A 57,671-nucleotide genomic window follows, 5' to 3' on the forward strand; every position below is an offset into this window, starting at 1 on the left:
CCGAAATTCTATTAGACCATTTAGTAGGTACCCTTTGGCTGGCAGGCGCGGCTATGGTGCTCGCCACCTTTTTCGGAATACTACTGGGCATGGCAGCGGCTCTTAAACCGCATAGCTTTCTGGATCATGCCTTTATTACCTTATCGGTGCTGGGAATTTCGGTGCCCTCATTTGTGGCCGCTATAATTATCGCTCTTACGTTTGGCTTTTACTGGAGCAATTTTACCGGCCTGAGCCTTACCGGTCAACTCTACGAAGTGGATGCTTTTACGGGGCGGCATTTAGTTTGGCAAAATTTATTATTACCGGCCTTGGCGTTGGGTATTCGGCCGTTGGCCGTTATTATGCAGCTAACCCGGGCCTCTATGATCGACGTACTCACCCAGGATTTTATTCGTACTGCCCGGGCAAAAGGCTTGTCTTCTAAGCAGGTTATCTGGCGGCACGCCTTAAAAAATGCTTTAAACCCTGTTATTACGGCTGTTTCGGGTTGGCTGGCTTCGCTCATGGCGGGCGCTTTTTTTATCGAGTATATTTTTAACTGGAAAGGCCTGGGCTCCGTTACGCTGCACGCCGTCGAAAACCTGGATTTTCCGGTGGTAATCGGCGCTACCCTGCTCATTGCTTTTCTGTTTATTTTAATTAATATTCTCGTTGATTTGCTTTACGCGGTGGTAGATCCGCGGGTAAAGCTGTAAACCCCACCGCCTACGGCACCTCCCCTGTTTTTAGGGGCGGTGCAGTGGGGTAATATAGTAATAGCTTAAATGAAGAAATAAGGGCAACTAACTGAGCCCATTACTGCGTAAAAATAAAACTTATCCCTTTCTTTCTGGCTTGCTACCGAAACTCTTAATACTTTTACACCGATATTTAGATAATATTTGTGACTGATAGCCGTATTTATTTAGTTGGTATGCCGGGCTCGGGTAAAACCACTTTAGGCCGCCAACTAGCCACGCATTTACATTTGCCTTTTATTGATTTAGACCATTATATTGAGCGCAAAGAAGGTAAAAGCGTCCGGAAAATATTTGAAAAAACCGGTGAGTCGTGGTTCCGTAAAACCGAGGCATTGGCGCTGCGGCAAGCTACCGAAGAAAACGAGCAAGCTGTAATTGCTACCGGGGGCGGTACTCCTTGCTTTGAAGGAAACATGGATTTTATTAATCGCCATGGCCTAAGTGTTTACCTGCAGGTGCCGGTAAACGAAATATTATCCCGGATGAAAGCCGAAGGCATTGCTGTAAGGCCTTTATTAGCCGGAAAAACAGATGAACAGTTGTATCAGTTTTTTTCTGAAACATTAACCAGCCGTCAACAGTTTTACACGAAGGCAGTTTTAACCTACGCAAGTTTAAATCCTACGGCCGCTGAAATATTTCATTTAGTAGATAACTGGCGGCTAAAAAAGGTATAGCACCAGGTTGTTACCTTATTAAAAAGAATCTTTATTAATTTAGTTGTACGTTTAATCAATCGTTTATTAAAGAGATGAAACCAAATCATAAAGGCTCCGCCCAACTTTTTAAAAATCCGGTTCTGGAAAAATTGACTCATACGCATATTGCGTTGCCTATTTCCATTTTCATTGTAATTGCAACGGGTCTTATTTATTATGGCTTAACCCACGGCTTTATAACAGTTTTATCCGCTTTAGGGCTTTTTATGGTGGGTTGGTTTATTTTTACTTTTGTGGAGTATATGGCGCACCGGCATGTTTTTCACATGGAAACCGACACTGAGGTAAAGAAAAACATTCAGTATACTTTTCACGGGAACCACCACGATTATCCAAAAGATAAGTCGCGGCTAGCCATGCCTCCCATTGTTAGTTTATTTATTTCATCGTTCTTCTTTTTTGTGTTCAAGCTAATTTTTGGTTCGGCTGTATTTGGTATTTTGTCCGGCTTTTTATTTGGCTACGCCGTTTATTTATTTGTGCACTACGCGGTACACGCTTACGCGCCACCGAAAAATTTCTTAAAAATATTGTGGGTACACCACAGCATTCACCATTACAAACACGACGATAAAGCCTACGGAGTATCGTCGCCGCTTTGGGATTGGATTTTAGGAACCATGCCACCGGAAAAATCTAAATAAATTGCCAACAGTAAAGTCTTGATTGGCATTTTTTGCAAAAACTCTTACAACAAAAAAGCTCCTTTTCAGGAGCTTTTTTGTTGTAAGAGTTTTTAGTTTTAAACTCTCGGACCACGTATTTTGCGTAGCAGCCAAAGCACAAACAACACTACTACTACAATCCCGATAACGGCCGTCCACATGCCCGCTTTAAAAATATCGCCGATAACCTCACAACTTGTTACGGTGAGGGCTAGGAACATAAGGAATATGGGAAAAAAGTATCTAAAATTTTTCATGATTAGTTGGTTAATTATGACAAAGTAAATGATGTTATTTTCTGGTAATTCTACCAAAACAAGAGAATATACCCGTATATAGGAGTAATACTATAGCCAGGAAAAAAGGTTGGGTTATTCCGGCGGTAAACCCTTATTTTATATTCTTCTAATCTATTTTTTGCCACTTGGTGGTACTGCCCGATAACCAGAAAAAATACAGAATCAATTTTTTTAAAAGCTTATGGTTTGCTTTAGCTAAAAGATAGAGGCGGTAATAATATTGAAACAAGCTTTTGGCTATTTTCTTATTGTTTATTTAATGCTCTCAATTGATTTGCATTGCTCCTCGGAACAGATTAAAATTTATTTAATACCCGTATTCCGAAGCATAAAATACGGGCATCCAGCTCAACTTTTATCTTTGTTTGCAGTAAACTTTTATAGAACAAACCATTAATCACTAAGAGGTATTATTATGTCAGACGAAAATAAAAAAGGCAAAACCATAAAAGACGCGGAAGGCCATGAATTTACGTTCGAGGAAACAGCCGAATCGAACGAAAATGATTTACAAGTACTGGATGTAACCGATGCAGAAGCTAAAAAGAAAGATAAAGGTAAAAAAGGAGACACCGTAACCGATGAAGAACGGCAAGCTAATTTTGAAATGGATTAATATTTTAGCAGCGTTGCCGCAAGAAAGCCGAATTAATTAAAAGCCGACAAATAATAATTTAGGTTTTTAATTAATTCGGCTTTTATAAATGGGCTTTTCTACGGTAAACTTTGGTTGAAGGAAACAGGAGTAGTTTTTTTGCTTAGTATAATAAGTTTACGAATACTGGTTAAATGGGCCAGTAAAACCGCCGGTACAATAACGGAGGGTAACCAAACAAAAGGAAAATACAACAAGGCAATATTGGGTTGGTCGAAAGCAAACTTCTGAAAAGGCGTTGGAACCGATAAAATAGCATTTACCACAATATTCAATAAAAGCCCCAGACAGATAAAATTCCAAATCAAGAGCAATTTTGGGGATAACCGGTTTTTTAGCAAGCCAAAATAATAGACAAGCGGCGCGGTTAAGCCAGAGATAGTATCTAAGTTACGACCTTCAAAGGTCATTAAAGTCGGAACCATTTGGTGCAATGCCAGACTAAAAAGAGTTACTTCTACGGGTATTCTAACTACATGTAATAAGGTTAGCCATTTAAGTTGTAAACTAGCCAAAAAGTGTTGGCCCTTATTGGTGGAGAATAAAAGAATAATTCCTATTAAAGGCGGCAGTACTAAAAAAACAAATCGGGGCGGCAAAGCATTCGTATTGGTATAAAATTGCGCTAAGCCCAGAATACTTTGTAAGGCAAGCCACGAAATTCCTAAAATAATAATGGCTTTGGAACGGTTAGCTGCCCGGTACAGCAGCCAAAGAGTTAGGAGCGTGGTGCCGGCGAAGAAAAAACTAATGTAAGCGGGTAAGTTTTCCACAGGGTTACGGATTAAAGTTTTATATTAACCCAAAGGAAATACTACTATAGGTTTTCTCTCTTGCCAAATGGCAGGAAATAAATTTTGAGCTTTATTTTTTTAAATATTCTTTGCGGATGCGGCTTAATGAGGTGTCCGTTATGCCTAGGTAAGAAGCAATATGTTTCAGGGGCGCGTGTTGAAAAATCTCCGGATTTGATTTTAGCAGTTGCCCGTAGCGTTCTTCGGCTGTTTCGGTAATGGTGGCGAGCATTCTGTTTTTAAGCCGGGTAAGAACTTTCACCAAAATAGAACGGCCAAACTCCCGGAATTCGGGAAAGGCATGGAAAAAATGATTTAGCTGTTCGTAGGTAATATACCAGCCTTCGCAATCGGTTAAAGCTTGAATGTTTTCTTGGGAGGCAGTCCGGTTAAAAAAAGAAGATACTTCAAAAACAACGTGCGAACGAGAATAAAAACTGGTGGTAACATCGTTACCGTGAACATCGTAGGCGAAAGCCCGCATAAAGCCCTTTTCCAGGAAAAGGTATTCGTTACAAACATGGCCTTCTTTTAATTGCAAATTATTTTTAAGAATAGTTTTCCGCGAAAATTGATTAGCAATTTCAATTGCCTTGGATGAGGGAATAAGCTGGGTACTCTGAAGAAACTGAATCAAGCTTTCCTTCTTCATTTCGTTCAGCAATTAAGGTTACAGGAGAAATTGTTTACGCTCATTTACAATCAAATCGGAAAATAAGCAAAATAGCTGAGTTTTAGTAATTGCCGTCGGTTATTTCTAAGAATAACGGGTTCTTTGAATAAAACTTTCGCCCGAAAGAACCGGCAATTGGGGCCGGACAGCTAAATCTTTCTAAGCACATTTAGGCAACCGGAACGGCCGCTTTTTTTAATAGACTTTGTAATTAGCCCGTTTGTATTGCTTAAAACTATAAAAGCAGACTTTTGGGTCTGCTTTTTTATATTCTCTACCATAGCCTACTATTAGCTACCTCACGGATAATTATTCGTTGTTTCTTCGGAGTAGGTCGGGTAACTATCGGTATTGTCGTCGAGAGTATCTAAGAATCGTTTCGATTGTTTGCGGCGACTAATAGCTAAAACAGCCATGCCGGCCAAGGCTACCAACCCCGCTGTTACCAATGCTTTAGGTACCGCCGGGTTCGATACCGCAGGAGGCAATTTTACTACTCCTCGCTCATCGGTTACTGCGGGCTCATTCACGTAACGGCCCGAAGTGGGAACCGCTAATTGATCGAAATAATGCACCAGTTCATCTAGTTCAAATAACATGGTTTCGCCTTGCATGGGCATGCCATGACCACTAGCCACAATCTCCGGGCGTAAATCGGCCAGCTTTTCTACCGAATTCCGGGCTGCTTCCCAATCGCTGGTATAATACGAAGGTGGTCCATGAATTTCTTTCCGGTCGGTCATAACCGCAATCGCCGATTCAGGTTCGCGGGTACTAAAAGCATCACCCACAATTAAGGTTCGGTCACTGTCGCGGAATAAAGATACGTGACCCGCGGTGTGGCCGGGTGTATGCAGCCAGCGCCAGCCCAGTAAACCGGGCACCGATCCATCCGAAGGCAAAGCTTGTACTTGTCCGGTTACATCAATGGGTTTTTTCGGATACAGCCAGGCCATATACGCCATGGCGCCCCCGCCTACGGTAGGGTCGGGTGGGGGATACGACGATAAGCCCGTTAAATAAGGCATCTCTAAAGAGTGGGCATAAATAGGTACTTGCCACTCCGCTGCTAATTCTTTTAAAGCACCTACGTGATCGAAGTGCCCGTGCGTGAGAATGATTGCCGTAGGGCGGGTTCCTTTGCCGTACAAGCCTTCCGCGATATGTTTAATTTTACCCGCTGAACCATACAAACCCGCATCTACCAATACCCAGGAGTCATCGGAGTTACTCACCAGAAACAGGTTTACAAACACAATCTTAATTCCGGTAACGCCCGGCGCCACCGGAAAATGATTTTTATCCTTCGGGGATACTTTACCTGCAGTTGTTTCCATAATTTAAAATGATTAGCTGTCTTCGCGGCCGGCAATACTTTCTTCGTTTCCCTGGTCATGCGAGCTGTTTTCGTCACCGTCCGTAGATTTAGCGCCCTGGCCGCCCTGGCCGTGTTGCGAGTAATCGGTACCGCCTTCTTCCTCGTGGTTTGGGGTGTTTATATTTTGTTGATCGGGAGCAGAAACAATTTCTTTTTCATTATCAGGTGATTTCTGTTCTTTATTTTCCATAGTTTAGGTTTTAAGAATGAAACAAAAACACCGGCAATAGCGCCGGAACTTTTCTTACGCACATTTGCGCCTAAAGTCTATAAACCCCATTAAAAAAGTACGAAGTTACTTAAAAGCAAGCCACAAAAGAGTTGTTTTTATTAGTTAAAAAGGTAAAATATCCGAATGGCTGACCAGTAGAAATTAGTATAATGAACATCAGGAGCTAATCCTTAAACAATGAGCCTGGTACCCCATTGGGCATCGGAAAAAATCTAGAAGTGAGCTGTTTTGGTAATAGCTTAATTATCGACGAAATAACTACTGTGCAATAGATAAATGTGCTGCTTAACTTTCGGGATTCTCCTTTTTTAATGAGTAATTTTTGCATCCATTTTTCTTTCTGACTAAGTTCGGTTTTACCCGCGTTTTGTCTTAGAACAAAGCGCGGGTAAAAGAATGTGATTGGTGGAGAAGGGTTTTCACCCGGAACAGAGTAATAATATGAGAAAGATTTTTTATAATTACAGAAAGATAATTTTTCTCAGATTATATGTTTCAAAAAGTAAAATTAGTGCTTTGTGGTTGGGCGGTTCTAGCCTTATCCTTGCCAATCAACGCTCAAAAAACGGGTTCAGCGTTAAAGCCCGTCGAAAAAGTTGCCCGTAAAGGCAGCGAACTGGTTATTCCCTACGAAAAGTACGTGCTTCCTAATGGTCTTACGCTGGTAGTACACGAAGATCATTCCGACCCGATAGTACACGTGGATGTAACCTACCACGTAGGTTCGGCGCGCGAAGAAGTGGGTAAATCCGGTTTTGCGCATTTCTTTGAACACATGATGTTTCAGGGCAGTGACCACGTGGCCGATGAAGAACATTTTAAAATTGTAACGAATGCCGGAGGTACTCTCAACGGTTCTACCAATAAAGACCGGACTAATTACTACGAAACTATTCCTAGTAATCAACTCGAAACAGCTTTGTGGTTGGAAGCCGACCGCATGGGCTTTTTACTCGATGTTGTTACCCAGAAGAAATTTGAAATACAGCGGTCTACCGTTAAAAATGAGCGGGGCCAGAATTACGATAACCGGCCTTATGGGTTAGTAGGGGAAACTACTGCCCGAACCTTGTATCCGTATGGGCATCCGTATTCGTGGTTAACCATTGGTTACATCGAAGACCTGAACCGCGTAAACGTGGATGATCTGAAAAACTTTTTCCTGCGTTGGTACGGTCCCAATAATGCTACGGTTACCGTGGGTGGCGACGTGAATCCGAAAGACGTGGTAAAAATGGTAGAAAAGTACTTCGGCTCCATTCCACGTGGTCCGGAAGTAAAAAATAGGAAATTAGCCGCGGTTACTTTACCGCAGGACCGCTATGTGTCTTACGAAGACAATGTCCGGTTCCCGCTTTTGCAAATGGTATTTCCCACCGTGCCCAACCGCCATCCTGATGAAGCGCCATTAGATTGCTTAGCCGAAATTTTAGGCGGCGGTAAAAACTCCATTTTATATAAAAATTTAATTAAAGAACAAAAAGCAGTGCAGGCCGATGCCAGCCATCCGGCTTCTGAATTAGCCGGCGAGTTTACCCTTCGGGTACTGCCTTTCCCGGGCCAGACTTTAGCCGACATGGAAAAAATGGTACGGGCCTCCTTACAAGAATTTGAAAAAACCGGCGTTACCGACGATGCTATTACCCGCTTTAAAGCCAAATACGAATCCGATATTATTAACAGCCTGGAGAGCGTAGCCGGTAAAGTATCGCAGTTAGCGGCTAACCAAACGTATACCGGCAGCCCTAATTACCTGCCTACCGACTACAAGGTGCACATGGCCGTAACTAAAGCCGATGTGATGCGGGTGTATAACCAATACATCAAAAACAAGCACGCCGTTATTTTAAGTGTGGTGCCAAAAGGACAAGCCCAGGCCGTAGCCAAACCCGATAATTTTAAACCTACTACCGATGGGTACAAAGCGCCAGCCGACCAATACGCTGGCCTGAAATACGTAAAACCGAAAGATAATTTCGACCGGAGCCAACGGCCGGGAGCCGGTAAAAACCCGGTGGTAACAGTGCCTCCTTTTTACCGCGATAACTTGCCGAATGGTATTAAAATAATTGGTACCGAAAACAAAGAAGTACCCATGGTTACGCTGCTGTTTAGTATGCAGGGCGGCCATAAATTATCGGCTAAAGATCCTTCCCGAGCCGGAATTGCCTCCTTAATGGCGGCCATGCTCAACGAATCTACGGAGAAATATACCGCCGAAGATATTAACAGTCAGCTTGAAAAACTAGGTAGCAGTATCTCCGTATCGGGTGGCACGGAAGCTATTAACGTTACCGTAGAATCGCAGGTAAAGAACCTGGATGCTACGCTGGCTTTGCTCGAAGAACGCCTATTACGTCCGCGCTTTGATCCGGTTGATTTTGAACGTTTGAAAAAACAGCGCCTCGAAGCGATTGCCAACCAGGCTACTCAGCCTACCGTTATTGCCGATAACGTGTACAATAAATTACTTTACGGCGAAGGTAATATTTTAGCGGTTCCGGCTATTGGTACCGCCGCCACGGTGAATACTATTACTTTGGAGGATATAAAGAATTTTTACCGCGAAAATTTCTCACCTTCGGTTACAAATCTGGTCATTGTGGGCGATATCAAGCAACAGGATATTAAGCCGAAGCTGGCCTTTTTAGAAAAGTGGACGGCTAAACCAGTAACCATGCCGGTACTGCCACCCATGCCTTCCGGGGATAAATCTAAAATTTATTTGGTAGATAAAGAAAAAGCGGCCCAGTCCGAAATCCGGATTGGTTATTTAGCGTTGCCTTATGATGCTACCGGCGAGTACTATAAGTCCGGGTTAATGAACTACATTTTGGGCGGTAACTTTAATAGCCGGATTAACTTAAATCTGCGCGAAGCGAAAGGCTATACGTACGGCGCCCGTTCGGGATTTTCGGGTACTGAGTTGGTAGGACCTTTTACCGCTCAGGCGGGGGTGCGAGCCAATGTGTCGGATAGTGCGGTAGTAGAATTCTTGAAAGAAATAAAAACTTTCCGCAGCGAAGGTATTCACGACGACGAATTGGCTTTCCTGAAAAGCTCGGTAGGACAACGAGATGCTTTGAAATATGAAACCCCGTATCAGAAAGCAGTTTTCCTGAACAATATCATTAAATATAATTTAGATGCCGACTTTGTAAAGAAGCAAAACGAAATTTTGCAAAATATCACCAAAGAAGAAATCAATACTTTAGCGAAGAAAAATCTGCCGCTGGAAAAAATGAACATTATGCTGGTGGGCGATAAGGCATTAATTAAACCTGGACTAGAAAAATTGGGCTACGAAGTGGTAGAGTTAGATACCGAAGGCAACCAAGTGAAGCAAACGGCAACGCCGACCGCTCCGGTTACCCCGGCTACGCCTGCTCCCGCTGAGAAAAACAAAAAAGCGCCGGCCAAACCACGTAAATCCATGCCGGAAATTCGGACATCGTAAGTAAACGGCGTACCTGAAATGTAGAAAGCCCTTGCCACCGCAAGGGCTTTTGCTTTAAATAAGTTTTTATATTTACGGCTTCTTTTAGGAACTATGAAAAAAGAACTTGCCCTGGAAACCTGGAACCGCAGGGAGCATTTTCAGTTTTTTTCTCAATTTGAGGAGCCTTTTTTTAGTTTGGTAGTGAACGTAGACTGCGCCAAAGCTTATAAAAATGCTAAAACCCAGAATTTGCCTTTTTATTTGTATTACTTGTATTTGTCGTTAACGGCAGCTAATAAAATGGAAGCCTTCCGGTACCGGATAGAAGCAGATAAAGTTGTTTGCTACGATGCCGTGCATGCCTCGCCCACCGTTCTGCGCGACGACCATACTTTTGGTTTTTCTTTTCTGCCGTATCAACCTACGTTTGCCGCGTTTTTACCGCTCGCCCACCAGGAAATACAAACCGTTAAAGCAGGCAGTGGTTTAGGCTTAACCGAAAATACGAGCCGGGTAGATGTGATTCATTTTTCTTCTATTCCGTGGATTACTTTTACGGCGCTAACCCATGCCCGCAGTTTTACTTATAAAGATAGTGTACCTAAAATCTCTTTTGGAAAATACTTTTGGGAGCAAGATAAATTGTGGTTGCCGGTTTCAGTTACAGTGCATCATGGTTTAATGGATGGTTACCACGTGGGTGAATACTTGGCTACTTTTCAGGAATTGTTAAATCAAGAATAATGGAAACGAACGAATTACAAGCTATAAAAGTAATTGCCTTCGATGCCGACGATACGCTTTGGGTAAACGAAACCATTTTTACCTATACCCAGGAACGGTTTATAGAAGTACTGGCGCCTTACGTAGATTCACAAACGCTGGAGGCCAAACTTTACGAAATTGAACTCCGCAACCTGAGCCTTTTTGGCTACGGCATTAAAGGTTTTATTTTATCTATGATCGAAACGGCCATTGAGCTTACAACAGGTAAAATCTCCGGCCAAGAAGTTCAGCAAATTATTAATCTGGGTAAAGTAATGCTGGATCATCCGGTAGAAGTTCTACCGAATGTGCAAGAAACGCTGGAGAAACTACAGGATAAATATACCCTTATCCTTATTACCAAAGGCGACTTATTTGACCAGGAAAGTAAGATCGCCCGCTCCGGTCTGGGCGATTATTTTAGTAAATTAGAAATTCTGAGCGAGAAAAACGAAGAAGCCTACCAGCGGGTGTTAAAACGAAATAACATTGCCGTGGAAGAATTTTTAATGGTGGGCAATTCGTTAAAATCGGATGTGCTACCTGTATGTAACTTAGGAGCACGCGCCATTTATATTCCCTTTCATACTACCTGGGTGCATGAACAGGTAAATTTAGATAAAGACCACCAACTTACTTACGTAGAACTGCCCGATATTAGTTTATTACCCAAATATTTGAATCTATAAATCAGTCTAGATGCAACAGCCTTTAGAAATTTACTAATTTGATTAAAGTAACAGAAAGTTAAACTTACGGACGGTTATTGGAAGAGGGTTGGCCTTCGGTTAGCTCAAAATCAAATTTTAAGGCCATTAAGCGGAGTTGCTCCTTTATTCTTTTTAAGTTTTTCCGGCGGCTGATTATTCTTAAATCAATTAAATGGTACTCCCCGTTTTTTAAATGTAAGCGTAAAGAGAGTGGCGCAATATGCAGGTGGGCAACGTCTTCGAAAGAGTAAACCGTTTTCGGCCGGAAGTGTCCCCGTTTTAAAACAATGTAGGCCGGTGTAATCTCAAAATAAGATTGGGTGCCAAAAATAGGGGTGTTCTGCGACAAAATGTAAATTAAATAACCAATGGCAAAGGTTAAGAAAACGTAGTGTAGGAAATGGCTATCGTTGGTGGGGCTGTCGGTGAAAAGAAAAAAGATGGCGTAGATCAGTAAAAAAAACGCCAAAGCTAATTGTACTCCAAACGAAACCCGGGCATTCCGGGATGGCCGCAGGCCTACGCGTACCAATGATTTCATATAAATTAATTAGGTAAGTAAAAGTTTAGCGGCCCCAAAACAGACCGCTAAACGCTAATTTATGCATTTTTAAGCAGTGCCTGCAAGGTAATTTCGGGCACGCCCCCTAAGGCCTGCGAAACCGGGCAGCCTTTTTTGGCGGTTTGCGCGTGTTGCTGTAAATCCTCGTCGCTGAGGCCGGCTACCTGAACTTCAGTGGTAACATCAATCCGGTCGATAAACGGACCTTCGCCTTTGCGGCCCAAATGCACTTTGGCCGAAGTGCGAATACTATCTGCCGGATGACCGGCTTGCTCCAGTAAACTGCTCAGAAACATAGAATAACAGCTCGCCAGGGCCGCCCCGATTAATTCTTCCGGATTAGTACCGTTCGGATCGTTTTCGAAGCGGGTACGAAAAGTATAGGCGGTATTTAAAGCGCCGCTTTCGGTAGATACCGTGCCGTTACCGTTTTTTAATCCGCCGTTCCAAACAGCGTTTCCTGTTGTAAATGCCATAGTTTTAAAAGTTAGATTGTCGAATGCTTGAATACGCGATTTAAGTAAAATAAGTAACAAAGTAAAGGAGAGTAATGCGGGTTTGTTCAGTTAGCGGGTATCCGAAGAAAGGTTAAGAGCCAATACAGATTGCTCAAGGTTATTCAAAAACTGGCTAAGAACATGACAACTATGAGTGAATATCCCTACCTTTACCAACCGCAAAGTGTTTATCGTAAAATATGGGGATAAAAGCTGCTTTAAGTAAACCATTTGCCGCTTACGTGCACCAACGCAACCAAGCCTGGATGCAGCAACCCGCCCAAACGCAGCAAAAAGTATTTACTTCTTTAATTCAGAAAGGTGCTTCCACGGCGTTTGGCCGCGACCATAAATTTAAAAATATTCAAAACCACGCCGACTTTACCCAGGCCGTACCGGTGCGGGATTACGAAGGTTTAAAGCCTTATTTTGAAAGAGTTAAGAAAGGCGAACGGGATATTTTATGGCCGGGTAAACCTATCTATTTTGCCAAAACGTCGGGTACCACCTCCGGTACGAAATACATTCCTATTTCCGCCGATTCTATCTCGAACCACATTAACGGCGCCCGCGATGCTTTGTTAGCTTACGTGTACCAAACCGGTAATTCCACTTTTCTCGACGGAAAATTAATTTTTTTATCGGGAAGTCCGGAACTCGACGAAGTAAGCGGTATTAAAACCGGGCGGCTATCCGGTATTGCTAACCACCACGTGCCGGGTTACCTGCGGCGCAATCAACTGCCCAGCTACCAAATCAACTGCCTCGACGATTGGGAAGAAAAGCTGGATGCTATTATTGGAGAAACGTTACACCAGCCCATGACACTTATCTCAGGTATTCCGCCTTGGGTACAAATGTATTTTGACCGGATTACCGCTAAAACCGGGAAGAAAATCAAAGACGTATTTCCGGATTTTAACTTGTTTGTTTACGGCGGCGTTAATTTTGAACCGTACCGGGCTAAATTGTTCGAGAGCATTGGTAAACCCATCGATTCTATTGAATTATTTCCGGCTTCCGAAGGCTTTTTTGCTTACCAGAACGAACAGGACGATCCGGGTTTGTTATTATTACTCAACGCCGGTATTTTCTACGAATTTATTCCGGTAAGCGAATACTACAACGAAAATCCGCGCCGCTTGCGGATAGAAGAAGTAGAAGTGGGGGTAAACTATGCTTTGGTTATTAGTAATAATGCGGGTTTGTGGGCTTATTCCATTGGTGATACCGTTAAATTTACGTCTACCCGGCCGTATAAAGTAGTGGTAAGTGGGCGGATTAAACATTTTATTTCTGCCTTTGGGGAGCACGTTATCGGGGAAGAAGTGGAAAAAGCCATGCACCAAACCATGCAGAAGTTTCCGGAGGTAGAAGTGGTGGAATTTACCGTTGCTCCTTATGTAAGCCCGTCGGCGGGACAATCGTACCACGAGTGGTTGGTAGCTTTTGCCCAGCCACCGCAGGATTTACCTGCTTTTAGGCTGGAACTGGACCAACAGCTTCGCCAACTAAACGTGTACTACGACGATTTAATTACCGGTAATATTTTAAGTCCGCTAAAACTAACTCCTCTGCCGTCGGATGCTTTCCAAAAGTATATGAAAACGCAGGGTAAGTTGGGCGGGCAGAATAAAGTGCCCCGGCTGAGTAACGATCGGGCTATTGCGGATGCGCTGGTAAAGTTTAAAGTAGAGAGTTAAGTCGACAATTTTCCTGTATCTACAAGCTTAATATGTAAGATTTCAGGCTTGCCGCATGAATAATACAATTTCTGCGGTTTTTTGATAACTACTGCCTGCTTAATTTTGTTAATGAGTATAGGTCTTGTGGTAACTAAAAATCTGTCATACAATATTTTACTTATATATCTTAAAAGATACCTGTTCGCTATAAATCTACTAAAAAAGAGAAATTTAATTTGAAGAAAAGAATTGCCCTTTTAGGTTCCACCGGTTCCATTGGCACGCAAGCCTTAGAAGTAATTCAATCGCAGCCCGATGCTTTTGAGGTAGAAGTGCTCACGGCGAACCACAATGCCGATTTGCTTATTCAGCAAGCTTTAGTGATAAAACCCAACGTAGTAGTAATTTGCCGCGAAGAATTATACGATAAGGTTTTTGATGCCCTCTATCCGCACGACATAAAGGTTTATGCGGGTAAAAATGCTTTAAACAGCGTGGTGCAAATGGAAACCATTGATCTGGTTTTAACCGCTATGGTGGGCTACTCGGGTTTAGAACCAACTATTAAAGCCATTGAGGCCGGTAAAAATATTGCCTTAGCTAATAAAGAAACACTGGTAGTAGCCGGTCAGTTAATCACCGATTTAGCCCGCGATAAAGGCGTAAATATATACCCCGTTGATTCGGAACACAGCGCTATATTTCAGTGCCTGGCCGGGGAATTTCATAATCCGATTGAGAAAATAATTTTAACCGCTTCCGGTGGGCCTTTTCGGGGCAAAGACCGCCAGTATTTAAGTTCGGTTACCCGCGAACAGGCCTTAAAGCACCCTAATTGGGAAATGGGCGCCAAAATTACCATTGATTCGGCCTCGCTCATGAACAAAGGCCTGGAAGTAATCGAAGCCAAATGGTTGTTTCATTTAAATAATAGTCAGATTGAAGTAATTGTTCATCCTCAATCTATTGTGCATTCGCTGGTTCAGTTTAAGGATGGTTCCTTAAAGGCGCAATTAGGACTGCCCGACATGAAATTACCTATTCAATACGCGCTAAGTTACCCGTACAGACTAAAAAACAGCTTTCCGCGTTTTGATTTTATGGATTATCCGCAGCTTACCTTTGAAAAACCTGATTTGGAAACCTTCCGCAACTTGGCCCTGGCTTTTTCGGCTATGGAGCGCGGCGGCAATGCTCCTTGCGTGCTTAACGCAGCGAACGAAGTAGTAGTGAATGCTTTTCTGGAGAATAAGATAGGTTTTTTGCAGATGTCGGACATAATCGAAAGCTGTCTGGCAAAAGTTGCGTATATTGCCGGACCTGCGCTCTCTGATTACGTCGCCACTGACCAGGAAACCCGACGGGTAGCGCAGGGATTAATTAAATTGTAAATAAATCAATATCTGATTTTTAACCTCAAATTTTAAAATTATTAAATTTTTTTAATGGAAGCATTAATAATGGTAGGCCAGTTAATTCTGGGCTTAACAATTTTAGTTGGATTACACGAATTAGGACATATGTTATCCGCCAAGTGGTTTGGCATGCGCGTGGAAAAATACGCTATTGGCTTTCCGCCTAAAATACTGAGTAAAAAAATTGGCGAAACCGAGTATATGATTGGAGCTGTGCCACTAGGCGGCTTTGTTAAAATCTCCGGGATGATTGACGAATCGATGGATACTGCGGCAATGGCAGAAGCTCCCAAGTCTTACGAATTCCGCTCTAAACCGGCCTGGCAACGCTTGATTGTGATGATGGGTGGTATTATCGTGAATGTTATTACCGGTATTTTGATCTTTATTTTTTTAATCTATAAATACGGCGAAAGCTATTTGCCCGTTTCGGAAGTTAAACACGGTATTGTAGTGAATGAACAAGGCCGGCAAATGGGACTGCGAGATGGCGATAAAATTGTAAAGGTAAACGGTAAACCCATTAAGGAATTCGAAGAAATTTACAATGTGGATGCCTTAATGGGTTCCAATAGCTATTATACCGTTGATAGAAATGGACAGTTATTAGATGTAAAAATACCGGCTAACTTAATTGAAACCATGGCCGACCCTAAAAAGAAGCGGGAGCAACAACGTTTTGCCGAAGCAAGGGCCCCATTTTCGGTACAAAAGGTAGAGAAAAACACCCCGGCTGCCAAAGCCAAACTAATGCCGGGAGATCGTATTGTTCAGATTGATGATCAGCGCATCAACTATTTTCATGAGTTGCAGGCTGCTTTGGCCGCCCGAGAAAACAAACCGGTTACCTTAGGTATTCAACGGGGAAATCAAGTTGTAACCGCGAAAACTACCGTCGAAAAAGATGGTACCCTCGGATTTTATCCGAATATCCTTTTGAATTACGACACGCGTTATTTTTCTTTTTTAAATTCTATTCCAAGAGGCACCGAACAAGCCTTTTCCATTCTGACTACCCACATAAAAGGCCTTAAAAAATTAGTTTCCGGCGAAATGTCGTCTAAATCTCTGGGTGGGCCCATCATGATTGCGCAAACGTATGGCAGTACTTTTAACTGGTTTAAGTTTTGGACCTTAACGGGTGTTTTATCCATTATCTTAGCCTTTATGAACTTCCTGCCCATTCCGGCTTTAGATGGCGGCCACGTCATGTTTTTAACTTACGAAATGGTAACGGGGCAGAAACCATCCGATAAATTTTTAGAAAAAGCGCAATTAGTAGGGATGGTACTTTTAATTGGGTTAATGATATTTGCTTTCGGGAATGATATTTATTACCGGTTGCTTCCGGAATCAATAATTAAGTAAGCATGATTAAACGTTGGGCGGGATGGATGGGAGTAATGTTATGGCTCTTGGTGAGCAATTATATTTCGGGCTGGGCTCAAACTACTTCACTCCCTACTACTAACGCTCTAGGTAAACAGGAAAAGCTGGATTTAAATAATATCGGGCACCAAGTGCAACCCGGCGATACATATTACCGCTTAGCTAAAAAATACCAGGTTCCCGTTGATTCCTTACTAAAATGGAATGGACAAAACTTAACGGTAGGTAAAGTTGTGCGGATAGCTGCGGAACCTTCTTTGTTAAATCAGGCCGATACCCTTATTCAAGTAACTCCTCGTACCAGTGTGGCTTTGCCGGAACAAGCACCTGTTCCATCCCCCGAAATTTCAACGGAAGAAACAGGAAAGTCAACTACTGCTAAATCCAGTTATAGAAATAATAGGGAAACGGCGGAAACAGGTACGGAAAAAATGATGCAGCGGGTACTGGTGGTTCCGTTTGATCCGTACCTGTATTTTTCGGATGCCGACGAAGATATTGCCCGCCAATCGAAGTTGCCGAAGCAAAATATCCGGTATATATTTCGTTCCCGGCTCAATGCGTATCTCGATCCGAATGGTTTTGAGATAATTAACCTGCTGGACGGAAATCACCTGCCTAACTCAGACGAATTAAAAAAGGCTTATAAATCCCTCGCGTATAGTTACCAGGATGTCTCTGCCTCCAGGTTTCATCCCTTGCCCGCTAAACAAAAACCTTTTTTAAATGGCCCGGAAGCCTGGTTCCGGAAGCAAAAAGAAAAAGCGGGTTTAGTAAGCCCCGAGGAAGTTAGTGTAGCCGCCGAAGGGGAAAAGTACTACGGCGTAAAAGTGAAATCACCGGATTTCTACCCGTACTTTAACGAGCGCTATAATCTGGATTATTATATTTTTATTAATCAGTTCGAAATCCACACTGATTATACCAATTGCCTCGACCGGACTACCCAAAATTTTACCCGCGAATTTCTGGTGCATTATACCATTTTCGATGCGCAAGGCGAACTCATTGCCGGTAATAAAGTAAAAATTCCGTACGTATCGAATGTAAACGAAATCAATAAAATCGTGCGGGATAATCTGAACAAAATCGCGCAGCGCATTCTAGCCGATTTACCCCAGCCGCAAGTACCCAGTTCAGAGGCAGCGCAGAATTAAATGAAAGTGTCCTTCCTGAGCATGTATAGCCTAAAGGATACCTTTAATTCTTTCTTATTCTTTTTTTTGATAAAAGCCTAAATCCTATAGAAGTAAATAATACAATCGTACCACAAAAAAGCCAGTCTTCAGTCTTATAGGGATGAAATTTATAGTGACCATGAGAGCCAGCTAATATCATAGCTAGGAGTTGGAAAGCTATAAAAATTAAGACTATTCCTATAAACCTTCTACTCATGGCTGATGAACAGTTTTAACATCTGTTCTTTTAGGTGTAATTTAACTTCGCAATTTCAAATAACATCTAAAAAACTAAGTTCGGTTCTCTACTCCTTAAAGTTGGCAGGTTCGGGTTTTATCAGTTTAAACTCTACCCGGCGGTTAATGCGGCGATCTTCTTCGGTTTTTTCTTCCCGTAATTGTTCGGAACTGCCGTAGCCCCAGGCTTCAATTCGGCCTTCCGGAATTTTCCCTTTTTGCTCAATGTACTTTTTAATGGAATCGGCGCGTTTCTGGGAAAGCTGCGTGTTAAAATCCAGGTCCCCGCTGCCATCGGTGTGGCCGCCAATTTTGAGTTTAAACGCTGGATGATCGACCATAAACAAGACAATACGGTCAAGGATGGGTTCCATAATCGGTTTTATGTCTGATTTTTCTTCGTCGAACTCAATATTTTTAAAAATGAGTGGGATTTTATAATCAATAGCCGAAGTCATAATCTTAAACACCGTGTCCTGTTTCAAGTCAATTTCTTTCTCTACGCTAAAAAAATCCGGGCTTTGAATCAAAAGCATATACCGGTTTTTATCGATTAGGTCAAAATCAAAGGAACCATCTTTGCGAATGTATTTAGATGCTACCTCGATGCCGTTGGTAAGGTCAATAACGGATACTATGCCCGTAAGCGGTTGGTTAGTCACCGAGTCCAGGAGGGTACCTTCCAGGCGGGTTACGGCGAGCGGGTGCGCTTCCATGGGCAAAGGAAACGAAAACAAATCTAGGTTCTTTAGATCATTTTCTTCGGAACGGGCATAATACAGATTCTGGGATTTACCATCAATGGTAAAGTAATATTCGCTGCCTTTGCCGTTTACCAGCGGGCCAATATTGCGCGGCTCCTGCCAGCGCCCGTTAACCCGGTACGTTTTATAAATATCGAAATCACCATTATTCAACAATTGCCCGCGTGAACTAAAATAAAGTACCTGGTATTTCGGGTGAAAAAAGGGACTTACCTCGTTTTCGCGGGTATTTATCACCGGTCCCATGTTTTGAGCGGGCGCCCAGCGGCCATTTTTTTGTTTATAGGTAAAGTAAATATCGGAAGTGCCAAAACCACCCAAGCGATCGGAGGCAAAGTACAAAGTGTCTTCGTTTTGCGAAAGGGCAGGTTGTGAATCCCAGGAAGGACTATTTACCTGCAAACCCAGGTTTTTAACGTTACCCCAGGTATCATTTTTCATTTTCTTTGCCACGTATAAGTCGCAATTGCCGTAAGAGTCGGGGCAATCGCAGCGGGCAAAATAAAGCGTTTGCCCGTCTTTGCTGAGGCAAGCGGAGCCTTCGTTGTACACGCTGTTAATGGGTTTGCCAAATGATTTCGCTTGTTCCCAGGCCCCGTTCGTATTATCGGTGTAAAATAAATCTTCGTTATAACCAGAATTAATGGCAGGTCCGCGGTTGCGACGCGAAGTAAAGATAAGCCGCTCGGTATTCGCATTGATGGTGGGCCCGTAATCTTCGTACTTGGAATTAATATCCGGCCCCATATTGGTATACACGCCCTTCGGTGGCTGAAAAGTATTTACCGATTTCCGGTATTCTACGAGCTCGTAATAGTAATGTAAAGGAACATAAAAGGACTTTGTTTTTGCTTCCAGCGAGTCGTAGTATTGTTTAATATTTTGCAGGTCGGCGCGATGGTGTTTAATAGCCAAACGGTAATAAGCTTTGGCGTGAGCCATATCGTTTACCCGCTCGTATAATTGGGCCAGGCGCCAAAGCAAAGGAGTATTCCGGGAAAAGTTCTCAATGCCAAAATTGTCGACGTATTCCCGGAGAATAGGCAAAGCTTTATCGTATTGACGCCGGCGTTCCAGGCGGTTTATCTCTCTTAAAATTCTCCGGTTTTCGTAGTACGGAATTTTATTAACATTCGGAAAGTCAATAACTACTTCGGGTTTCGGCTGCCCTTGGTGAAGGGTGCTGTCGGTTACGGCTTTTCTTTTAAGCGAAAGTTTGGTCTGAGCTTTTAACGGCTCCCAAGAGGTGAAAAATAAAGCCAGTACTAAATAAATTAGAAGAAAACAACGCATACAACCAATCCAGCATTCTCAGGAAAGATATTCAATAATTCAAATATACCGGAAAATCTTATAAATCTACAATATGTTAGGTAAATCAGGTAGTTATTCCCGATTTAATAACCTAATTACAACTTAAGTTAATATTACCGAAGTTCTAAAATAAATTTGCACTCTACATTAGACAATCGGCTACTATTTTAATTTAATATCTTTTCAGCTTGCTATTTCTAAATTTTTAACGTTTCAGATACTATTTACCGGCTTCCTTTGCCATTTACCTCGTCAATTATAAGGAAGGACGTAAACAATATAATTTTTTTAGAAAGTTTTAAAATTGACCCGGGTTGTATTGGCATAGGACTTGACAAATACTTATATTGATTAAAAATTAAGAAATACTTCGCCAGCTGCTGTCAATTTGGCACGGCCCTGTACGCTATGAATTATACCTCCACTACTATTCTTCAGCAATTATTTCTCAGCGATTTAATGAGCGATGATAATGAAGATATGATTTCTATTATTACCACTGAACCCGAAAACGGCGAATTCAACGGAAAAAAAGTGCCTGAAGTATTGCCCATATTACCGGTACGAAATACTGTTTTATTTCCGGGAGTGGTGTTGCCCATTACCGTTACTCGTAAAAAATCAATCCGGTTAGTGCGTAAAGCTTACCGGGGCAATAAAATAGTGGGCGTGATTGCTCAAAAAAATACGAACAGCGATGATCCTACGCGCGACGATTTGTTTACCGTAGGAACCATGGCCAAAATTTTAAAAATGCTGGTGTTGCCCGATGGTAATACTACTATTATCATTCAAGGGCAAACGCGGTTTCAAATCCAGGAAGTTATTCAGGAACTGCCTTTTTTAACGGCTAAGGTAAGTTATTGCCCCGAATCTTTTCCGGCCAAACCGAACAAAGAAGTAAAAGCCCTGGTGCAGTCGCTGAAAGATGCGGCGGCCAAAATGCTTAAATTAAATCCAGAAATTCCGCAGGAAGCTCAGGTAGCCCTGGATAATATTGATTCTCCTAGTTTTTTAACCCATTTTCTGTCGTCGAACATAAACGTAGAAGTGCAGCAAAAACAATCGCTGCTCGAAATTAACGATGGAGTGGAGCGCGGTACTACTTTGCTGCAACTCATGCTCCGCGAAATACAACTGCTGGAGATTAAACACGAAATTCATAATAAAGTACATACCGATATTGACCAGCAGCAACGCGATTATTTTTTGCGGCAGCAAATAAAAGTATTACAAGACGAGCTGGGTTTTGATGGTCCGGACCAGGAAATTGAACGTTTCCGGGAAGCCGCCAAAAAGAAAAAATGGCCCGAAGCCGTAGCCAAGCATTTTCAGAAGGAAGTAGAAAAGCTAGCCCGGTTAAATCCGGCCGCGGCCGAATATCCGGTTTCGGTGAATTACGTGGAGTTTCTGCTGGATTTGCCTTGGGGCGAATACACAAAAGATAATTTTAATTTAAAACGGACGAAAAAAATTCTGGATGCCGATCATTACGGCTTGGAGAAAGTAAAAGAACGCATTATTGAATATTTAGCCGTTTTAAAACTCAAAAACGACATGAAAGCGCCTATTTTGTGCTTGTACGGCCCTCCCGGAGTAGGTAAAACTTCGTTAGGTCGTTCTATCGCCAAATCGCTAGGCCGTAAATATGTCAGGATGTCATTAGGTGGGGTGCGGGACGAAGCGGAAATCCGCGGCCATCGGAAAACGTACGTGGGCGCCATGCCAGGTAAAATCGTGAGCCAGATAAAGAAAATAGGTTCGGCTAACCCGGTAATTGTGCTCGACGAAATTGATAAAATAAGTTCCGACTTTCGCGGGGATCCTTCCTCAGCTTTACTCGAAGTGCTCGATCCTGAGCAGAACAGTACTTTCGTGGATAACTACCTGGAAGTGGAATATGATCTCTCGAAAGTATTATTTATCGCGACGGCTAATGCCTTAGACACCATTCAGCCGGCCTTGCGCGACCGGATGGAAATTATTGATATTACCGGCTATACCATCGAGGAAAAAATAGAGATTGCGAAAAAACATTTAGTGCCCAAACAAAAAGCCGAGCACGGCCTGGAACCTAAAGATATAACTTTCTCTACGGCAGCTATTCAAAAAATAATTGAAGATTATACCCGTGAATCGGGGGTACGAAGTTTGGAACGGAAAATTGGGGCCGTTACCCGTAACATTGCTAAATCCAAAGCTTTAGAAGAAGAATTTAAAAAAATAATGGAGCCGGCCGATGTCGTAAAGATTCTGGGTCCGGAAATTTTTGATAAAGAAATGTACCAGGATAACGACACGGCGGGCGTTGTTACTGGTCTAGCCTGGACTTCGGTGGGTGGTGATATTTTATTTATTGAATCTATTCTGAGCCGGGGTAAAGGAAAATTAACTTTATCGGGCCAGTTGGGCGATGTGATGAAAGAATCAGCTATAACAGCTCTTTCCTATTTAAAAGCGCACGCCTCGGATTTAGACATTGATTACCGGATTTTCGACCAGTACGATTTACATATTCACTTCCCGGAAGGAGCCGTGCCGAAAGATGGTCCATCGGCGGGTATTGCTATTTTTACTTCTATTGCTTCGGTATATACCCAACGAAAAGTACGTTCGCATTTGGCCATGACCGGCGAAATTACGCTGCGGGGGAAAGTTTTACCGGTGGGTGGTATCAAAGAGAAAATTCTGGCCGCTAAACGGGCCGGCATTAAAGATGTGATTTTGTGCCAGAAGAACCGGAAAGATATCAATGAAATACCAGCCGATTATATCAAGGATTTACAAATCCATTTTGTAGATAAAGCTTCCGAGGTGCTTAAAATTGCATTGTTGAACGAGAAAGTTGAAAAACCGCTTCCTCTGGAAATTACCGAGCCGGTGCCGCCAGTTCCGGTAGTTGCCTAAAAGAGAAGATATGGCCATATTTTGGAGGGCATACAGTTGACAAAAATAAGGGCCAGCCTGATTCTTTTTTTAATGGTAAATGCATTTACTACCGCAGCACAGATGGGTGGGCACCATACCTTTGATTTTTTAAGTTTGCCGGCGGGTGCCCGTTTAACGGGTTTAGGGGGTAGTAATGTTTCGGTGCCCAGTACCGATGTTACTATGCTGCAAGCTAACCCGGCGCTTCTGCAATCCAGCATGCAAAAACAGTTAGCCCTGAGTTATACCGATTACTTGGCCGATATTTCTTTAAGTTCGGTATATTATGCTTTGGATCATCCAAAGCTTGGCCGGTGGGGTGCGGGATTGCAGTATTTAAATTACGGTGATTTTACCCAAACCGATCCGACTGGTCAGGTAACGGGTAAATTTGCCGTGCAGGATTATGTAGTGAGTATAACCCATGCCTCCGTTTTAAAACCATTTACTTTAGGCGCTACGCTCAAATTCGCCTTATCGGGCATTGCCGAGTACAAATCTTCGGCAATTTTAATGGATTTGGGCGGGGTTTATAAGCATCCGGATAAAGAGTTTTACATGGGTTTAGTACTCAAAAATATAGGCTATCCATTAAAAACCTTTACCGGCGGTGCGCGGGAAAGCATGCCATTTGATGCGCAAATCGGGCTGACGTACAAACCGGAGCACATGCCATTGCAGTTTTCCGTTACCGCTCATCACCTGCAGCAATTTGATATTGGTTACCAGGATACCACTCAAAGCGGAACAATTATTTCTGGCTCGCAGCAGAAAAGCTTGGGCGATAAATTAGCCCGCCATTTTGTGATGGGTGGGCAGTTTATACTAAGTAAGAACTTTAACGTTATGGTAGGGTATAATCATTTACGTAATCGGGAGTTACGCCTGGAAACAAAAGCAGGCGGGGCGGGTTTTGCTTTAGGAGCAACCGTGCGCATAAAGGCGTTTGAACTGGCCTATACCCGAGCCTACTACCACGTAGCGGGAGCTAGTAATACGTTTACGGTTATTACCCAAGTCGCCCAGGTTTTTAGAAAAAAGTCGCGGGTATAATCGGGCTTATTTTTCTTTTAATCGTATGAAATTCTTTATACTATTGTTCCTAATCGAATAAAATTTAAATTTTTGCCCGTAAGGGCAACCAACTTTGATCTTATTATGCTAGATACCACGCATTATTTAACGCCGGCCCAAATTGTAGCCGAACTAGATAAATACATTATCGGGCAGCATGATGCCAAGCGGAATGTTGCCATTGCTTTGCGTAACCGGTGGCGCCGCATGCACGCGGACCCAGACATGCAAAATGAAATTGTACCGAATAATATTTTAATGATTGGCGCTACCGGCGTTGGTAAAACCGAAATTGCCCGCCGTTTAGCCAGTATTGCCGATGCTCCTTTTACCAAAGTAGAAGCTTCTAAATTTACCGAAGTGGGCTACGTGGGTCGTGATGTAGAAAGTATGGTGCGCGACCTGGTAGAACAGTCGGTGAATATGGTAAAGATGCGGCGGAAAGAAGAAGTGAAGGTTCAAGCTGCTCAAGTAGTGGAAGATATTATTCTGGATGCCTTGATTCCGCCTATTACCAATGCGCCTGCGCCCACTAAACCTTACGCGGGTTTCGCTACTTCCGCTAACGAAAATGCAATGCCGGATAATGACCAGGAACTAAATGAACGTACCCGCGAGAAGTTTCGGATTAAAATCCGGAACGGTGAACTGGATGAACGAAAAATTGAAATAAAAGTTCAGCAGAATAATTCTACTGGCGTAGGCGTACTGGGCCCCGGCATCGACGAGGCCTCTATGATGAATATTCAGGAAATGATTAGCGGCATGATGCCCAAGAAAACGCGTAAACGGAAAGTAACCATTGCGGAAGCCCGCAAAATTTTACTGGAGGAAGAAGCTGTAAAGTTGATCGACATGGACGAAGTGAAAGAAGAAGCCATCCGAAAAGCCGAAAACGCGGGGGTTATTTTCATTGATGAGATTGATAAAATTGCCTCGGCCAGTAACAAAGGCGGGGGAGGACCGGACGTAAGTCGCGAAGGGGTACAGCGGGATTTGTTGCCGATTGTGGAAGGAAGTACCGTAAGTACCAAATACGGCGTAATTAAAACCGACCATATTTTGTTTGTGGCCGCTGGCGCTTTTCACGTAGCAAAACCCTCGGATTTAATTCCCGAGTTACAAGGCCGTTTCCCGATTCGGGTAGAATTGCAGAGTTTAACCAAAGAAGACTTTTATAGTATTCTTAAATTCCCGAAAAACGCCTTAACGAAGCAATACGAAGCGTTGCTGCAAGCCGAAGACGTAGAATTAACGTTTACGGACGAAGCCCTACATAAAATTGCCGAAATTGCTTTTGAGGTTAACGCCGAAGTAGAAAATATAGGCGCTCGTCGCCTGCAAACGGTGGTAAGCCAACTTTTAAACGAAATCTTATTTGATGTACCGGATAAAATCGGGGCCAACGCCCACATTATGATTACGCCCGAAATGGTAGATGAGCGTTTGACCAATATGGTTAAAAATCGGGACTTAAGTCAGTATATCTTATAGTTCTTTATTGTTTTTTAAAAGAACAATCAGGTAGTTCAAAAAAGAAGCCTTCGAAGAAATTCGAAGGCTTCTTTTTTGTGTTAAGGAAATATAATCATCATTAAGCTAAAATAACCCTGAATTTGAAGGTAGTTTTTCTGAATACGGTATGTTCTTAACAATACTGCCCCGAACGCATAAGCCATTTTGATTAAAAAGGTCATAAAGCTTATCAAAAAGGATTTAGTTACTTATATTCGGTAAATTTATTTGACTAATTCGCAAAACAAAAAATTTATGCAAAAAGCTTTATCACTTAGTCTTATTTTTTTAAGCTTTATTCTTCATACGGTGCTGGCTCAAACCAGAACTGTTTCGGGTAAGGTTATCTCTGCTGAGGATGGCTTGGCTTTACCCGGCGTAAGCGTCGTTTTGAAAGGTACCACCGAAGGTACCACTACGCAAAGTGATGGCACCTACACCTTGCCCGTACCGGCTAATGCTACGCTGGTTTTTTCTTTTATCGGCATGAGCACCTTGGAAATACCGGTTGGCCAGAAAACTATTATTGATGCGCAGTTAAGAGCTAATGTTTCGGAGTTAGATGAAGTAGTAGTAGTAGGTTATGGTACGCAAAAGAAAGCCGACTTAACCGGGTCTATCACGAAAGTATCCGCCAAAGAAATAGAAAACCAGCCGGTAAACAGCTTTGAGGCCTCGTTGCAGGGCCGCACGCCGGGAGTATATATTAACTCGGGCGGCGGTAAATTAGGCCAGGGCGTTAACATCCGGGTGCGGGGAGCTGCCTCGGTTTCAGCTAGTAATCAGCCTTTGTACGTGATTGATGGGATTCCGGTAACGTCTACTTCTATTGGAGACCCCACTGCCGAACCGATTAACCCCATGGCAGACATTAACCCGAATGACATAGAATCCATCGAAATTTTAAAAGATGCCGCTGCCGCTGCTATTTATGGTTCGAGAGCCTCGAACGGAGTGGTATTAATTACTACCAAAAAAGGTAAAGTAGGAAAAACAAAGATTGAACTAGGCTATTTTACCGGTATTAGTACGCCCACCCACTTGCGCGATTTTTTAAACGCCACGCAATACAAGGAGCTTTTCACGGAAGCGGCCGAGAACGAAGGCTATAACGCTCAGGAAGAATTTGAACTGGAAGGTTTAATGGATATTAACTCCCCGTATAACTCCGATTGGAACGACGAAGCCTTTCAGCGCGGCAGCATAACGCAATATACCGTATCGGCCACTGGTGGCGATGCTAAAACCCGCTTTTACATCAGCGGTACTCAAAACAAACAAAAAGGTATTATTGTAGGCAACGAGTTTGAGCGCAGCACCGGTCGCATCAACCTGGATCATTCCGTTAACAGCAAACTTAAAATTGGTACCAACATATCTTTAATCCGGAGTATCAATAACCGGATTGCCGACGATAACGAGTTTTCGAACCCGGTGCAGTTAAATGCGCTTTCGCCGCTGGAGCCCATCCGTGACCCCACTACCGGTAAATTAAACGCCGACATGTTGTACTATAATGCGCTGATTGACGTGGAAAGCGCCTCTAACGTAGCCACTACCTACCGCACCATCAGTAACTTGTACGGTTCTTACGATTTCACGCCTTCCTTAACCTTCCGGTCGGAATACGGACTAGATTTATTGAGTCTGGAAGAAGAACGCTACAATGGCCGCGAAACTTTAGATGGCGGCCCCGCGGGTTTGGGTTCTTACCGTTACTCTCGCTCCCTGAACTATACGACCAATAACACGCTTACTTTTCATAAAGAAGTGAACGAAACCCATAGTTTGGAAGCTTTGTTAGGCTTTAGTTTTCAGGAAGCCACTATTACTGGTTTTTACGTGCAAGGCCAGGGTTTCCCGAACGATAATTATAAAAAACTCGTTAGTGCCGCCAAATTAATTGCCGGTTCCTCTACGCAAACCGGTTATTCTTTCTTATCTTATTTTACCCGGGCCAATTACAAATTTAATAATCGTTACCTGTTCTCGGCTTCAGCGCGGGTAGACGGTTCTTCCCGGTTTGGCCAGAATAACCGGTATGGTTTCTTCCCGGCCGGTTCCGTAGGCTGGATTATCTCGGAAGAAGATTTTCTGCCGAATAAAAATGCCATCAGCTTCCTGAAAATACGTTCCAGCATTGGGGTAACCGGTAATTCCGAAATTAATAACTTTCAATCTCGTGGCTTGTATAACGCCAGTTTCTACGCCGACCAAGCGGGTATCGTACCTTTTAATTTACCTAGCCCGGATTTGCGCTGGGAAAAAACCACTCAGTTTGATTTAGGTTTGGACTATGGCTTCTTAAACGATCGTATTTCCGGTGAAATAGATTTTTATATCAAAAACACCAAAGATTTGCTCCTTGACCTACCTTTACCCGCTACAAATGGCTTTACCACCATTACCCGCAACATTGGTACGCTGAAAAACAAGGGTATCGAGTTTGTGCTGAACACCGAAAATATTCGTAGCGAAAGCGGTTTTAGCTGGAAATCGTCTTTTAATATTTCGCGCAATGTCAACAAAGTAGTAAACATGAACGGAGCGGAAATTAACGGAGGGGGCCGTACCATTGGCCGTATTGCCGAAGGTGAGCCACTGGGCTATTTTTACGCTCCTAAATACGCCGGGGTGGACCCCGCTAACGGCGATGCTCTTTATTACACCGAAGAGGGCTCCACTACAAACGATTATGCCCTGGCTTTCCGCCAGAAAGTAGGTAATCCAAATCCTAAATTTATCAGTGGCTTCGAGAATATTTTTTCTTATAAAGGAATTGACTTAAGTATTTTGTTACAGGGTGTTTACGGGAATGATGTTTACAATATTGCCGGCTTGTTCCAATCGGTAAACGGCGATTATTTCGATAATCAAACCGTAGACCAAATGAAACGCTGGCGTAATCCCGGCGATGTAACGGATGTACCCCAGGCCCGTTTATACGCCGGTAATGGTACGGGTGTATCGTCGCGGTGGGTGCAGGATGGTTCTTTCTTGCGGGTAAAAAACGTAAGCCTCGGGTATAATTTACCCACCAGTTTCATAAACAAAGCCCGGCTTAGCTCAGCGCGGGTATACTTGGCCGCTCAGAACTTATTCACCTTTACCGACTATACCGGTTACGACCCCGAAGTAAACAATACGAATTTCGGCGGCACCGACCTGGCCAGCCGCACCAACGTGAATATAGGCCACGATTTTTATACGCCGCCGCAAGCCAGAACCATCACTTTTGGTGTGAACATCGGCTTTTAATTCCATCTATATTCAGCATAATTCAAAAAAGAAATCATGACTAAAAAATATATTTTACAATTAGCATTGGGTGGAATGCTGGCTTTAACAGCTGCCTCTTGCAACGACCGCTTAGATATAGAGCCGCAAGATTCAGTAGATGTAACCAAAGCTCTCACTACTTCCGGGGACGTTGAGAGTGCGGTGATCGGCATGTACTCCTTATTAGGCACCCCCGAATTATACGGTACTAACTTAAATCTGCTGCCGGAACTGCTTGCTTCGGATAATTACATAAGTTGGCAAGGCACTTTTGCCAGTTACCGTACCTTAGCCCGGCATACTTTAGATGCCACTAACGCCGAGGCCAGCCGGACCTGGATTTCCGGGTTCGAGGCCATCAACCTGGCCAATACGGTTATTAAAGCATTGCCGGTAGTAGATGCTGATTTAAAAGCACAGCTAGAAGGCGAAGCTTTGTTTGTGCGTGGAATTATGCATTTTGAATTAGTACGGTTGTACGCGCAAAATTACGAACCCGGTGGGGCTAATACCCAGTTGGGAGTTCCGATTGCGTTACAAAGCGCAGCTAACGAAGCGGAAGCTGCCGTAACTCAACCCCGGGCTACCGTAGCGGAAGTATACCAACAAGTAATAGCTGATTTAATTAAAGCCGAAAGTTTGTTACCGGAAAGCTCAGATAGAAATATTCGGGCTACCAAATACGTTGCTTCGGCCTTTTTGGCGCGGGTATATTTACAGCAAGGCGATTATGCGAAAGCTTTGGAGAAAGCCAACAGCGTTATCGCGAGCGGTAATTATAATTTAAACCCCATTGTATCTTTAGCGTTTAGGAACCGCAATACTGCCGAATCTATTTTTGAAATTCAGCAGAACGACCAAAATAACGCCGGTAATTCGAATGATGGTTTAACTACCTTTTACGCCAGTTTACCTGGTAATATTGGTCGCGGCGACGTCCGGATTTTAGGGGAGGACGACATTCCGCAAAATGAATTTGGGGTTACTACCTTGTACCAGCAATTTGAGCCTAATGATACGCGCTTAACCGATTTAATCTATGAGGGAACAGGTGCCCGGCCGGGCCGCTTACGCAACGGGAAATACACCGAGTTTGGCGCGAATATTCCCGTTGTACGGCTAGCTGAAATGTACTTGATTCGGGCCGAAGCTAATTTCCGGTTAGGAAGCGGCGTTGGCGCCGAGCCTCTGGAAGATATTAACTTAATCCGAAACCGAGCTAAAGCAACGCCGCTGACTACGGTAACCTTAGAAGATATTTTACTGGAGCGCCAGTTCGAACTGGCATACGAAGGTTTCCGGGTGCATGACCTGAAACGTACCCAGGGCCAACTTTTAGTATTGGATAACGATGGTTTGATTGAAGAAACTATTAGTTACGACGATCCCATCTTAGTATTACCTATTCCGCAACGCGAAATGGACGCCAACAAATTATTGGTGCAAAACGAAGGATATTAGTTAAAGTAGGTGTTAGTTGATCTTTATTAGTTGTTAGAATAGTTGATTATGGTGATTAATGAGTTAACTTAAATAGTAATCTAAACTATTTTCGCTCAATTACTTACTTTAAACGCTATTTAATGATTACAAAAGAAAAGCCGCTGAATAAATCAGCGGCTTTTCTTTTTAAAGAATTGTAAATTTTATAAATAAAACAAAAAATAGTAGTGTGAGGAAGGAGAAATAACCGCTTAGTTAAATGTATTTAAACCTAAAACGTATAACCTAAAACCTATTTTGCTTTCGCCCACTCCGCAATAACTTGCTCGTTCATTCGAACGTAGTCGTCGTTTTTAGCCGCTTTTGCCAGTTCAATGGATTTTTGAGCAGAAGCGGTGGCACCTTTAAAATCTTTGGCCCGCGCCTGAATTTTAGCCTGGGTGTGCATATTCCAGAACTTCGGGTCTTTTTCGTTGGCTTTCTTAATCCATTGTAAGGCCAAGTTATTATCCTTGTTGTTTTCGTAGTAGTAACTAGCGGCCGCGGCGTACATGTCGGCGCTTACATTCTGGCCATTTACCACCTGCTCCTGAATCTGCTTCATTACTTTGCCTTCTACTTCGGTTACTACTTTAAATTTAACCGAGGTATTTTCCCAGAGTAATTCTACGTTGGCGGTAGCTGGAGTAAGATCAGAGAAATTAATGGTAAAAGTTTCTGTTCTATTGGTCAACCTTATTGGTTTTACAGTAAAACGCGTAACGTCTTCGGTGGTTTTATAGTCATCGGTATTGCCGCCAAGAGTTAAATTTTTGTTTAATATTATTGTCCATTCATTTTCGTTCGGAATGGTATAAAGCGCGTACTCACCGGCTGGTACTTTGTTGCCTTGTACGGTTACATCGTCTTTAAAAGTAATTTTAGTAGTAGCATTCGCTCCGGTACGCCAAGCCTTGCCATAAGGTAGAGTGCCACCAAAAATTTTCCGTCCTTTTACGCTGGGGCGGGAATATTCTATAGAAACAGTAGTAAGGCCAACCCGTTGGGTAACAGAACCTTGCGGGCTTGGCTGCGGAGTTTCTAATTGAGCAAAAGTAACGCTGGTAGAAAGAAAATAAGCTAATACAATAGCTATACTACCCGTAAATAATTTTTTCATATAACAGATTTAGATTTTAAAAAATAAAAGATAACTGTAAAAATAAGAAAAATCAGCTATCCAGCCGAAGCGTTTCCGGAAAGTATACCGCCAAACTTAAAAATAACGAGATAAAAAAATAATCACCTCCATCCCTCTTTGTCAAAATAAAAGAGGAAGGGAGATGATTATTATTACTCTAGAAAATAAAATAAGCAGATTAACTTAATTCAAACTGAAGCCGGAGCAAATTGGCATATAAGCCATTTTCGTTCAGCGATAACTCTTCGTGGGTGCCTTGCTCTACAATCTGGCCGTTTTCAATGACCAGAATTTTATCTGCTTTGCGAATGGTAGATAAACGATGCGCAATAATAATGCTGGTACGGCCTTTCATCAATTCGTCCATTGCTTGCTGTACCAACTTTTCCGACTCGGAATCTAAAGAACTAGTCGCTTCGTCAAGAATAAGGATGGCCGGATTTCTTAAAATTGCCCGGGCAATGGCCACTCGTTGGCGCTGCCCACCCGATAATTTAATACCACGTTCTCCTACTACCGTATCTAGTTTTTCGGGGAATGACTGAATAAATTGATAGGCGTTCGCTTTTTTCGCGGCCAGTATAATTTCGTCTTCCGTAGCATCTGGCTTGCCATAGGCAATGTTTTCGCGGATGGTGCCGCCAAATAACAGCACTTCTTGCGGTACAATACCTATATTTTGGCGCAGTTCGGTTAAGTTTAACGCATTTATATCTTGCCCGTCAATGCATATTTGTCCGCCTTTTAAATTATAAAACTTCATGAGCAAAGCCACAATGGTAGATTTACCGGCCCCACTAGGTCCAACTAAAGCAACTTTTTCACCGGACTGAATCTGAAAGGAAATATCTTTAAGGACAGCAATATCGGGGCGGGTAGGATAGGAAAAAGCGACCTGGTCGTATTCAATGTTGCCGTGCACTTTTAAAGTATTGCCCGAACGATTAGTTAGGTTGGTAGGCTCTTCCGGCTCGTCCAGTATTTCCAGCACGCGGTCGGCGGCTCCCAAGGATGTTTGTACTTTGCCGTACATATCGCCTAAGCCTCCTACCGAAGCGCCAATAAACGTAGTGTAAATGATAAATTGTACTAATTGCCCAATGGTTAACTCACCGCTTTCTACTAACGAAGCCCCGAACCAAAGCACCAGAATAATACCTCCAAAAAGCCCGATAATAATAAACGACACAAAAGCGCCCCGGAAGTACGAAGCTTTCAAAGCGTTTTTAACTGCATTAGACAAGGAACGGTTATAACGGCCAATCTCGAATAACTCGTTCGTAAAGGCTTTAACCACATTAATGGCTTGCAGCGTTTCTTCCACGATTACGTTGGTTTTGCCTATTTCTTCCTGAGTAGCTTTCGATAATTTTTTAATCCGTTTCCCGAATACAAAAGCCAATAATACTAAAACCGGAAAGGTACCCAACATAAACAAGGAAAGCTTCACCGAAGTAACCATAATAATAGCTACCCCCACAATAAGCGTAACCAGTTGGCGGAATAATTCGGCCAGCGTAATGGAAAATGTATCCTGTAATTGCGATACATCGGAAGTAATCCGGCTGGTAATTTCGCCAACCCGTTTCTGTTCAAAAAACGGAATGGGCAATACTACAAATTTAGCGTACAAAGCCCGCCGGATGTCGGCTACGGCAAATTCACTTACCTGGGAAAAAAAGAAAATCCGGAAGAAAGAAAATAATCCTTGTAAAACAATTACCCCGAATAAACCCAAAGAGATCAGGTTGATATTTTTCAGGAAAGCAATGCCTTTCCCCGTAGCGGCTCCCGTAGCCGAATCGACTAACTGGCCCGTAAGTGCCGGAAATACCATAAACGTGGTACTCGATAAAGCTAGAAATACTAGGCCGATAATGAATTTAACTTTGTAAGGAAGGGTGTATTTAAAAATACGAAACCCTTTTTGGAAGCTTTCTTTTGTAAGAGGTTTTTTGCCGGAGGTTAAGTCGTCTGCACTAGAAGTTCTGCCCCCGAATCCGCGTTTCGCCATTAAAAATTAGTCTGCTGGTAGTGTTTTTATATAAACACGAATTTTGTGAAAATCGTTTGTAAAGGTAGGTATTCTTAATTATTTACCCTGATTTTTATGATTGGAAATGTTAGTAAATAGGTATTATAAATTAACCCGCCGCTGGTTCCAACTCCTCCACCTTTGGTCGGGAAATAGCTAATAAGCCCAGAATGGTAATAAAGCCATTTAACATTAAAATTTCAAATCCAAACTCATATCCCCAGAACCATTCTTTGGAGTTTATGTTAATAATATAAGTAAGAATCGGCGATAGAAAACAAACAATCGGCACCCATCTATCTTGCAAATTGCGGCGGATGAACAAGCCGAAAGCATATAAACCCAGCAAAGGTCCGTAGGTGTAACCCGCAATTTTAAAAACGGCGGTTACCACGCTCTCGTCGTTTATTAATTTAAAAATAAGAATAACGAGCATGAGCAACAGCGAAAACCCAATGTGCACGTAAAATTTCAGGCGTTGCCGTTCGGTTTCGGGGCGGTTTTTAAAATCCAGAAAATCTACGCAGAATGAAGTAGTTAGGGCGGTAAGGGCGGAGTCGGCGCTGGCGTAGGTAATTGCCACAATGCCTAAAATAAAAGCTATGGCCGCAAAAGCCGGAAAATAATTTAGCGCCAGAAACGGAAATACATCGTCGCCTTTACCAGGTAAGTTTATACCTTTCGCTTGCGCAAAAATGTAAAGCAAAGCGCCTAAGGATAAAAATAAAATATTTACTAATACCAGAATAATGCTGAAAGTAAACATGTTTTTCTGCGCTTCGCCGAGGTTTTTACAGCTCAAATTTTTCTGCATCATGTCCTGGTCCAGCCCGGTCATTACAATGGTGATAAAAGCGCCGGAGAAAAACTGCTTTAGAAAATAGCGGCTATCTTTTACGTCCCAGAAAAATACTTTGGAAAAGCTGCTTTCTTCCACGGTTTTTACCAAACCTTGAAACGATAAATTCAGCTCATCGGAAATTAAAATAATACTGGCTCCCACGCATATTAGCATGGCTAAGGTCTGGAAAGTATCAGTCCAGATAATGGTTTTCATGCCCCCCCGAAACGTATACACCCAAATAAGCGCAATGGTAATAAATACCGATACGGTAAATGGTACGCCTAAAGCATCGAAAACCGCTAACTGCAATACCCCGGCCACCACGTACAAGCGCAGAGCGGCCCCAATAGTACGGGCCAGCAAAAAGAAAAACGCCCCGGTTTTATACGACCAATAGCCAAAGCGCTGCTCTAAATAGGCATAAATAGAAATTAAATTTAAACGGTAATACAAAGGCATTAAAATAGTAGCAATAACCAAGTAGCCCAATAAATACCCAAAAACAAATTGCAGGTACGAAAACTCGGCCTTATTTACCATGCCCGGAATAGAAATAAAAGTAACTCCAGATAGCGAAGTACCAATCATCCCGAAGGCTACCACAAACCACGGCGACTTCCGGTTAGCCAGGAAAAAAGAATCGGTATTATCGGATTTACTGCTGGTAAGGAAAGAAATCAGAATTAATATGCAAAAATAAGCCGCAATAATGCTAATGATAATAATCGGCGACATAAGAAGTGTATCAGTTACAGGTTGCAGGTTGCAAGTTACAGGTTATTTTGGTTGGAAGGTTGGAAAGTTGAAAGGTTGAAAAGTTAAAATAAATGTTTCTAAGGCGAGCGTCTTCGCTGATGTTGCTTATTGCCGTCCTCTAGCTGAAGATTTTTGGGGATTTGCAACTGCTGATGATTGAATAACTTACATACTCATAGCTTGTGTCTATTGGGTTGCCCGGCCGGAGGCCTTTCAGATAGTAGACACGAGTGGAGACGCTCGCGCCAGCAGTAGAATGGTTAATAGCGGTCCAAAGTATGACCCCGCAACCTTTCAACTTTCTAACCTTCTAACTTTTCAACCCTAATAACTTGCAACCTGAAACCTGTAACCTGCAACTATAAAAGTACTCGTTCCCCCACCGCCGGAATCTTTAGTTTACCGTGCAATTTACCGGCGGCAGCTAATTCCTGCATCCATCTTATTGGTTCGCCGGCCGGCTCATCCGAAAGATCGAAAGTGCCGTAGTGCATCGGGATAAAAGTTTTAGCGCCTAAATCGTTAAAGGCTTGCACTGCTTCCGGCGGATTCATGTGGCTGAGTTGCATCATGTAGGGTGGTTTATAAGCCCCAATGGGTAAGATGGCTATATCCGGAGGTCCAAATAAATCTTTAATTTCAACAAAGTGTTTTTCGTAAGCGCTATCGCCGCCAAAATAAATAAGGTTAGAAGTAGTTTTAAATAAAAAGCTTCCCCATAAAATTTTGTTCATATCGGTTAAACCCCGGCGGTGCCAATGCGCAGCGGGTAAATAATAGACGGCTATTCCCAAATTTTCCGGAAGGCTGTATTGCTGGTACCAGCCCGCTTCCTGGTACGTAATGCCGGGTGCCATTTGGTGCAGCAACGGACCCATCGCCAACGGAATGAGTGCTTTTACTTGCGGGTTATTTTGTACAACGGTTTGGATAGATTTTTCATCGAGATGGTCGCGATGGCCGTGCGAGAGCGCCAGGTAATCAATATGGCGGATATCACTCAGGGAGCAAGGTAACGGATGCCGTCTCCGGAGAAAAGGCGAATCTACCAATACCGGATCCAGGAGAAAAGAAACGCCATTTAATTGCAGTAAAAAAGAAGCGTGGCCTAACCACACCAGCAAATCGTGATTGCAAGTAAATAGTTGGGCATCCGGAATGACCGCCGGAACATAATTATCTTTTTCTTTTTCTTCTTTTTGCGGATTGCGGGATAGCTGCCATTTTATAACAGTTTTGAAAGAAGGAGTATACAATTCTTCGCCGTTAGCAAATTGGCCGTTAATTACTTTATTACCCGGAAAATTAGGTTTAACAGTTTTTAAGTGCTCGTTGCGCAAATAACGGGGGGCGTAGGGGAATTACTCACGAATAATTGGCTGCTGAATTTAAGGGTTAATGATAAACTTTCCTGCTTAAAATTTAATACGAATAATTAATAATTTTGTGCTTGAAGGTTTTAGGTTCGTTGTGCAACTAATAATTACGGCATTTTAAACGATCGTACCTATCAAACTTACTTAGATTCTAATTCTTAAGCACAGCTATTTTACGGATTAATAATTAAAATAATCCAGAATAGGAGAGGTAAATAGGACTTATCAGGCATTTTTAACCAATTCTTTCCCGCTCTGAATAAAGTAGATTTTGATATAGTAAAAACACATATTTATTCGGGGAAACAAGCTTTTACTATTTCATTTATTTCAAGTTCAAATGTTAAATAATTGTTAATAAAATTCGATAAAATACTTGTAATTTGAAATAAATAATTTTACATTAGTTGCCACAAAGGCAAAATTTTAATCTAATAATACAATTCGACTATTTAGTTAGCTTATTGAGCAACAGGCAATAAGAGATTTTACAAGCGTAAAGGAGTTAATTTAATTTTAAATATTAAATTAAATGTAGATGAGAGTTACTTAGTTAATGTACTTAAGCTACTAAGCTACTTAAATACCCTAACCATTATTTATTGTTGCCCTGTTTTAGCACGTTATCTATCAATAGCGGGCTATACGGCAGAGGATAGACGGCTAAATAATTCATTTAGCTGCTTAATCATCTGTTTTGTGTTTATATGCTTTTAAATACTACCTCTTTGCCAAATTAATTCTGCTGGCAAAATCTAACTTTTTACTAGCTAATAGATTGATATGACTCTAATTAAAGTTTCATAGAAGCTGAAAATACGTTCATTTCAAACTGTGTAGTGTAGCTAATATTAACTCATACGCTCTTAAAATTAAGAGTATTAAAATAATTATGTCTGTATTGTAAATATTGCTAAGCTAAGTTCTATAAATTGTTTGTACAATTCTGTACTACTATAAAATCCTGCTATGCCAGAAATTTGGTGAAGGAATAACTATATGTAAAAGTAAACTTTTATTTATTAAAATTATATTTTTTAACAGAATATTAACAAATCGTTAAAGTTTGTATTTGACTAAAGTGTTTTATTAAATAGCATTATGCTTATAAAAGCATAATGGGTAAGAGAGGTATGCATTTATTGTACGAAAACCATAAGCTATTTGGGAATTTAAAAATATTCAGTACCGCGGACTGATAGGGAGAAGGCGAAAACCCTAGCAACAGAGTAGCCTATTTTTCATTTTTTAAAGTTTACAATCATGATTACTTTAGAAAAAGTTCTGACCGAACTAAAAGGAGAATCACTTAACGAAATTATTGCCGGTACTAGAAAAAAATGGTGTAAGAAGAAAAAACATCATTACACCACTCATGGTAGTACTACCCGCACTACCAGAAAATGTACTACAACCAGTACAACTACTAAAAAATGTTATAAGAAGCCAGTTTAATAACGTTAAGCTAGTATTTACAAGAAGTTTATTCTTTAAATATTTAACTTATTTAAGAGTGGAGCACTTTGCTCCACTCTTAAATTACTCTAGTCTTTATAAAAATAACTCAATCATGGTAAAGTACCGATTAGCCAATAGTATAAGTATTATTAATCCTGCTGATTCTCCGGAGGATAGCGACCTGCCGGTAGAATATCAGCATGGCAATTACATCCTGATGGATGATGCCCGGGAAAAAGAGTTCTTAATTAATGAAACGGTAAAATACTTTATCGATAAGTTTAATTCTCCTAAAACCCAAGCCGAAGTATTGCAGGAGGTTGCCTTAGATGTGCAAAGTGATGTAAAGCAAATTGAAAAGAAATGCACGGCATTTTTTAAGTTTTTGTGCAAAAGAAAGATTGTGGTTCCCGAGGATTGGGAAGAACCGATTGCCAGCAGCGAACCTTATTTTAAAATAGGGGACGCCATGGGAGACTGGCAAATTTCCGAGATAATCGCCGATAAAAAGTACATGGATATATACCTAGCCCTTCATAAAACCAAGCTTATCCAATGTGTAATTAAGTTGCTGAACGTAAGGAAAATAGCGGATGAAGGAAGGTATTCGGATGAGTTATTGGACTTAAAGCACGAATATAGCATGCTGCAGCGATGCCAGCACATACCTTTTATCGGGCAGGCTTATGCTTTCTCCGAATCTGACCCGGAAGGAGCATATATCGTTCTGGAATATATTAAGGGAAAACCTTTATCTAAGTTTTTAAAGCAAACCGAAAATATAACCGAATCCGACTGCTATTCTATTAGTAAGGATATACTGCAGGGTTTTGCCTTATTACACGAAACAAACCTCATTCACGGCGATATTCATCCTTCTAATATTATGGTGGATGAAGACCGGAACGTGAAAATTATTGACTTAGGTCTATCTATTGAGGTAAATATAGAACAAGACGAATTAGTGAAATTTGGTGGCGTAATTTATTACATGCCGCCGGAGCGAATTAATATTTCGAGTGTAACTAAGTTTTCCAGAGAACCAGATTTTTATTCGGATGTGTACCAATTGGGTCTTATTCTCTATTATATTTTTTATAGAAAAGAGCCATTCGATGGGTTTATCTGGGAAGAACTCTCCACAAATATTAAAAAAAGCACAGTAGAATATCCGACTCTTTCCTTCTTGAATTTTCCGGTACCGGCAAAAATTATTCAAATAATAGCTAAATGCCTGCAAAAGAAACCAATAAAACGGTATGCTAATGCCGCAGCTCTGTTGAATGATTTTAAAAAGGTGGTATTCGAAACTCCTGCTTTCACTTCTTAAGTTAGTCGTATGCACAGCGATATCGAGCAACAACTAAAGCATAACGATTGCGGCATTAGTGCAGTTAAAATTATTTATAACCTGCACAACATTCATATTAATCGAAATTACTTAGAAGAAAATATATACGTTACCGAAAATGGGTCCAGCCTGCACGATATAAAAGATTTTTTTGACAAACAGCATTTTCAGGCGGAATTTAACTTGCTGGATTTAAATAGCTTAAAGTTCAACAGTGATAAATTAAAAACTTTAGTTCCCTGCATTTTACCGGTTAAAAATACCCAGGGGTTGCATTATGTGGTTATAAAAGGCTTCCGGAAAAATAAGCTGCAGATTCTGGACCCGGGCATCGGGCAATCTTACCTCTGGACTCTATCGGAGTTAATGAACAACGCTTATACCGCTACTGCTAATTACGATTATGTCAGCAACAGCAAAGTACTGCAGCAAATTATCCGGGAAGAACTTACGGCTTATCAAATTAATCCGGAAGAAGTAGAAGTTCAGAACGAGGGAGATGTTATCAATAAACTTACTTATTTTTCTTATTTAAAAGAAAACTTTGGTTTTGCGGATAGTACCGCCGAGAAAAATTTTTTAATTGATTTGCTCTTTAATCAGGAGCTGAGTGTATTGCCCAAGCAATTCCGGACTTTAAAATTACGGGAAGCGGTTTTGCGTATTACGGCCCCGGTGGTACTAACCGTTAAAAAAACCGAAGAAGTACAGTTGCCAAGCGCTAATACTGCAGCTCAGGAAAAGCCCATTAACCCTTACCGCCGGTTATTTAAGGAACTAAAACCTTACCATAAACTTTGGGGCATTTACATTGCTACGGCCATATTTGCGGCCATGCTGGGGCAGCTTACCATTTTCAGCAGCCAGATCCTAATTGATTACGTTCTGCCTGACTATAATATGAGTTTGATGATTTTATTTGCTCTAGGTTTAGGCCTCTTTAAAGTATTTAATCTGGTGTTGTCGCTCTATAAAAGCTTTATTTCTATTCACCTGGCCAATATTCTGGATAATTTTTTCCTAACCTCTTTTATCGAAAAACTTAATACATATTCCATCCGGTACATTCATACGTTTAGTCGCGGTGATTTAACCGAACGCATCCAGGACAGCCTGAAGCTTAAGACTTTTTTTATGCGGTTTTTTACCGGCATCCTCATCGATTCCTTTATTACGGTGTATTCCCTTATTGTATTATTTATTCTCGATTTTAAGATTACGTTTATTGTTGTAGGTATTTTAGTAATTTTTATTGTTTGGTTTTTTCTGATTACGCCCTACATCCGCGAGAACGAGAACCGCCGGTTCCTGGAAAAATCAAATTTGTTTTCTTCTCTTTTTGAAAATTTCGATGGCCTGCAGGTTATCAAATCTTTCAGGTTAGAAGGTTTATTTATGCAGCGCTTAGGACCCCGGATAAAAAATATATTGGCTATACAGCGTCGGGTAAAATACGTGAGTTTAGTTAATTCTGGTGTTATTAATTTTATCATGATTATTGCCAGTATTCTTATTCTGGTGTTTCTTTCTCAGAATGCCATTACTTCCCGTTCTATTTCTATGGGGCAAGTCATTACCTTTATTGCTTTCTCCTCCCAGGTATTTTCTTCGGTAAGCAGTTTGTTGGATCAGAACTTAGACATTCAGGAAAACCAGATTATTTTATCCCGTTATTTCGATTTTGGCAGCAAAGAGGCTCAGGCCGCGGCCGCTACCCGGCATAGTAAAATCAGAAGCGTAGAAATTCAAACGGTTACTTTCCGGAATGTAGGTTTCTATTATATTCCGCAACGCCCGGTTTTTTCAAACTTAAATATTGTTATAAATAAAGGAGAAATTATTAAGCTTGAGGGAAGTAATGGCGCTGGCAAAAGCACTTTCTGCAAATTATTATCGTTGCTGTACACCCCCGACGAAGGAGAAATCCTGATAAATAACGAAAAATATTCGTTTTATAATCCAAGCTCTTTACGCAAAAAAATACTACTGGTCAGCAACGAAGATATTGTATTCAATGATACGCTGGGCTATAATATGGCTTTTTCGTATTCGGCCAGTACCTCCAAAATTTTAGACTTAGCGAAAGGAATAGGATTATACGATTTTATAGCCGAAAAAGCCGAAGGTCTTGATTTTGTGATCAATGAACAAGGTCGCAACTTATCTACGGGCCAGCGAAAAAAGATACTGATGATGCGGGCCTTTTTATCTGAAGCAGAGCTCATTATTTTAGATGAAACCTTATCCGGAATTGATGTGGAATCCAAAGAAAAAATAGAAAACTACATTAATAGCCAGACGAACCGTTCCTTCATCATTATATCGCACGAGCCGCTTTATCATATACGATTTACAAATACTTTAATCATGCAAAATGGAAGCATTGAGCAACTACAATATCAAGGAGTATAATTTTACCATTTGGTTTTTCCGGTTGCTGATGGCCATAGCGGCTACGCTTATTCTGCTGGTTTTTGCTTTGCAGATAAACGATGCCGTAGCTATAAGAGAAGGCGAAATAATTGCCACCAATCCGCAATCGGATTACAAAGCGCCATTTGAAGCGCAAATTGTAAAAATTAATGTGAAGGAAGGGCAGCCGGTTAAAGCAGGCGATACGCTGCTCATAATGCAAAACCTGGATTTTCTGGAGCAACAGGCTAAAACCAGCACCGAAATGGAATACCTGCAAAAGAAAATTGAATCTACCTCGGTCCTCCTGGATGCGGTGCAAAAAAAGCAAGCGGCCAATGAGCAAACCAGAGCCATCAGTGCTAAAAAATACCGATTAGATATTAGCCGGCTTACCGCTGAACTGAAAACCTTGGAGGAGCAACACGGCTTACAGAAAGAACGCTTGGCTTCGGCGCAAGAAAAATACCTAGGCGATGCGGTATTGTTTAAAAAAGATATGCTCAGTAAGTATGAATATAATTCTACGAAAGATGCTTTCCTGGCTTTAAAAGAAAATTTAACCAACCTGAAAAGTGAACGAAACAAGTTGCTGGCGGAAAAAAGTTTGGCTTACAACAACTTTACAAATGAGCAAAACAACCTTTTGTTGAATAAACTGCAACTAGACGAAAATACCCAGGAACTACTGCAAACCAAAAACGATTTGGAAGGCCAACTGCTGCAAGCTAAAGAAACGCTGCATAAAGTAGATACCGAGCTAAAAAAGCAGTACGTAGTTGCCACCAACGCCGGCATTGTTAATTATTTATTTAGTACGAAGCTAGCCAGTAATTTAATTTCCCGAGGCGATTTACTCGTGAGCATTGCTCCTACTACTATTTCGTATTACGCCAAAGTTATTGTGCCCGAAAGAGATATGCCTTACGTGAAAGCGGGCCAGGAAGCGCGCCTGAAACTGGATGCTTATTACCATTTAGAGTACGGTATGATCCGGGGCAAAGTCCTTTATTTAGCCGAAAGAAAAGAAAGTGAAAAGTTTTATGCCTTAGTGCAATTGCTGCAAACCAATCGGTACAAGTTAAAGTCCGGTTATACTATTCACGGCGAAATAGTAGTGCAGCGGCTACCTTTGTATAAGTTTTTCATCAAAAAAATATTTAAACGATTCGATAAGGTATGAGGCGCTTTTTGGTTTTTCTGCCGTTTATGCTTTTCATTCCTTTGTTCTCTTTTGGGCAAAAGCAATATACCCTGGATGATTGCTACCGCATAGCTTTAGAGAACAATACTACCATTAAACGTGCCCAGAACGATATTAATACAAATGCTCTGGACCGGAAAACAGCCCAATACAGTATATTGCCATCTTTGGCTTATTCGGTAAACCATGATTTTTCTTATGGTAAAAATATCGACCCCGTCACCAATGTTTTTGTTCGCGATCGGTTTAGCGGTGGTTCTACCGGGTTGAGTCTTAATCTTGAATTATTTTCGGGATTTAGGAGATTAAATACCATTAAACAAAGTGCCTATAGCTTGCAGGCTGCTAATTATGCCAAAAAAAGAATCGAGCTTGAATTGCTTTCTAACATTACCCAAAGTTATTCCCGGCTTTTACTGGATAAAGAACAGGCTGCCATTGGCCGGAACAATATGCAAACAACTACTAAAACCCTGGTTATTATTAAAGAAAAAATTAAAACCGGCCGACTTACCAAGTACGAACATTATACTTTTAATGCCCGGCTCAACAGCGAAAAGGCTGATTTAATTACTGTACAAAACGATTCGTTAGCTGCTTTGCAAGAGTTAAAACAATTTCTAAATTTTTCCTACAAAGATGAGTTAATTATTGCTTCTATTGATACCACTTTGCTAAAAGATATTTTTAACACGCCTATTAATGCTACAGAATTTATAGAAACGATTTTAAAAACCCATCCTGCCATAAAGGAGGCTCAAATGAACGAACAGGTAGCTCGACTAGGGGTAAAGGTGGCAAAAAGCAGTTTGTTACCTTCTCTTTCGGCTGGAGCAGGTATTGCTTCGAATTATAACAGCAATGAGACAATAACGGATGGTAGCACCATGCCCTTAAATAAGCAGTTGAATAATAACTTGGGTCAGAATATAGGTATTAACCTGGATGTTCCCCTTTTTTCTAAAAAGGAGTTTGTTAACAGCGTAAAAAAAGAAAAGATAAACGTTTCGAATGCGCAACTGGCTACTAAAGAAGCGGAGAACACGGTGATTAGTAACACCTTGCAGCTAATAAATGAATTTAATTCGGCTAAGCAAAAATATAAGGCTACGCTGGCGGCCTGGCAACAAAACAATTTGTCGTATAATCTTTACGCCGAAAAATATAAACTAGGCCAAATCAGTTCGGTGGAGCTATTAACGGCTCGCGATATTTTGAATGCTTCTGCCGCTACTTACCTGCAATCTAAACTCGAATTGTTTTTTCGGTATCAGCTTTTACTGCTGTTAAAAACTTATTAACACGTAACAACAAAGAACCGGTAAAAAGCTAAGTAAATGGACGTTTTGTAGAAATATTAAATATCCTTAAAGGAAAAGTGGTATACCTGCGACCGGATAAAGCCACTATAAAAGTATTTAGTGTACATTAGCTGCCCGGGTAATCTTTGAAATAAATTATCAAGATGGGGTAGAGTATGCGTTTGCAGATTACAAAGTTTTCCAAAAAAAGTATACATAGCTTGGGTCAAATTATGTTGCCACCATTGTTCTTTTCTACTCCGTGTTTGATCAATAAAGAAATCGGCGACTAGCCAATAGCTATTTGGTTTTAAATGTTGGTACAGTCGCTGCATCATAGGAATAAGCAAATTTTCGGGGTACAAGTCCAGCACGAAGGGCGTAAAAATAACATTAAACTTTTCATCCGCCCTTAAATCGGCTTCGGTACCCTGCCGGAAGGTTACTTGTAATTGATTAGCGGGTAAGCCGGCGCATGTTTTTCTGGCTCGGGTTAACATGCGAGAGGAGAGTTCCAGGTAAGTAATTTGTAAAGGTATTTGTAATGTAACTATATCTGGCAGCAACCAACCCGTGCCGCCACCCACCAGCAGAACAGAAGCATCAGCCGGAACAAAAGATAAAAGCGCCACCTGCGATTGGCGGATAGCGCTGCCAAAAACTAATCGGGCTAAAGGATCATAAAACCAACTAACCCGGTCGAAGGAGGCGTTCATACGCAGTTTTGGAAAGTTTGTTGCAAATTCCTAAAATATTTTTGAATAAATACTTGTAAATGATAGCTAATCTTAGGTATTTGATTTCGTTTATTTATAAACTACAATTAAATAAGAGAATCGTATTATGATAAAAAAGATACTCAAATGGATGGGTATAGGTTTAGGATGCTTAGTTTTAATCTTAATAGTAGCTTACGCGGTTATTTATTTTAAAACCGAAAGCCGGATTAATAAAACTTATACGATAAATGTTCAAAAAATTGCTGTAACGCAAAGTGCCGAAGCTTTAACGCAAGGAGAACATTTAGTGCAAATTAAAGGTTGCCGGGAATGTCACGGGGAGGATTTAGGCGGCAAAATATTTATTGATGATCCGCAGCTTGGCCGGTTAGTGGGGGCCAATCTGACGCAAGGACGAGGCGGTATAATGCGCGAATACACCAAAGCAGATTTAACCCGGGCCTTGAAACACGGCGTTCGCAAAGATGGCAAATCAGCCCTCCTGATGCCTTCGGATGAATATAATTCGCTTTCCGTGGAAGATATGGGCGCCTTAATGTCTTACATTAAAAGTTTACGGCCCGTAGACCGGGAGTTACCCGAAAATGAAATCAGGCCATTACTGCGGGTATTAACTTTTTTAAATAAATTTCCGCTGCTACCCGCCGAAAGAATTGATCATACCAAACAAAGTGTACAAACCGTTAAATCCGAGATATCGGCTAATTACGGTCAGTACGTGGCAACAGGTTGCGTGGGCTGTCATCGGCCAAACTATAAGGGTGGGGAGCCATTAGCCCCTGGTTTTCCGCCCGTGCCCAATATTACTAAATCGGGTAATTTAGGTAAATGGACGGAAGATCAATTTATTCATACCTTACGCACCGGCATAACTCCCGAAGGTAAAAAAATGGATCCGAAAGACATGCCCTGGACCATGACCAAAGAATTTACCGATAACGAAATTAAATCCGTTTACTTGTTCCTGAAAAGCTTGCCGGAAGAAAGTTAAAATGGAAATAATTTTTTAGATAAGAAAAGTCTGCTAAGCAAATAGCAGGCTTTTCTTATCTAAACAGGGATAAACCAAATATATTTTGCTCTTACTACTTGGTAATTACTCTCGAATTTAGCTGGTGCGGATTATTGCAGGTGGGTACCGTAGCGCGGATGGTGCTTAAAAATAAATGGCTTATTCCCGTTCAAAATGACGGTCCACGGTAGTTTCAATTTTCTGAAAGATAAAGTCAGCCGCTTGCTTCCGGATGTCGCCGTTTTCTTTAGAGAATTCCTGGCGAAATTCTTCTACTTTGTTTTTACAGTAAATAGAGAAAAATACCGTTCCTATGGGCTTTTCGCTCGTTTCGGAAGCGCCTTGGCCGCTTAAACCAGTAACGGCCACGCACATTTCGGCTTTTAATAATTTAAATAAACCTAACACCATTTCGTTGGTTACTTGCTGCGATTCGGCAGTGTAGAGTTTTAAGGTTTGCTTTTTTACGCCTAATACTTTTTGTTTTACTTCTTCGGCATAGGTAACAATACTGCCCAGTAACACATCGCTTGCTCCTTTGGCCTTCACAAATTCGGAAATTAAGAGGCCGCCCGTTACACTTTCGGCAAAAGCAAGGGTTAGCTTTTTATCGCGTAGTTTGGTAACTATCCGGGTTAAGTCTGTTGCGTTCATGTGTTTATTGGTTTTGTAGCTCCCTATACTGTTATTTAGTCTGCTAGGTTTACGTCTTTTCCGTTCCGGTTAATGGGTACAAAACTAAAGTCCGGTAAATGGGGTGTGGGCTTTTTAACTCGGATTGCCAAAGGCCAATAGAAGATACCGGCAAAATAATTTGTTGCGAAGGCTCAGAAACTACAGGAAACGAAGATGGCTTGGTTTTATCTTTCTGGAAGCGAGCCAAAGTAATATGCGGAATATAGTCGGCTTGGTTCGAAGCAGAAATACCCAATTGAGTTGTAATAGCGGTATATAAATGAGTAAATAACGGATGAGCCGCAAACCGGGCCCAGATAAGCCGGGGAGATTTGGGTTTAGGTCCGGGTTCAAGCTGTTCCAGTTGCAAAGTAAAAGGAGCAGTAGTACTGGCCACTTGTTGTAAGGCGTTAGTAATGTTGGCTATTTGACGGTTGGGTACTTCCCCTAAAAAATGCACGGTAAGATGCAAATTAGCGTCCGGAACAAATCGAATAGCTTCATGCGCAAATGCTGGTTGCTGCTCCCGAAAAAACGCTTGCAGATCGTCTAGTATAGGTATGGCAACAAATAATCGCTTGGTATCCGTCATAAAATAGGCAGATAAAGTTGCAAATAATACTTATGGCTAGCAAAGAACTAGGCAGTTTCACTTTTAAGCAGATTATTCACAATACGGGATTATATAAAAAGCAGATACGAATAGAAGAATCTTCATTTTACTTATTTATGGCCGGGTTGGAGAGAAAGAGTTGTATTCCGGGGAGAGAAAATAAATTATTTATAGTAAAGCCGGCAAGAACTAAATTCTTAAAAAATATAAGTGGCTTTGATTCGAAAGTAGAATATTTATTTTACATTTGCCCTTCGAAAAAGGAGCGCACGTGGCGGAACTGGTAGACGTGCAGGTCTCAGAAGCCTGTGGGAGTTGTCCCGTGGGAGTTCGAGTCTCCCCGTGCGCACGCATGCAAAAGCCGGCTATTTAGCCGGCTTTTTTGTTTCTATAAGTTTAAATAAATCAGAAAAAATAATTAATAGAGCCGGCTATTTTTAAAGTTCTTTATAAACTTCCCATTCGTATTTGGTTACTGAGTTCCTTGTCTGTTTTGGGTAAATAAATCTACTTCGGGCCAATTAGTTTTAAGCAAAATCTGGTCTTTAATCGCTGTATTAAGTGCTTCGGTAATTTCAAAAGGCTGATCATTATTCCGGGTATTAGCCAATACCGCGAAGCTATATTCATCGTCTAAGCGGGTGAGAATAGCTGAGGTGCCGGGCATAGAACCGGTATGAAACCAATTAGTATAACCCATGTACGTTTGGTTTAATAAATCACTCGAAACTAGATCAGCTGCTTTATTATTGCGGTCGATATGAACATTAATCGCATTAAATCAGTAGCAGTAGCCAGCCAACCGCCGTGCGCATCCATTCGGTTTATATGATAAGCGTAGGCATTATCATTTGGCTGGTAGTAGGTTACTTCATTTAAGGCGCTTTGAGCCTGCGAATTATTCGCCATGCGCATATCGATAATTCCTAAGGGTTGCAAAATGGCCGTTTGAATATAACTGGAATAACTTTTACCAGTAACTTTCTCGATGATGCGGCCTAAAACGCAGTAACCAAAGTTAGAATAATAATAAGTAGAGCCCGGCGAATATGATAAAGGACGATTTTGCACCATGTCAGTAATCACTTCTTGTTGCGAAAAATTTAAATTAGCTGTCATCGGGTCGGTAGGCTGGTTGGTCCAACCGGATTTATGTTCCAGTAAATTTTTAACGGTAATAGCCTCCAGGTTAGAGCCCATTGGTACGGAGCCATAATCGTTTTTTAAAACTCCCGCCGCACCAAAAACCTTATCCGATAAATTTAATTTGCCGTCTTGTACTAATTTTAAAATGGCAACAGCCGTAATGGGTTTAGAAATACTAGCAATCCGGAAAATGCTTTCTGTACCAACGGGTTGAAGCGTTTCTTTATTCGCGTAGCCATAGCCTTTGGCAAATACGAGCTTCTCATTTTTAACAATTGCTACTGACAGGCCAGGCACCTGGTACTGTTGCATCAAATTCTCCAGAGCTTGGTTTAATTCGGAGAATACCGGATTTAACTCCACTTTATAAATATTAGCGGCGCCATTAGGGGCTATAATCCGGTAGACAACGGGAACGGAAAAATTATTATTGTTTTGGCCACTGGTTTGTTCTTTATTGCCCACAAATACCTTAAATCTGTCGGTGCTGGTAAAAGAGGCAATAAGCTTGTTTAAATTTAATCCGTTAGAAGTACGTACCGTAGTTTTTTGTTCGGATATATTGCCTGCTAAATCTTCTGAAAACTCTGGGTTAAAAGCTTTTAAAAACGTAAAAACTCTTAAATAATTTTGAACTTTGGGTGATACCAGGTCACTATCTTCTTTCTGGCAGCTAAATAAAAATAATACAAGCCCCAGTAGGCTTAATCTTCCGGTTTTCATGTAAAGGAAGACTAAAAAAGGATAGTAAAATTTAAATAACCCTTATTACAGGAGAGGGCAACAAGAGCAATTTGCTTGAGGAAAATACTACGGAAAGAAAAGAAATAAAAGCGTAAATTTTTAATTTCAATAAGCATTATAGTTAATTAGTTAATCTTTTAAGACGGGACAAAACTATAATGTAAAAAGCAGTATTGGAATAAGGTAACTATAACTATTTAAATATTGTGATAGAAGTAGGTTCGTTTATTGAAAAGTAGCTAAATCCAGGAAAAGGTAAAATAGAACGTTGTAGAAATAAACCTCATTCAGCAGCACTGAGTTTACTCGAATAAGCATCTTACTTGCTACTAGCGAGTTGGAGAAGCAAAACTCGGCCCTTCGCGTTTATCGCAGCTCCGCCTTTAGCCATTTCTTCTTGCACCAGCAAAATAGTTTCCTGGCGTAGCCAATTGTGTTTTTTAGCCAGATTAGCTAAAGCTTGGAGGCAATGAACTTTCAAGAATTTATTCGGATCGGTCCGTAACCAGTTCTGCACGTAATCGATTACTTCGGCTAACGGATCATCACTGAGTAAAGGTAAATAGGAGAGGATTAAAGCTAAATGCCAACGGATGATGGGCTTATGCGTGCGCGGTAAAGCCGTAATTAAGGTATCTTGGTGCGGCAATAGTAAATGCGGATGTCGCTGGCTAATTTTTTCCGATAGGTCGGCCGCATACTGGGCAGTATTTGCGGGAGTGCTAGGGTCCAGCATGGCATTTAAAAAAATGGCAAATTTATCCGGGTTATCGCCTACTTCCTCTAACAAGTGTTTGGCTCGTTCGGCGTACTTCTGACCCGGGTTCGTTAACTGAATAAGTAACGGATGCATCTTTTTAAGCCAATTGGTTTTACTTTATTGATAAAAATATCTTTTGATTGTTACGTCACATCTACTTGCTTTATACTTCTTCGACCAGCACCTGCTCGGGCGTAGGATTGTCGTTGAACTCGCCTTCCCAGCGGGCAATAACCGCGGAGGCCAAACAATTGCCCGTAACATTTATGGCGGTACGAGCCATATCCATTAACTCATCAATCCCTAAAATAATAAATATAGGTTCAATGGGTAAATTAAAGGAAGTTGCGGTACCCAATAAAATTACCAACGAAGCCCTAGGTACGCCGGCTACCCCTTTGCTGGTAAGCATCAACGTAAATACCATGAGTAGTTGCTGTTCCCAGGGCATATGAATACCCGCGGCTTGCGCTACGAATATAGAAGCCAGCGAAAGGTAAAGAGTAGTTCCATCCAAGTTGAAAGAATAACCCATGGGCATTACAAAGGCAATAATTTTGCGGGGTACCCCAATTCGTTCCATCGCTTCCATCGCGCGGGGTAAAGCAGCTTCGGAGCTGGTAGTGGCAAACGCGATAGAAACGGGCTCAGCTATAGCGGAGGCAAACTTTTTAATGGGTATCCGGAAAAAGTAAGCTACCGGCAATAATACCAATAATACAAAGGCCGCCAGCGAAACGTACAAGGTAGCCAACAACTTAAATAAGTTTACCAAAATCCCAAAGCCCATGTGGCCTACGGTATAAGCAATAGCCGCTCCCACCGCTATAGGAGCAAAATACATAATAATGTTGGTAAACTTAAACATGGTTTCGGAGAGACTTTCGGCAAATTCGAGCATAGGGCGGCGTTTAGCTTCGCTGAGCATGGCTAAAGCAATCCCGAATAATATGCTGAATACCACAATTTGTAAAACTTGTCCTTCTACTACCGACTTGGCAAAATTTTCCGGAAATATGTGCAGAATAATATCCGATACGGTTTGCGGTTCCGGCTTCTTAATTTCGTCGGTGGCAGCGGCTTTTAACTGAATGCCTTCGCCTGCTTTGCTGATGTTAATGGCCGCTAACCCAATAAATAAAGCCAACGTGGTAACTATTTCAAAGTAAACTAGGGCTTTAACCCCCATGCTGCCCACTTGTTTTAAATTAGAATGGCCGGCAATACCTACCACCAAGGTGCCAAATAAGAGCGGTGCAATAATGGTTTTTACCATTTTCAGGAACACTTTGCTTAGCACATTCAGGTTCTGAGCAAAAGCCGGGAAATCATAGCCTATTTCGGCCCCTACTAACATACTAACTAAAATCCAGGTGGTAAGAGAACGTTTGAGGTAGGCAAAATATAAGACCAAGGCAATGGCTATCCAGCGTACGGTAGTTAAAACAGGCGGCGCTATTGCCAGATAACCGTATTCATTAAGCAGCGATAAGCTTAAAGCGGCCGTAAAAATTAGAGCAATGAGTAAAACTAAGCGGGATTTAGGCATAGAAAATGGATAAACTAATCTGCCCAGAAGTTTTATTGATTGGCTTTTTCCAGTGAACAAACCCTACCAATTAGTATGGACAAATGCATTTTAAGTTAAGAACAAATATATTATTTTATTTCTGATTTTTAGGATAAGTAGGCTTGCTCCTCTTTTAAGCAAAAAGTGCTTTGAAAAACCACGGTTATCAGGATGCTCTTTCAGATTCCTCAATGAAAATTTTTAAATTCTTAGATGGTTTTCTATGATTAAAGCTTGTTTTGGCTAATAATTATCAAAATTTCAGGAACGATTAAAATCTGTTAATGGACGTGCGTTTTACCGGTAAAGGCCCTAGAAATTGGTTGATTGTAGTTTTAAGCAAGTAAACGCACCTGGAAGATAACCATTTAATGCGTAACTTACCGCACTTAATTAGAAGGAGATATACTCGTAATTCACCCTCCTTCGGTTATTTATTTCACCCCTATCATTTATATGCTTACCTGGTACATTGAGGCAAAAGAACTACAACTACGTTATACCTGGAAAATCTCGCGGAACGCCGTAGATACTAAAACAAATTTATTTGTACGCGTCACCGACCAGCAATTACTAGGCATTGGAGAAGCTGCACCCAATGTGCGTTACCAAGAAACCCCCGAACTGCTGCTACTGCAATTTCAAATCCTGCTCAATAATGGTTTAGAATACGTTCGTTCCCTATCAGAGTTAGAGACTTTGCTCCAATTATACCCGGTTGCCAATTCCTTGCGATTTGCTGTGGAGTCGGCGTATGTACATTTTACCTGCTGGCAGCAGCAAATTACGGTTAACCAGTTTTTAAAATTGCCCCAACCAGAAGCGGTTCCTACTATTTTCTCTTTGCCAATAATGGCTCCGGAGTTGATAGGTGATTTTATACAAGTAAATAACTTAACTCGGTTCGCTACTTTAAAAGTTAAGGTTAATCAAACGGATGCTTTCGCCTTGGTGCAAGCAGTCGCATCTGTTACCTCTCGGCCATTCATCATTGACGGCAACGAGGCTTGGACGAACCCCGATGAACTCATAATTTTTTTGCGGGAATTAAGAGAGTTACCCATACTTTTTATAGAACAACCCTTACCAGCCAGCCAGTCCGATGCATACCAATATTTAAAAAAGCAAAGTCCTTATCCCATTTTTGCGGACGAATCGGTTACGAATGAACCTGATTTTGGAGTGCTGCGCGACCAGTTTCATGGCATTAATATGAAACTAATGAAAGCGGGTGGCTACTTAAACGGACTTCGGATTTTACAGGAAACCCGCGCCCATGGTTTACATCCTATGATTGGTTGTATGGTAGAAACTTCGTTGGGTATCTGGTCGGCTATGCAGTTATGCCACGGTATAAATTACGCCGATTTAGATGGGTTTTTAATTCTGAAAGAAGAACCTTTTGGCCTGGTAAGAGAAGAAGCCGGGCAACTTATTTTTTAGCGAAAAACTGTAAAAACTATTTTAAAGTAAACCAAAAAAAGCTAACAGACAAAGTCTATTAGCTTTTTAGCGCCTATTATGAAAAAACTATAAATTCTAACCTATTGTTAATCTAACCGCGTTTCTTTTTAGTTAAACACTTACTTCCGGCCGCCAGTTGTAGTGCCGCCAGTAGTGCTTCCTGAACCGGAAGTAGAACCTCCTGTTGTTCCTGTTCCGGAGGTGCTGCCACCGGAAGTAGTTCCGCCAGTTGTACCACCAGTAGTTGTACCAGATGTAGTACCACCAGAAGTAGTGCCGCCAGAAGTTGTACCACTGGTGGTGCCTCCTGTTGTGGTAGAACCCGAAGTAGTACCTGTTCCACTGGTTGTTCCTAATCCGGAAGTAGTGCCAGAGGTTGTACCTGAAGTGGTTCCACTTGTAGTACCTGCAGTAGTTCCGCTGGTAGTACCCGAAGTGGTAGCGCCTCTTCTGGATCTGCCGGAAGTAGTACCCGAAGTAGTACCGCTGGTAGTGCTTCCTCTTCTTATTGTGCCGGAAGTAGTTCCACTGGTTGTTCCGGTAGTTCCTGATGTGGTACCGGAAGTAGTACCTGTGCCGGATGTTGTACCTGTACCGGAAGTAGTACCGCTACCAATAGTAGTCTGCGCATTTGATAAATAACTTGCAAAGACTAAGGCAACGACTGGTAAAAACTTTAACTTGTTTGTCATAACATAAAAATTTAATGAAAAATCGTATTATTTAATGTTCATTTGGCTGGGTCTCGATTGCTTCAGTAGAAATAATCTTTTCATCTACATTCGCGGTGCGGGCCCCTCCTTTAAAAAATTCTTTTTTTAGTCTGATTACCTCTTTCTTAAAATTGTTGTTTAATTAATTATAAGAAAGTAATTATGATCCTTTTACGCGGGTTTGGGAGAGAGAACTGATAATTAAATACCTAATTTAATCCTGACAAATACGGATTTAACCCGCTAACTACGAAAAAAGCCGGTTTCAATACAGGTATATTTAAAGAGTGTTCAGATTAAACAGCTCTGAATCAATAATAATTAAAATTAATTAGTAAAATTTTAGATGAATGATAAACCCAGTTCATGGTAATAGTATTAAAATTTTTAGCTAGTAAAAAACTTATACTTTTGATTGGTTTACGTTTAAAACCAAAGCTTTAACCAGCATAAAGAATTGACTTAGTGCAGGAAATAAGCGGTTGTTATTAATACTTGTAAATAAAATTACGGGGTTCTTTATAGAAGAGTAAGGAGAGTATTGGGTTTAATGAGCATTGAAATAATATAAAGTTTAAATTTCATCGGGTAGCCGGGAGTATTGGAAGCGTTGGAAAAGTAAGTATATAAAAATAGTTAGAGTAAGAACAGGTAAAAAGTAGAAGGTTTTTAGATTAACTTCAAGGATATAAAACGTTACCATTACTACAATTAACCCTAAACTGCTGATAATAAAGCGACGCGTAGGTACTTGTTTAAAGTTGATTCCTTGGATAATGCCAAGAGGCAGAATAAACAAAGTAATGCCGATTACCATTAGCAGGTTGGCTACGTTGGCTAACGTGCTAATATGGCTAAGAATGCTGTATTCAAGGCCTACACCCAGAATAACAATGCCCAGGTAAATAAAAAAATGTAAATACGTATAAAGCAAACCCGTGCCTTTTATCTTTCCGGTAACAAACTCTTCGATGTAATCAAAATAAATCCACCAGATAAGTACAATTAAAATAAAGCTGCAAATAGCATTGGCACCGGTAAAAAACTGCCATAACTCTAGATTGATTACGGCCCGGGTGATTCGTAAAATGCTTTCGCCCAACACAATTATCACAAATAAACCAAAGCGCTCGGGTAAATGGGTATTATGGATGGGTACTTTCCGTAACCTTTTATGGTTTAGCCAGGGAATGGTAAATTCCAGGAGCCAACTTATTACCCATAGGTAAAAACGTCCGGGAGGAGGAGTAAAGACCGAGACCAACCAGATGGTAGCGCCAATTGAAAATCCTATTAATAAAGGAGTAACAATTTTCCGGGAATCGGGTTCGCGGTAAAATACCCGGAGATACATTGTTAATAGTACCAGCCGAATAAATAAATAAGCACACGCAAACAGGTACGACTCCTTTAATAAAGCTTCTTGAATAAAAACCGCCATAAAAAGCGAGCCTAACACTTGCGTTAAAGTAAGTATCCGGTGCCCTTGATCGTCGAGTTCAAAACGGTTGGCGTACATGGTATGGCCGGTCCAGGCCCACCAAATAGGAATAAACAACAATACGAATTGCCATAGGCTTACCAGCGTTAAATCGTTTGAAAAAAAGGTAGTAAGTTGCCCGATAGCAATCACAAAAATTAAATCGTAAAAAAGTTCGAGCCAGGTAGCGTGGCGTTCTTGTTGTTGCGGCGAATCAGTTTTCGGCGAGTCATCCATAAGTTATTCTAAACTAACCATTTAAGAGGAAGGAAGGCTTATTATAACCCAGTTTACTCGTTGCCTATAAACAGCATAATAAAATTTCCTATAAATCTAAGCTAATGATAATGGTAGCTTTCTCGAAAGGTTTAAACCAATTTTGATAGAAAATTCAAATATTGTCCTTAATGAATCAGGTAATAAATTAGCGTTGTGATTAACAGTAATTTATTGCTTTAAAAATAGCATCTTAGCAATACGCTGCACTAGATAAATTGTTCTAGCAACATAAAAACGGATAGATAAAAAATAAACTTAAAATATGTTGGTACATTAAATGTATATACATATATTTGTAACGTTAAAAGGATATGAAGATAGAAGACGAGATTAAGCAAAAAACTTTTAAAAATGTGTATCAAAAAATATACATAAATATTGGGTACACAGCGGGGTGGTTACAAGTTCAGCAAGCCGCCGTTTTTAAAAAGTTCGGGCTTACGTTGCCGCAGTTTAATGTTTTGCGCATTCTACGAGGGCAGCATCCTAAACCGGCTACCGTAAATTTGCTGATTGAGCGCATGTTAGATAAAACCTCTAACGCATCGCGCATAGTAGATAAACTGGAAGCAAAAAATTTAGTAACGCGTCGTCAATGCCCCAACGACCGCCGGACAGTAGATATTTTAATTACCGAAAAAGGATTAGCGTTGCTCCAGCAAATAGACGAAGCGGAAGGTACCCGAATTCCGGGTTTGGAAAATTTAACCGAAGCCGAAGCCGAAGAACTCAGTCGCTTACTGGATAAGATACGGGATTAAGGCTGCATTCCATTTTAGAAAGAAGAATTTAATTAATAGTACATTATAAACTTTAGTATTTAAAACCAATCATGAAAAAAACATTATTATCTGTTGCGGTTGTAGCCAGCTTATTTTTTGCCAATGCTGCTTCGGCGCAAACTTTAGCTTATGCTGCTAAAACTACCAAAGCCGCGAAAGCAGCTACGGTTTACAAAGTAGAAACTTCGCAAAGTAACCTGGAGTGGAATGGTAAAAAGGTTACCGGCGAACATACCGGCAATATTGCTATCTCTAAAGGAGATATTTTAGTAAACGGAAATAGAATTGTGAGCGGTACCGTTTTAATCGACATGAATTCTATCACCAATAAAGATTTGACCGACGATGGTTATAAGCAAAAATTGTTGGGTCACTTAAAATCAGAAGATTTCTTTTCGACGGAAAAACACCCGACCGGAACGTTTAAAATTACCAGCGTAACTCCAATTAAAGGGGCAGCAACTGGAGCCGCAAATGCTACTGTAAACGGCGATTTAACTATTAAAGGCATTACCAAACCTATTTCCTTCCCGGCAACTGTTGGCGTGAAAGACGGGGTGGCTACCGCCATTGGTACGGCTACTTTAGACCGGACCAAGTGGGATATTAAATATAACTCAAAAAGCTTCTTCCCCAATATTGCCGATAAGGCCATTTACGACGACTTTACCGTTAAATTTAATTTAGTAGCGAAGAAATAATTTTTGAAGCTTAGGCTGAAGAATTAAATTTTTTACTTTTCTGTTTTCTTTTCCATAAGGGAGTCCAATTTAATTGGTCTCCCTTATTTATTTTACAAAGAATTTGGATAGGAACTAAGTCCTGATTCAAAAACAGTGTGCTCTTAGTTTTAAACTCTTTATTACTATTAATTCAAACCTACAATATTTTTACCTCCATTATTTTATCTCCTACTTCCAGTAAAGGTAACACTTCTAAACCTTTAACTACTTTTGCGAAAATAGAATAGCGGCCGTCGAGGTGCGGGGTAGGGGAATGCGTAATAAACCACTGACAGCTCTCGGTATCTTTACCCGCCGAGGCCATCCCAACAAAGCCTTCGCGATAACGCAGATTGGCAAACTCCGAGCGAATAGCGTAATCGGTACCGCCCCAACCATCGCCGCGCGGGTCGCCGCCTTGGATAACAAAATTAGGTACTACCCGGTGAAAGTTTTTGTTGTTAAAGAAACCGGTATGCGCCAGTTGCACAAAATTAGCCACCGTACCCGGAGCTTGCTCCACAAATAATTGCAGCACCAGTTCGCCCCGGGTAGTTTGAATACTAACTTTTTGGTCGGCGGGTATGCTTTGCACTAAAGTCCAGTCAATTGCGTGCGAAAAAGGATTTTGAGGAGCTGCAGGTTCTGGTTTACCTTCCAAATAAGCTACGGTTTTCGAAATTTCCTGGTAAGCTTCATTAT

General features: G+C 41.4%; 47 protein-coding genes and 1 tRNA gene (2 of these 48 only partly in view). 26 read left to right on the forward strand and 22 right to left on the reverse strand.

The annotated features are described in order from the left end of the window. The 3 genes from AHMF7605_RS23180 to AHMF7605_RS23190 all read left to right on the forward strand — a co-directional run. A protein-coding gene (locus AHMF7605_RS23180; protein WP_106932369.1) for an ABC transporter permease crosses the window boundary here: on the forward strand, window positions 1-698 show its 3' portion. The gene continues 361 nt to the left of window position 1, outside the view; the window shows 698 of its 1,059 coding nt (coding positions 362-1,059); the start codon falls outside the window, past its left edge; it ends in the stop codon at window positions 696-698. Window positions 699-886: 188 nt separating this feature from the next. After that, complete coding sequence (locus tag AHMF7605_RS23185) at window positions 887-1,420, forward strand: shikimate kinase (RefSeq protein WP_106932370.1); 534 nt, start codon at window positions 887-889, stop codon at window positions 1,418-1,420. Window positions 1,421-1,494: 74 nt separating this feature from the next. Next, window positions 1,495-2,106: a sterol desaturase family protein gene (locus tag AHMF7605_RS23190; RefSeq protein ID WP_106932371.1), complete on the forward strand. Its 612-nt coding sequence runs from the start codon at window positions 1,495-1,497 to the stop codon at window positions 2,104-2,106. 98 nt (window positions 2,107-2,204) lie between these two features. On the opposite strand, the gene AHMF7605_RS23195 is transcribed toward AHMF7605_RS23190, so the two are convergent. Next, window positions 2,205-2,348 (reverse strand): hypothetical protein, encoded by a 144-nt coding sequence (locus AHMF7605_RS23195; RefSeq protein WP_233219228.1) that lies wholly within the window; start codon window positions 2,346-2,348, stop codon window positions 2,205-2,207. 493 nt (window positions 2,349-2,841) lie between these two features. Here AHMF7605_RS23195 and AHMF7605_RS23200 point away from each other — a divergent pair, with 493 nt between their 5' ends. Then, window positions 2,842-3,042, forward strand: a complete 201-nt coding sequence (locus tag AHMF7605_RS23200; RefSeq protein WP_106932373.1) for a hypothetical protein — start codon at window positions 2,842-2,844, stop codon at window positions 3,040-3,042. 98 nt (window positions 3,043-3,140) lie between these two features. Here the strand turns inward: AHMF7605_RS23200 and AHMF7605_RS23205 are convergent, their stop codons facing one another. The 4 genes from AHMF7605_RS23205 to AHMF7605_RS23220 all read right to left on the reverse strand — a co-directional run bounded on the left by AHMF7605_RS23205 (window position 3,141) and on the right by AHMF7605_RS23220 (window position 6,116). Further along, entirely contained in the window at window positions 3,141-3,854 is a 714-nt protein-coding gene (locus AHMF7605_RS23205; RefSeq protein WP_106932374.1) for a hypothetical protein, read from the reverse strand. Between the two features lie 91 nt (window positions 3,855-3,945). Next, entirely contained in the window at window positions 3,946-4,527 is a 582-nt protein-coding gene (locus tag AHMF7605_RS23210; protein ID WP_106932375.1) for a Crp/Fnr family transcriptional regulator, read from the reverse strand. A gap of 320 nt (window positions 4,528-4,847) precedes the next feature. After that, entirely contained in the window at window positions 4,848-5,885 is a 1,038-nt protein-coding gene (locus AHMF7605_RS23215; RefSeq protein ID WP_106932376.1) for an MBL fold metallo-hydrolase, read from the reverse strand. Window positions 5,886-5,897: 12 nt separating this feature from the next. After that, window positions 5,898-6,116 carry a hypothetical protein gene (locus AHMF7605_RS23220; RefSeq protein ID WP_106932377.1) on the reverse strand — a complete coding sequence of 73 codons (219 nt, stop codon included), beginning with the start codon at window positions 6,114-6,116 and terminating at the stop codon, window positions 5,898-5,900. 532 nt (window positions 6,117-6,648) lie between these two features. On the opposite strand from AHMF7605_RS23220, the gene AHMF7605_RS23225 reads away from it, so the two are divergent. The 3 genes from AHMF7605_RS23225 (at window position 6,649) to AHMF7605_RS23235 (ending at window position 11,051) form a co-directional block, all read left to right on the forward strand. After that, the gene (locus AHMF7605_RS23225; RefSeq protein ID WP_106932378.1) at window positions 6,649-9,615 is read left to right on the forward strand and encodes a M16 family metallopeptidase; all 2,967 of its coding nucleotides are present in this window, start codon (window positions 6,649-6,651) and stop codon (window positions 9,613-9,615) included. A 93-nt stretch (window positions 9,616-9,708) separates the two neighbouring features. Then, window positions 9,709-10,341 carry a chloramphenicol acetyltransferase gene (locus AHMF7605_RS23230; protein WP_106932379.1) on the forward strand — a complete coding sequence of 211 codons (633 nt, stop codon included), beginning with the start codon at window positions 9,709-9,711 and terminating at the stop codon, window positions 10,339-10,341. Beyond that, a complete protein-coding gene (locus tag AHMF7605_RS23235; protein WP_106932380.1) occupies window positions 10,341-11,051 on the forward strand; it encodes an HAD family hydrolase in 711 nt (236 codons plus the stop codon). The genes AHMF7605_RS23230 and AHMF7605_RS23235 overlap by 1 nt, the downstream gene beginning before the upstream one ends. 64 nt (window positions 11,052-11,115) lie before the next feature. Here AHMF7605_RS23235 and AHMF7605_RS23240 read toward each other — a convergent pair whose 3' ends face one another. Both AHMF7605_RS23240 and AHMF7605_RS23245 read right to left on the reverse strand, forming a co-directional pair. Further along, window positions 11,116-11,613, reverse strand: coding sequence for a hypothetical protein (locus AHMF7605_RS23240; protein ID WP_106932381.1), 498 nt, complete (start codon window positions 11,611-11,613; stop codon window positions 11,116-11,118). Between the two features lie 59 nt (window positions 11,614-11,672). Next, window positions 11,673-12,110 (reverse strand): OsmC family protein, encoded by a 438-nt coding sequence (locus AHMF7605_RS23245; protein WP_106932382.1) that lies wholly within the window; start codon window positions 12,108-12,110, stop codon window positions 11,673-11,675. 221 nt (window positions 12,111-12,331) lie between these two features. On the opposite strand from AHMF7605_RS23245, the gene AHMF7605_RS23250 reads away from it, so the two are divergent. The 4 genes from AHMF7605_RS23250 to AHMF7605_RS23265 all read left to right on the forward strand — a co-directional run bounded on the left by AHMF7605_RS23250 (window position 12,332) and on the right by AHMF7605_RS23265 (window position 17,777). After that, window positions 12,332-13,834, forward strand: coding sequence for a GH3 auxin-responsive promoter family protein (locus tag AHMF7605_RS23250; protein WP_106932383.1), 1,503 nt, complete (start codon window positions 12,332-12,334; stop codon window positions 13,832-13,834). 218 nt (window positions 13,835-14,052) lie between these two features. Next, a complete protein-coding gene (locus AHMF7605_RS23255; protein ID WP_233219229.1) occupies window positions 14,053-15,207 on the forward strand; it encodes a 1-deoxy-D-xylulose-5-phosphate reductoisomerase in 1,155 nt (384 codons plus the stop codon). A 54-nt stretch (window positions 15,208-15,261) separates the two neighbouring features. Continuing rightward, a complete protein-coding gene (rseP, locus tag AHMF7605_RS23260; protein ID WP_106932385.1) occupies window positions 15,262-16,599 on the forward strand; it encodes an RIP metalloprotease RseP in 1,338 nt (445 codons plus the stop codon). A gap of 2 nt (window positions 16,600-16,601) precedes the next feature. Further along, window positions 16,602-17,777, forward strand: a complete 1,176-nt coding sequence (locus AHMF7605_RS23265) for a LysM peptidoglycan-binding domain-containing protein (protein WP_106932386.1) — start codon at window positions 16,602-16,604, stop codon at window positions 17,775-17,777. Between the two features lie 326 nt (window positions 17,778-18,103). On the opposite strand, the gene AHMF7605_RS23270 is transcribed toward AHMF7605_RS23265, so the two are convergent. After that, the gene (locus tag AHMF7605_RS23270) at window positions 18,104-20,092 is read right to left on the reverse strand and encodes an OmpA family protein (RefSeq protein ID WP_106932387.1); all 1,989 of its coding nucleotides are present in this window, start codon (window positions 20,090-20,092) and stop codon (window positions 18,104-18,106) included. 429 nt (window positions 20,093-20,521) lie between these two features. Between AHMF7605_RS23270 and lon the strand changes: the two genes are divergently transcribed. From lon to AHMF7605_RS23295, 5 genes are all read left to right on the forward strand, one after another. Continuing rightward, window positions 20,522-23,020 (forward strand): endopeptidase La, encoded by a 2,499-nt coding sequence (lon, locus tag AHMF7605_RS23275; RefSeq protein WP_106932388.1) that lies wholly within the window; start codon window positions 20,522-20,524, stop codon window positions 23,018-23,020. A 36-nt stretch (window positions 23,021-23,056) separates the two neighbouring features. Further along, on the forward strand, window positions 23,057-24,094 hold the full coding sequence (gene porQ, locus AHMF7605_RS23280; protein WP_262512364.1) for a type IX secretion system protein PorQ: 1,038 nt from the start codon (window positions 23,057-23,059) through the stop codon (window positions 24,092-24,094). 105 nt (window positions 24,095-24,199) lie between these two features. Then, window positions 24,200-25,609, forward strand: a complete 1,410-nt coding sequence (hslU, locus tag AHMF7605_RS23285; RefSeq protein ID WP_106933585.1) for an ATP-dependent protease ATPase subunit HslU — start codon at window positions 24,200-24,202, stop codon at window positions 25,607-25,609. Window positions 25,610-25,885: 276 nt separating this feature from the next. Then, window positions 25,886-28,888, forward strand: coding sequence for a SusC/RagA family TonB-linked outer membrane protein (locus AHMF7605_RS23290; protein ID WP_106933586.1), 3,003 nt, complete (start codon window positions 25,886-25,888; stop codon window positions 28,886-28,888). A gap of 36 nt (window positions 28,889-28,924) precedes the next feature. Next, window positions 28,925-30,370 carry a RagB/SusD family nutrient uptake outer membrane protein gene (locus AHMF7605_RS23295; protein ID WP_233219230.1) on the forward strand — a complete coding sequence of 482 codons (1,446 nt, stop codon included), beginning with the start codon at window positions 28,925-28,927 and terminating at the stop codon, window positions 30,368-30,370. 274 nt (window positions 30,371-30,644) lie between these two features. Here AHMF7605_RS23295 and AHMF7605_RS23300 read toward each other — a convergent pair whose 3' ends face one another. The 4 genes from AHMF7605_RS23300 to AHMF7605_RS23315 all read right to left on the reverse strand — a co-directional run bounded on the left by AHMF7605_RS23300 (window position 30,645) and on the right by AHMF7605_RS23315 (window position 36,507). Then, the gene (locus AHMF7605_RS23300) at window positions 30,645-31,511 is read right to left on the reverse strand and encodes a DUF2911 domain-containing protein (protein WP_106932390.1); all 867 of its coding nucleotides are present in this window, start codon (window positions 31,509-31,511) and stop codon (window positions 30,645-30,647) included. Window positions 31,512-31,710: 199 nt separating this feature from the next. After that, window positions 31,711-33,546: an ABC transporter ATP-binding protein gene (locus AHMF7605_RS23305; RefSeq protein ID WP_106932391.1), complete on the reverse strand. Its 1,836-nt coding sequence runs from the start codon at window positions 33,544-33,546 to the stop codon at window positions 31,711-31,713. 130 nt (window positions 33,547-33,676) lie between these two features. Continuing rightward, window positions 33,677-35,146, reverse strand: coding sequence for a sodium:solute symporter (locus AHMF7605_RS23310; protein ID WP_106932392.1), 1,470 nt, complete (start codon window positions 35,144-35,146; stop codon window positions 33,677-33,679). A 380-nt stretch (window positions 35,147-35,526) separates the two neighbouring features. Beyond that, window positions 35,527-36,507, reverse strand: coding sequence for an MBL fold metallo-hydrolase (locus AHMF7605_RS23315; protein WP_106932393.1), 981 nt, complete (start codon window positions 36,505-36,507; stop codon window positions 35,527-35,529). 1,299 nt (window positions 36,508-37,806) lie between these two features. Here AHMF7605_RS23315 and AHMF7605_RS29930 point away from each other — a divergent pair. The 5 genes from AHMF7605_RS29930 to AHMF7605_RS23335 all read left to right on the forward strand — a co-directional run bounded on the left by AHMF7605_RS29930 (window position 37,807) and on the right by AHMF7605_RS23335 (window position 44,269). Further along, entirely contained in the window at window positions 37,807-37,998 is a 192-nt protein-coding gene (locus AHMF7605_RS29930; RefSeq protein ID WP_158267599.1) for a hypothetical protein, read from the forward strand. Between the two features lie 115 nt (window positions 37,999-38,113). Beyond that, the gene (locus AHMF7605_RS23320; protein ID WP_158267600.1) at window positions 38,114-39,331 is read left to right on the forward strand and encodes a serine/threonine protein kinase; all 1,218 of its coding nucleotides are present in this window, start codon (window positions 38,114-38,116) and stop codon (window positions 39,329-39,331) included. Window positions 39,332-39,340: 9 nt separating this feature from the next. Next, entirely contained in the window at window positions 39,341-41,764 is a 2,424-nt protein-coding gene (locus AHMF7605_RS23325) for an ABC transporter transmembrane domain-containing protein (RefSeq protein ID WP_106932395.1), read from the forward strand. Beyond that, the gene (locus AHMF7605_RS23330) at window positions 41,727-42,947 is read left to right on the forward strand and encodes an HlyD family secretion protein (protein ID WP_106932396.1); all 1,221 of its coding nucleotides are present in this window, start codon (window positions 41,727-41,729) and stop codon (window positions 42,945-42,947) included. Before AHMF7605_RS23325 ends, AHMF7605_RS23330 begins: the two co-directional genes overlap by 38 nt. Beyond that, window positions 42,944-44,269: a TolC family protein gene (locus tag AHMF7605_RS23335; RefSeq protein ID WP_106932397.1), complete on the forward strand. Its 1,326-nt coding sequence runs from the start codon at window positions 42,944-42,946 to the stop codon at window positions 44,267-44,269. The genes AHMF7605_RS23330 and AHMF7605_RS23335 overlap by 4 nt, the downstream gene beginning before the upstream one ends. Window positions 44,270-44,325: 56 nt before the next feature. Here AHMF7605_RS23335 and AHMF7605_RS23340 read toward each other — a convergent pair whose 3' ends face one another. Next, window positions 44,326-44,985: a class I SAM-dependent methyltransferase gene (locus AHMF7605_RS23340; protein ID WP_106932398.1), complete on the reverse strand. Its 660-nt coding sequence runs from the start codon at window positions 44,983-44,985 to the stop codon at window positions 44,326-44,328. A gap of 127 nt (window positions 44,986-45,112) precedes the next feature. Here AHMF7605_RS23340 and AHMF7605_RS23350 point away from each other — a divergent pair, with 127 nt between their 5' ends. Then, window positions 45,113-46,000, forward strand: a complete 888-nt coding sequence (locus AHMF7605_RS23350) for a cytochrome c4 (protein WP_106932399.1) — start codon at window positions 45,113-45,115, stop codon at window positions 45,998-46,000. A 180-nt stretch (window positions 46,001-46,180) separates the two neighbouring features. Here AHMF7605_RS23350 and AHMF7605_RS23355 read toward each other — a convergent pair whose 3' ends face one another. Together AHMF7605_RS23355 and thpR are read right to left on the reverse strand one after the other, a co-directional pair. Further along, entirely contained in the window at window positions 46,181-46,675 is a 495-nt protein-coding gene (locus tag AHMF7605_RS23355) for a CinA family protein (protein ID WP_106932400.1), read from the reverse strand. Between the two features lie 49 nt (window positions 46,676-46,724). Further along, window positions 46,725-47,288, reverse strand: a complete 564-nt coding sequence (gene thpR / locus AHMF7605_RS23360; RefSeq protein WP_106932401.1) for an RNA 2',3'-cyclic phosphodiesterase — start codon at window positions 47,286-47,288, stop codon at window positions 46,725-46,727. Between the two features lie 286 nt (window positions 47,289-47,574). Between thpR and AHMF7605_RS23370 the strand changes: the two genes are divergently transcribed. After that, a tRNA-Leu gene (locus AHMF7605_RS23370) sits at window positions 47,575-47,658 on the forward strand. Between the two features lie 123 nt (window positions 47,659-47,781). On the opposite strand, the gene AHMF7605_RS23375 is transcribed toward AHMF7605_RS23370, so the two are convergent. The 4 genes from AHMF7605_RS23375 to AHMF7605_RS23390 all read right to left on the reverse strand — a co-directional run bounded on the left by AHMF7605_RS23375 (window position 47,782) and on the right by AHMF7605_RS23390 (window position 51,508). After that, a complete protein-coding gene (locus AHMF7605_RS23375; RefSeq protein ID WP_106932403.1) occupies window positions 47,782-48,009 on the reverse strand; it encodes a hypothetical protein in 228 nt (75 codons plus the stop codon). A gap of 29 nt (window positions 48,010-48,038) precedes the next feature. Next, entirely contained in the window at window positions 48,039-49,178 is a 1,140-nt protein-coding gene (locus AHMF7605_RS23380) for a serine hydrolase domain-containing protein (RefSeq protein ID WP_106932404.1), read from the reverse strand. A 340-nt stretch (window positions 49,179-49,518) separates the two neighbouring features. Continuing rightward, window positions 49,519-50,052, reverse strand: a complete 534-nt coding sequence (locus AHMF7605_RS23385) for a hypothetical protein (protein WP_106932405.1) — start codon at window positions 50,050-50,052, stop codon at window positions 49,519-49,521. A gap of 70 nt (window positions 50,053-50,122) precedes the next feature. Then, window positions 50,123-51,508 (reverse strand): dicarboxylate/amino acid:cation symporter, encoded by a 1,386-nt coding sequence (locus tag AHMF7605_RS23390; RefSeq protein ID WP_106932406.1) that lies wholly within the window; start codon window positions 51,506-51,508, stop codon window positions 50,123-50,125. A 477-nt stretch (window positions 51,509-51,985) separates the two neighbouring features. Between AHMF7605_RS23390 and AHMF7605_RS23395 the strand changes: the two genes are divergently transcribed. Then, the gene (locus tag AHMF7605_RS23395; RefSeq protein ID WP_106932407.1) at window positions 51,986-52,972 is read left to right on the forward strand and encodes a dipeptide epimerase; all 987 of its coding nucleotides are present in this window, start codon (window positions 51,986-51,988) and stop codon (window positions 52,970-52,972) included. Between the two features lie 140 nt (window positions 52,973-53,112). Here AHMF7605_RS23395 and AHMF7605_RS30260 read toward each other — a convergent pair whose 3' ends face one another. After that, a complete protein-coding gene (locus AHMF7605_RS30260) occupies window positions 53,113-53,685 on the reverse strand; it encodes a hypothetical protein (RefSeq protein WP_199200299.1) in 573 nt (190 codons plus the stop codon). Window positions 53,686-54,280: 595 nt separating this feature from the next. Continuing rightward, window positions 54,281-55,423, reverse strand: coding sequence for a low temperature requirement protein A (locus tag AHMF7605_RS23405; protein ID WP_106932408.1), 1,143 nt, complete (start codon window positions 55,421-55,423; stop codon window positions 54,281-54,283). A gap of 353 nt (window positions 55,424-55,776) precedes the next feature. Between AHMF7605_RS23405 and AHMF7605_RS23410 the strand changes: the two genes are divergently transcribed. Further along, window positions 55,777-56,226, forward strand: coding sequence for a MarR family winged helix-turn-helix transcriptional regulator (locus AHMF7605_RS23410; RefSeq protein ID WP_106932409.1), 450 nt, complete (start codon window positions 55,777-55,779; stop codon window positions 56,224-56,226). Window positions 56,227-56,297: 71 nt separating this feature from the next. Next, a complete protein-coding gene (locus AHMF7605_RS23415) occupies window positions 56,298-56,948 on the forward strand; it encodes a YceI family protein (RefSeq protein ID WP_106932410.1) in 651 nt (216 codons plus the stop codon). A 178-nt stretch (window positions 56,949-57,126) separates the two neighbouring features. Here the strand turns inward: AHMF7605_RS23415 and AHMF7605_RS23420 are convergent, their stop codons facing one another. Then, window positions 57,127-57,671, reverse strand: the end of a protein-coding gene (locus AHMF7605_RS23420) for a peptidylprolyl isomerase (RefSeq protein WP_146153658.1). It continues 1,384 nt past the right edge of the window; 545 of the gene's 1,929 nt are visible here — the last part of the coding sequence; its start codon lies off the right edge, out of view; the stop codon is at window positions 57,127-57,129.

Source organism: Adhaeribacter arboris (assembly GCF_003023845.1).
Classification (GTDB): Bacteria; Bacteroidota; Bacteroidia; order Cytophagales; family Hymenobacteraceae; genus Adhaeribacter; species Adhaeribacter arboris.

Excerpts from the sequence above, each read along its gene's own strand:
- AHMF7605_RS23200 (WP_106932373.1), top strand. The coding sequence starts at position 2,842 with ATGTCAGACGAAAATAAAAAAGGCAAAACCATAAAAGACGCGGAAGGC.
- AHMF7605_RS23195 (WP_233219228.1), bottom strand. The coding sequence starts at position 2,348 with ATGTTCCTAGCCCTCACCGTAACAAGTTGTGAGGTTATCGGCGATATT.
- AHMF7605_RS23295 (WP_233219230.1), top strand. The coding sequence starts at position 28,925 with ATGACTAAAAAATATATTTTACAATTAGCATTGGGTGGAATGCTGGCT.
- AHMF7605_RS23245 (WP_106932382.1), bottom strand. The coding sequence starts at position 12,110 with ATGGCATTTACAACAGGAAACGCTGTTTGGAACGGCGGATTAAAAAAC.
- AHMF7605_RS23300 (WP_106932390.1), bottom strand. The coding sequence starts at position 31,511 with ATGAAAAAATTATTTACGGGTAGTATAGCTATTGTATTAGCTTATTTT.
- thpR (WP_106932401.1), bottom strand. The coding sequence starts at position 47,288 with ATGACGGATACCAAGCGATTATTTGTTGCCATACCTATACTAGACGAT.
- AHMF7605_RS23335 (WP_106932397.1), top strand. The coding sequence starts at position 42,944 with ATGAGGCGCTTTTTGGTTTTTCTGCCGTTTATGCTTTTCATTCCTTTG.
- AHMF7605_RS23325 (WP_106932395.1), top strand. The coding sequence starts at position 39,341 with ATGCACAGCGATATCGAGCAACAACTAAAGCATAACGATTGCGGCATT.
- AHMF7605_RS23350 (WP_106932399.1), top strand. The coding sequence starts at position 45,113 with ATGATAAAAAAGATACTCAAATGGATGGGTATAGGTTTAGGATGCTTA.
- AHMF7605_RS23265 (WP_106932386.1), top strand. The coding sequence starts at position 16,602 with ATGATTAAACGTTGGGCGGGATGGATGGGAGTAATGTTATGGCTCTTG.
- AHMF7605_RS23330 (WP_106932396.1), top strand. The coding sequence starts at position 41,727 with ATGGAAGCATTGAGCAACTACAATATCAAGGAGTATAATTTTACCATT.
- AHMF7605_RS23270 (WP_106932387.1), bottom strand. The coding sequence starts at position 20,092 with ATGCGTTGTTTTCTTCTAATTTATTTAGTACTGGCTTTATTTTTCACC.
- AHMF7605_RS23230 (WP_106932379.1), top strand. The coding sequence starts at position 9,709 with ATGAAAAAAGAACTTGCCCTGGAAACCTGGAACCGCAGGGAGCATTTT.
- AHMF7605_RS23215 (WP_106932376.1), bottom strand. The coding sequence starts at position 5,885 with ATGGAAACAACTGCAGGTAAAGTATCCCCGAAGGATAAAAATCATTTT.
- AHMF7605_RS23395 (WP_106932407.1), top strand. The coding sequence starts at position 51,986 with ATGCTTACCTGGTACATTGAGGCAAAAGAACTACAACTACGTTATACC.
- AHMF7605_RS23415 (WP_106932410.1), top strand. The coding sequence starts at position 56,298 with ATGAAAAAAACATTATTATCTGTTGCGGTTGTAGCCAGCTTATTTTTT.
- AHMF7605_RS23190 (WP_106932371.1), top strand. The coding sequence starts at position 1,495 with ATGAAACCAAATCATAAAGGCTCCGCCCAACTTTTTAAAAATCCGGTT.
- AHMF7605_RS23375 (WP_106932403.1), bottom strand. The coding sequence starts at position 48,009 with ATGGGTTATACTAATTGGTTTCATACCGGTTCTATGCCCGGCACCTCA.
- AHMF7605_RS23410 (WP_106932409.1), top strand. The coding sequence starts at position 55,777 with ATGAAGATAGAAGACGAGATTAAGCAAAAAACTTTTAAAAATGTGTAT.
- rseP (WP_106932385.1), top strand. The coding sequence starts at position 15,262 with ATGGAAGCATTAATAATGGTAGGCCAGTTAATTCTGGGCTTAACAATT.
- AHMF7605_RS23240 (WP_106932381.1), bottom strand. The coding sequence starts at position 11,613 with ATGAAATCATTGGTACGCGTAGGCCTGCGGCCATCCCGGAATGCCCGG.
- AHMF7605_RS23385 (WP_106932405.1), bottom strand. The coding sequence starts at position 50,052 with ATGCATCCGTTACTTATTCAGTTAACGAACCCGGGTCAGAAGTACGCC.
- AHMF7605_RS23310 (WP_106932392.1), bottom strand. The coding sequence starts at position 35,146 with ATGTCGCCGATTATTATCATTAGCATTATTGCGGCTTATTTTTGCATA.
- AHMF7605_RS23390 (WP_106932406.1), bottom strand. The coding sequence starts at position 51,508 with ATGCCTAAATCCCGCTTAGTTTTACTCATTGCTCTAATTTTTACGGCC.
- AHMF7605_RS23210 (WP_106932375.1), bottom strand. The coding sequence starts at position 4,527 with ATGAAGAAGGAAAGCTTGATTCAGTTTCTTCAGAGTACCCAGCTTATT.
- AHMF7605_RS23305 (WP_106932391.1), bottom strand. The coding sequence starts at position 33,546 with ATGGCGAAACGCGGATTCGGGGGCAGAACTTCTAGTGCAGACGACTTA.
- AHMF7605_RS23355 (WP_106932400.1), bottom strand. The coding sequence starts at position 46,675 with ATGAACGCAACAGACTTAACCCGGATAGTTACCAAACTACGCGATAAA.
- hslU (WP_106933585.1), top strand. The coding sequence starts at position 24,200 with ATGCTAGATACCACGCATTATTTAACGCCGGCCCAAATTGTAGCCGAA.
- AHMF7605_RS23380 (WP_106932404.1), bottom strand. The coding sequence starts at position 49,178 with ATGAAAACCGGAAGATTAAGCCTACTGGGGCTTGTATTATTTTTATTT.
- AHMF7605_RS23250 (WP_106932383.1), top strand. The coding sequence starts at position 12,332 with ATGGGGATAAAAGCTGCTTTAAGTAAACCATTTGCCGCTTACGTGCAC.
- AHMF7605_RS23340 (WP_106932398.1), bottom strand. The coding sequence starts at position 44,985 with ATGAACGCCTCCTTCGACCGGGTTAGTTGGTTTTATGATCCTTTAGCC.
- AHMF7605_RS30260 (WP_199200299.1), bottom strand. The coding sequence starts at position 53,685 with ATGACAAACAAGTTAAAGTTTTTACCAGTCGTTGCCTTAGTCTTTGCA.
- AHMF7605_RS23225 (WP_106932378.1), top strand. The coding sequence starts at position 6,649 with ATGTTTCAAAAAGTAAAATTAGTGCTTTGTGGTTGGGCGGTTCTAGCC.
- AHMF7605_RS23220 (WP_106932377.1), bottom strand. The coding sequence starts at position 6,116 with ATGGAAAATAAAGAACAGAAATCACCTGATAATGAAAAAGAAATTGTT.
- AHMF7605_RS29930 (WP_158267599.1), top strand. The coding sequence starts at position 37,807 with ATGATTACTTTAGAAAAAGTTCTGACCGAACTAAAAGGAGAATCACTT.
- AHMF7605_RS23235 (WP_106932380.1), top strand. The coding sequence starts at position 10,341 with ATGGAAACGAACGAATTACAAGCTATAAAAGTAATTGCCTTCGATGCC.
- AHMF7605_RS23290 (WP_106933586.1), top strand. The coding sequence starts at position 25,886 with ATGCAAAAAGCTTTATCACTTAGTCTTATTTTTTTAAGCTTTATTCTT.
- AHMF7605_RS23405 (WP_106932408.1), bottom strand. The coding sequence starts at position 55,423 with ATGGATGACTCGCCGAAAACTGATTCGCCGCAACAACAAGAACGCCAC.
- lon (WP_106932388.1), top strand. The coding sequence starts at position 20,522 with ATGAATTATACCTCCACTACTATTCTTCAGCAATTATTTCTCAGCGAT.
- AHMF7605_RS23320 (WP_158267600.1), top strand. The coding sequence starts at position 38,114 with ATGGTAAAGTACCGATTAGCCAATAGTATAAGTATTATTAATCCTGCT.